The organism is Cognatiyoonia sp. IB215182 (assembly GCF_033963905.1).
GTDB lineage: Bacteria > Pseudomonadota > Alphaproteobacteria > Rhodobacterales > Rhodobacteraceae > Yoonia.
The window spans coordinates 369411-424257 of the sequence record NZ_JAXBMB010000004.1 but is presented as its reverse complement, the minus strand read 5'-3'; the positions used below and the strand labels follow the sequence as shown (position 1 = coordinate 424257).

Annotated in this window: 60 protein-coding genes (2 of these 60 only partly in view); 30 read left to right on the top strand and 30 right to left on the bottom strand. The window is 59.2% G+C overall.

Features of this window, described 5'->3' with window-relative positions; translation table 11 throughout:
- From SLH47_RS10805 to SLH47_RS10790, 4 genes are all read left to right on the top strand, one after another.
- On the top strand, window positions 1-1721 hold the 3' portion of the coding sequence (locus tag SLH47_RS10805; RefSeq protein ID WP_320239504.1) for an FAD-dependent oxidoreductase. 730 nt of this gene lie to the left of the window's left edge; only the last 1721 of its 2451 coding nucleotides appear in the window; the start codon falls outside the window, past its left edge; the stop codon is at window positions 1719-1721.
- A gap of 12 nt (window positions 1722-1733) precedes the next feature.
- Window positions 1734-2609, top strand: a complete 876-nt coding sequence (locus tag SLH47_RS10800) for a homocysteine S-methyltransferase family protein (RefSeq protein ID WP_320239503.1) — start codon at window positions 1734-1736, stop codon at window positions 2607-2609.
- Between the two features lie 2 nt (window positions 2610-2611).
- Window positions 2612-3556 (top strand): GlxA family transcriptional regulator, encoded by a 945-nt coding sequence (locus tag SLH47_RS10795; RefSeq protein WP_320239502.1) that lies wholly within the window; start codon window positions 2612-2614, stop codon window positions 3554-3556.
- A 94-nt stretch (window positions 3557-3650) separates the two neighbouring features.
- Entirely contained in the window at window positions 3651-6101 is a 2451-nt protein-coding gene (locus tag SLH47_RS10790) for an FAD-dependent oxidoreductase (protein ID WP_320239501.1), read from the top strand.
- Between the two features lie 7 nt (window positions 6102-6108).
- Here SLH47_RS10790 and SLH47_RS10785 read toward each other — a convergent pair whose 3' ends face one another.
- Together SLH47_RS10785 and SLH47_RS10780 are read right to left on the bottom strand one after the other, a co-directional pair.
- Window positions 6109-6642 carry a hypothetical protein gene (locus SLH47_RS10785; RefSeq protein ID WP_320239500.1) on the bottom strand — a complete coding sequence of 178 codons (534 nt, stop codon included), beginning with the start codon at window positions 6640-6642 and terminating at the stop codon, window positions 6109-6111.
- A 119-nt stretch (window positions 6643-6761) separates the two neighbouring features.
- Window positions 6762-7334: a TetR/AcrR family transcriptional regulator gene (locus SLH47_RS10780; protein ID WP_320239499.1), complete on the bottom strand. Its 573-nt coding sequence runs from the start codon at window positions 7332-7334 to the stop codon at window positions 6762-6764.
- 72 nt (window positions 7335-7406) lie between these two features.
- On the opposite strand from SLH47_RS10780, the gene SLH47_RS10775 reads away from it, so the two are divergent.
- Complete coding sequence (locus tag SLH47_RS10775) at window positions 7407-7778, top strand: VOC family protein (protein WP_320239498.1); 372 nt, start codon at window positions 7407-7409, stop codon at window positions 7776-7778.
- Window positions 7779-7799: 21 nt separating this feature from the next.
- Here the strand turns inward: SLH47_RS10775 and SLH47_RS10770 are convergent, their stop codons facing one another.
- The 6 genes from SLH47_RS10770 to SLH47_RS10745 all read right to left on the bottom strand — a co-directional run bounded on the left by SLH47_RS10770 (window position 7800) and on the right by SLH47_RS10745 (window position 13362).
- Entirely contained in the window at window positions 7800-9140 is a 1341-nt protein-coding gene (locus tag SLH47_RS10770; RefSeq protein ID WP_320239497.1) for a S41 family peptidase, read from the bottom strand.
- Between the two features lie 13 nt (window positions 9141-9153).
- Window positions 9154-10224 (bottom strand): murein hydrolase activator EnvC family protein, encoded by a 1071-nt coding sequence (locus tag SLH47_RS10765; RefSeq protein WP_320239496.1) that lies wholly within the window; start codon window positions 10222-10224, stop codon window positions 9154-9156.
- A complete protein-coding gene (gene gpmI / locus SLH47_RS10760) occupies window positions 10221-11735 on the bottom strand; it encodes a 2,3-bisphosphoglycerate-independent phosphoglycerate mutase (RefSeq protein WP_320239495.1) in 1515 nt (504 codons plus the stop codon). Before gpmI ends, SLH47_RS10765 begins: the two co-directional genes overlap by 4 nt.
- 99 nt (window positions 11736-11834) lie before the next feature.
- Window positions 11835-12305, bottom strand: coding sequence for a 23S rRNA (pseudouridine(1915)-N(3))-methyltransferase RlmH (gene rlmH / locus SLH47_RS10755; RefSeq protein ID WP_320239494.1), 471 nt, complete (start codon window positions 12303-12305; stop codon window positions 11835-11837).
- The gene (gene rsfS, locus SLH47_RS10750; RefSeq protein ID WP_320239493.1) at window positions 12305-12760 is read right to left on the bottom strand and encodes a ribosome silencing factor; all 456 of its coding nucleotides are present in this window, start codon (window positions 12758-12760) and stop codon (window positions 12305-12307) included. Before rsfS ends, rlmH begins: the two co-directional genes overlap by 1 nt.
- Window positions 12761-12837: 77 nt before the next feature.
- Window positions 12838-13362: a hypothetical protein gene (locus SLH47_RS10745; RefSeq protein ID WP_320239492.1), complete on the bottom strand. Its 525-nt coding sequence runs from the start codon at window positions 13360-13362 to the stop codon at window positions 12838-12840.
- Between the two features lie 66 nt (window positions 13363-13428).
- Here SLH47_RS10745 and SLH47_RS10740 point away from each other — a divergent pair, with 66 nt between their 5' ends.
- Together SLH47_RS10740 and SLH47_RS10735 are read left to right on the top strand one after the other, a co-directional pair.
- Complete coding sequence (locus SLH47_RS10740) at window positions 13429-13956, top strand: DUF2975 domain-containing protein (protein ID WP_320239491.1); 528 nt, start codon at window positions 13429-13431, stop codon at window positions 13954-13956.
- A complete protein-coding gene (locus SLH47_RS10735; RefSeq protein WP_320239490.1) occupies window positions 13953-14177 on the top strand; it encodes a helix-turn-helix transcriptional regulator in 225 nt (74 codons plus the stop codon). The genes SLH47_RS10740 and SLH47_RS10735 overlap by 4 nt, the downstream gene beginning before the upstream one ends.
- A 16-nt stretch (window positions 14178-14193) precedes the next feature.
- Here the strand turns inward: SLH47_RS10735 and SLH47_RS10730 are convergent, their stop codons facing one another.
- From SLH47_RS10730 to SLH47_RS10720, 3 genes are read right to left on the bottom strand one after another with little or no spacing between them, the layout of a single operon-like run.
- Window positions 14194-15216, bottom strand: a complete 1023-nt coding sequence (locus SLH47_RS10730) for an alcohol dehydrogenase catalytic domain-containing protein (RefSeq protein ID WP_320239489.1) — start codon at window positions 15214-15216, stop codon at window positions 14194-14196.
- A 15-nt stretch (window positions 15217-15231) separates the two neighbouring features.
- The gene (locus SLH47_RS10725) at window positions 15232-15846 is read right to left on the bottom strand and encodes a sulfotransferase (RefSeq protein ID WP_320239488.1); all 615 of its coding nucleotides are present in this window, start codon (window positions 15844-15846) and stop codon (window positions 15232-15234) included.
- 17 nt (window positions 15847-15863) lie between these two features.
- The gene (locus tag SLH47_RS10720; protein ID WP_320239487.1) at window positions 15864-16652 is read right to left on the bottom strand and encodes an exodeoxyribonuclease III; all 789 of its coding nucleotides are present in this window, start codon (window positions 16650-16652) and stop codon (window positions 15864-15866) included.
- A 175-nt stretch (window positions 16653-16827) separates the two neighbouring features.
- Between SLH47_RS10720 and SLH47_RS10715 the strand changes: the two genes are divergently transcribed.
- Window positions 16828-17901: a Hint domain-containing protein gene (locus tag SLH47_RS10715; RefSeq protein WP_320239486.1), complete on the top strand. Its 1074-nt coding sequence runs from the start codon at window positions 16828-16830 to the stop codon at window positions 17899-17901.
- On the opposite strand, the gene SLH47_RS10710 is transcribed toward SLH47_RS10715, so the two are convergent.
- The 3 genes from SLH47_RS10710 to SLH47_RS10700 all read right to left on the bottom strand — a co-directional run bounded on the left by SLH47_RS10710 (window position 17884) and on the right by SLH47_RS10700 (window position 20303).
- The gene (locus SLH47_RS10710; protein ID WP_320239485.1) at window positions 17884-18726 is read right to left on the bottom strand and encodes an isoprenylcysteine carboxylmethyltransferase family protein; all 843 of its coding nucleotides are present in this window, start codon (window positions 18724-18726) and stop codon (window positions 17884-17886) included. The two genes, SLH47_RS10715 and SLH47_RS10710, sit on opposite strands and share 18 nt — an antisense overlap.
- 66 nt (window positions 18727-18792) lie before the next feature.
- On the bottom strand, window positions 18793-19284 hold the full coding sequence (locus SLH47_RS10705; RefSeq protein ID WP_320239484.1) for a hypothetical protein: 492 nt from the start codon (window positions 19282-19284) through the stop codon (window positions 18793-18795).
- 29 nt (window positions 19285-19313) lie between these two features.
- A complete protein-coding gene (locus tag SLH47_RS10700; RefSeq protein WP_320239483.1) occupies window positions 19314-20303 on the bottom strand; it encodes an asparaginase in 990 nt (329 codons plus the stop codon).
- Window positions 20304-20496: 193 nt separating this feature from the next.
- Between SLH47_RS10700 and SLH47_RS10695 the strand changes: the two genes are divergently transcribed.
- The gene (locus tag SLH47_RS10695; protein ID WP_320239482.1) at window positions 20497-21027 is read left to right on the top strand and encodes an invasion associated locus B family protein; all 531 of its coding nucleotides are present in this window, start codon (window positions 20497-20499) and stop codon (window positions 21025-21027) included.
- Between the two features lie 99 nt (window positions 21028-21126).
- The gene (gene rlmN, locus SLH47_RS10690; protein WP_320239481.1) at window positions 21127-22302 is read left to right on the top strand and encodes a 23S rRNA (adenine(2503)-C(2))-methyltransferase RlmN; all 1176 of its coding nucleotides are present in this window, start codon (window positions 21127-21129) and stop codon (window positions 22300-22302) included.
- 87 nt (window positions 22303-22389) lie between these two features.
- Here the strand turns inward: rlmN and SLH47_RS10685 are convergent, their stop codons facing one another.
- Window positions 22390-23508: a Gfo/Idh/MocA family oxidoreductase gene (locus SLH47_RS10685; RefSeq protein WP_320239480.1), complete on the bottom strand. Its 1119-nt coding sequence runs from the start codon at window positions 23506-23508 to the stop codon at window positions 22390-22392.
- Complete coding sequence (locus tag SLH47_RS10680) at window positions 23505-24263, bottom strand: sugar phosphate isomerase/epimerase (RefSeq protein WP_320239479.1); 759 nt, start codon at window positions 24261-24263, stop codon at window positions 23505-23507. The genes SLH47_RS10685 and SLH47_RS10680 overlap by 4 nt, the downstream gene beginning before the upstream one ends.
- Window positions 24264-24596: 333 nt before the next feature.
- Between SLH47_RS10680 and SLH47_RS10675 the strand changes: the two genes are divergently transcribed.
- On the top strand, window positions 24597-25634 hold the full coding sequence (locus SLH47_RS10675) for a LacI family transcriptional regulator (RefSeq protein WP_320239478.1): 1038 nt from the start codon (window positions 24597-24599) through the stop codon (window positions 25632-25634).
- Between the two features lie 9 nt (window positions 25635-25643).
- Here the strand turns inward: SLH47_RS10675 and SLH47_RS10670 are convergent, their stop codons facing one another.
- Complete coding sequence (locus tag SLH47_RS10670) at window positions 25644-26489, bottom strand: TIGR00730 family Rossman fold protein (protein WP_320239477.1); 846 nt, start codon at window positions 26487-26489, stop codon at window positions 25644-25646.
- A gap of 132 nt (window positions 26490-26621) precedes the next feature.
- Between SLH47_RS10670 and dapD the strand changes: the two genes are divergently transcribed.
- Both dapD and SLH47_RS10660 read left to right on the top strand, forming a co-directional pair.
- Window positions 26622-27449, top strand: coding sequence for a 2,3,4,5-tetrahydropyridine-2,6-dicarboxylate N-succinyltransferase (dapD, locus tag SLH47_RS10665; RefSeq protein WP_320239476.1), 828 nt, complete (start codon window positions 26622-26624; stop codon window positions 27447-27449).
- 1 nt (window position 27450) lies between these two features.
- Window positions 27451-27726 (top strand): hypothetical protein, encoded by a 276-nt coding sequence (locus SLH47_RS10660; protein ID WP_320239475.1) that lies wholly within the window; start codon window positions 27451-27453, stop codon window positions 27724-27726.
- Between the two features lie 22 nt (window positions 27727-27748).
- Here SLH47_RS10660 and SLH47_RS10655 read toward each other — a convergent pair whose 3' ends face one another.
- Complete coding sequence (locus SLH47_RS10655; protein ID WP_320239474.1) at window positions 27749-28768, bottom strand: Hint domain-containing protein; 1020 nt, start codon at window positions 28766-28768, stop codon at window positions 27749-27751.
- Window positions 28769-28980: 212 nt separating this feature from the next.
- Here SLH47_RS10655 and SLH47_RS10650 point away from each other — a divergent pair, with 212 nt between their 5' ends.
- Window positions 28981-29310, top strand: coding sequence for a hypothetical protein (locus tag SLH47_RS10650; protein ID WP_320239473.1), 330 nt, complete (start codon window positions 28981-28983; stop codon window positions 29308-29310).
- Window positions 29311-29373: 63 nt separating this feature from the next.
- Here SLH47_RS10650 and SLH47_RS10645 read toward each other — a convergent pair whose 3' ends face one another.
- The 4 genes from SLH47_RS10645 to SLH47_RS10630 all read right to left on the bottom strand — a co-directional run bounded on the left by SLH47_RS10645 (window position 29374) and on the right by SLH47_RS10630 (window position 36309).
- Window positions 29374-30804 carry a hypothetical protein gene (locus SLH47_RS10645; RefSeq protein ID WP_320239472.1) on the bottom strand — a complete coding sequence of 477 codons (1431 nt, stop codon included), beginning with the start codon at window positions 30802-30804 and terminating at the stop codon, window positions 29374-29376.
- A 161-nt stretch (window positions 30805-30965) separates the two neighbouring features.
- Entirely contained in the window at window positions 30966-34133 is a 3168-nt protein-coding gene (locus SLH47_RS10640) for an efflux RND transporter permease subunit (protein WP_320239471.1), read from the bottom strand.
- A gap of 3 nt (window positions 34134-34136) precedes the next feature.
- A complete protein-coding gene (locus SLH47_RS10635; protein ID WP_320239470.1) occupies window positions 34137-35276 on the bottom strand; it encodes an efflux RND transporter periplasmic adaptor subunit in 1140 nt (379 codons plus the stop codon).
- 82 nt (window positions 35277-35358) lie between these two features.
- The gene (locus SLH47_RS10630) at window positions 35359-36309 is read right to left on the bottom strand and encodes an L-threonylcarbamoyladenylate synthase (RefSeq protein WP_320239469.1); all 951 of its coding nucleotides are present in this window, start codon (window positions 36307-36309) and stop codon (window positions 35359-35361) included.
- A gap of 115 nt (window positions 36310-36424) precedes the next feature.
- Here SLH47_RS10630 and SLH47_RS10625 point away from each other — a divergent pair, with 115 nt between their 5' ends.
- Window positions 36425-38128, top strand: a complete 1704-nt coding sequence (locus SLH47_RS10625) for an acyl-CoA dehydrogenase (RefSeq protein WP_320239468.1) — start codon at window positions 36425-36427, stop codon at window positions 38126-38128.
- Window positions 38128-39165, top strand: a complete 1038-nt coding sequence (locus SLH47_RS10620; protein WP_320239467.1) for an MBL fold metallo-hydrolase — start codon at window positions 38128-38130, stop codon at window positions 39163-39165. Before SLH47_RS10625 ends, SLH47_RS10620 begins: the two co-directional genes overlap by 1 nt.
- Here SLH47_RS10620 and SLH47_RS10615 read toward each other — a convergent pair.
- Both SLH47_RS10615 and SLH47_RS10610 read right to left on the bottom strand, forming a co-directional pair.
- Window positions 39153-39932 carry a class II glutamine amidotransferase gene (locus tag SLH47_RS10615; protein WP_320239466.1) on the bottom strand — a complete coding sequence of 260 codons (780 nt, stop codon included), beginning with the start codon at window positions 39930-39932 and terminating at the stop codon, window positions 39153-39155. The two genes, SLH47_RS10620 and SLH47_RS10615, sit on opposite strands and share 13 nt — an antisense overlap.
- A complete protein-coding gene (locus SLH47_RS10610) occupies window positions 39932-40171 on the bottom strand; it encodes a DUF6356 family protein (protein ID WP_320239465.1) in 240 nt (79 codons plus the stop codon). Before SLH47_RS10610 ends, SLH47_RS10615 begins: the two co-directional genes overlap by 1 nt.
- Before the next feature lie 108 nt (window positions 40172-40279).
- On the opposite strand from SLH47_RS10610, the gene SLH47_RS10605 reads away from it, so the two are divergent.
- The 4 genes from SLH47_RS10605 (at window position 40280) to SLH47_RS10590 (ending at window position 42049) form a co-directional block, all read left to right on the top strand.
- Window positions 40280-40741, top strand: coding sequence for an Lrp/AsnC family transcriptional regulator (locus SLH47_RS10605; protein WP_320239464.1), 462 nt, complete (start codon window positions 40280-40282; stop codon window positions 40739-40741).
- On the top strand, window positions 40738-41226 hold the full coding sequence (locus SLH47_RS10600) for a DUF6173 family protein (protein ID WP_320239463.1): 489 nt from the start codon (window positions 40738-40740) through the stop codon (window positions 41224-41226). The genes SLH47_RS10605 and SLH47_RS10600 overlap by 4 nt, the downstream gene beginning before the upstream one ends.
- A gap of 65 nt (window positions 41227-41291) precedes the next feature.
- Entirely contained in the window at window positions 41292-41426 is a 135-nt protein-coding gene (locus SLH47_RS10595) for an aa3-type cytochrome c oxidase subunit IV (RefSeq protein ID WP_320239462.1), read from the top strand.
- Between the two features lie 8 nt (window positions 41427-41434).
- Window positions 41435-42049, top strand: coding sequence for a hypothetical protein (locus tag SLH47_RS10590; protein ID WP_320239461.1), 615 nt, complete (start codon window positions 41435-41437; stop codon window positions 42047-42049).
- Here SLH47_RS10590 and SLH47_RS10585 read toward each other — a convergent pair.
- The gene (locus SLH47_RS10585; RefSeq protein WP_320239460.1) at window positions 42033-42368 is read right to left on the bottom strand and encodes an AzlD domain-containing protein; all 336 of its coding nucleotides are present in this window, start codon (window positions 42366-42368) and stop codon (window positions 42033-42035) included. The two genes, SLH47_RS10590 and SLH47_RS10585, sit on opposite strands and share 17 nt — an antisense overlap.
- On the bottom strand, window positions 42365-43087 hold the full coding sequence (locus tag SLH47_RS10580) for an AzlC family ABC transporter permease (protein WP_320239459.1): 723 nt from the start codon (window positions 43085-43087) through the stop codon (window positions 42365-42367). Before SLH47_RS10580 ends, SLH47_RS10585 begins: the two co-directional genes overlap by 4 nt.
- A gap of 78 nt (window positions 43088-43165) precedes the next feature.
- On the opposite strand from SLH47_RS10580, the gene fdhD reads away from it, so the two are divergent.
- The 8 genes from fdhD (at window position 43166) to SLH47_RS10540 (ending at window position 49638) form a co-directional block, all read left to right on the top strand.
- Entirely contained in the window at window positions 43166-44029 is an 864-nt protein-coding gene (gene fdhD, locus SLH47_RS10575; RefSeq protein WP_320239525.1) for a formate dehydrogenase accessory sulfurtransferase FdhD, read from the top strand.
- Window positions 44026-44556, top strand: a complete 531-nt coding sequence (locus tag SLH47_RS10570; protein WP_320239458.1) for a hypothetical protein — start codon at window positions 44026-44028, stop codon at window positions 44554-44556. The genes fdhD and SLH47_RS10570 overlap by 4 nt, the downstream gene beginning before the upstream one ends.
- Entirely contained in the window at window positions 44553-45140 is a 588-nt protein-coding gene (gene mobA, locus SLH47_RS10565; protein WP_320239457.1) for a molybdenum cofactor guanylyltransferase MobA, read from the top strand. The genes SLH47_RS10570 and mobA overlap by 4 nt, the downstream gene beginning before the upstream one ends.
- Window positions 45137-45628 carry a molybdopterin-guanine dinucleotide biosynthesis protein B gene (mobB, locus tag SLH47_RS10560; protein ID WP_320239456.1) on the top strand — a complete coding sequence of 164 codons (492 nt, stop codon included), beginning with the start codon at window positions 45137-45139 and terminating at the stop codon, window positions 45626-45628. Before mobA ends, mobB begins: the two co-directional genes overlap by 4 nt.
- A gap of 17 nt (window positions 45629-45645) precedes the next feature.
- Entirely contained in the window at window positions 45646-47727 is a 2082-nt protein-coding gene (gene glp, locus SLH47_RS10555; protein ID WP_320239524.1) for a gephyrin-like molybdotransferase Glp, read from the top strand.
- Complete coding sequence (locus SLH47_RS10550) at window positions 47724-48302, top strand: GNAT family N-acetyltransferase (RefSeq protein ID WP_320239455.1); 579 nt, start codon at window positions 47724-47726, stop codon at window positions 48300-48302. Before glp ends, SLH47_RS10550 begins: the two co-directional genes overlap by 4 nt.
- Before the next feature lie 425 nt (window positions 48303-48727).
- The gene (locus SLH47_RS10545; RefSeq protein ID WP_320239454.1) at window positions 48728-48916 is read left to right on the top strand and encodes a hypothetical protein; all 189 of its coding nucleotides are present in this window, start codon (window positions 48728-48730) and stop codon (window positions 48914-48916) included.
- 104 nt (window positions 48917-49020) lie between these two features.
- Window positions 49021-49638, top strand: coding sequence for a TetR/AcrR family transcriptional regulator (locus SLH47_RS10540; protein WP_320239453.1), 618 nt, complete (start codon window positions 49021-49023; stop codon window positions 49636-49638).
- Here the strand turns inward: SLH47_RS10540 and SLH47_RS10535 are convergent.
- Together SLH47_RS10535 and SLH47_RS10530 are read right to left on the bottom strand one after the other, a co-directional pair.
- Window positions 49635-50621 carry a serine hydrolase domain-containing protein gene (locus tag SLH47_RS10535; protein WP_320239452.1) on the bottom strand — a complete coding sequence of 329 codons (987 nt, stop codon included), beginning with the start codon at window positions 50619-50621 and terminating at the stop codon, window positions 49635-49637. The two genes, SLH47_RS10540 and SLH47_RS10535, sit on opposite strands and share 4 nt — an antisense overlap.
- Before the next feature lie 20 nt (window positions 50622-50641).
- Window positions 50642-51754, bottom strand: coding sequence for an S-(hydroxymethyl)glutathione dehydrogenase/class III alcohol dehydrogenase (locus SLH47_RS10530; RefSeq protein ID WP_320239451.1), 1113 nt, complete (start codon window positions 51752-51754; stop codon window positions 50642-50644).
- 110 nt (window positions 51755-51864) lie between these two features.
- Here SLH47_RS10530 and SLH47_RS10525 point away from each other — a divergent pair, with 110 nt between their 5' ends.
- Entirely contained in the window at window positions 51865-52128 is a 264-nt protein-coding gene (locus SLH47_RS10525) for an I78 family peptidase inhibitor (RefSeq protein WP_320239450.1), read from the top strand.
- A 231-nt stretch (window positions 52129-52359) separates the two neighbouring features.
- Window positions 52360-52695 carry a DUF2794 domain-containing protein gene (locus tag SLH47_RS10520; RefSeq protein WP_320239449.1) on the top strand — a complete coding sequence of 112 codons (336 nt, stop codon included), beginning with the start codon at window positions 52360-52362 and terminating at the stop codon, window positions 52693-52695.
- Here SLH47_RS10520 and SLH47_RS10515 read toward each other — a convergent pair.
- Window positions 52692-53507 carry a C40 family peptidase gene (locus SLH47_RS10515; protein ID WP_320239448.1) on the bottom strand — a complete coding sequence of 272 codons (816 nt, stop codon included), beginning with the start codon at window positions 53505-53507 and terminating at the stop codon, window positions 52692-52694. The two genes, SLH47_RS10520 and SLH47_RS10515, sit on opposite strands and share 4 nt — an antisense overlap.
- Window positions 53504-54847 carry the 3' portion of a leucyl aminopeptidase family protein gene (locus tag SLH47_RS10510; RefSeq protein WP_320239447.1) on the bottom strand. The gene runs 36 nt beyond the window's last position, so 1344 of the gene's 1380 nt are visible here — the last part of the coding sequence; its start codon lies beyond the right edge, outside the window; it ends in the stop codon at window positions 53504-53506. The genes SLH47_RS10515 and SLH47_RS10510 overlap by 4 nt, the downstream gene beginning before the upstream one ends.

The following is a 54847-nucleotide window of genomic DNA, read 5'->3' as shown; positions in this document are numbered from 1 at the left end:
AAGCCTGGACCAAGGAAAACGGCAGAAAGACACCCATGATCCGCGATGTCGACAGCAGTTATTATCTGCGGCAAGACAAGAACGGTCTGAACCTTGGCCCCTATGAACGGAACTGCAAGGCGCATTGGGTCACCGCTGACGACCCGATGCCGGAAGACTTCAGCTTTCAGCTTTACCCGGACGATCTTGACCGGCTGGAATGGTATATTGAGGACGCGATGGCACGTGTGCCGATCCTGGCTACAGGTGGCGTTGGAAGAAACATTAACGGTCCAATCCCTTACGCGCCTGACGGGCTTCCGATGATCGGCCCCATGCCGGGCGTGCGCAACGCCTATGAGGCGCATTCCTTCACCTTTGGCATCGTGCAGGGCGGTGGCGCGGGCAAGGTGATGGCCGAATGGCTGATCGAAGGTGAAACCGAGCTTGACATGTGGTCGGTCGATCCGCGCCGCTACACCGATTACGTCGACCATGATTACTGCCACCAGAAAGCGCTTGAGACCTACGGCCATGAATACGGGATGCATTTCCCGCACAAGATGTGGCCTGCCGGTCGGAACAAGAAACTCTCACCCAATCACGACAGGCTGATCGCGGACGGCGCGGAGATGGGCGCCTTCAATGGTTGGGAGCGGGCCACATGGTTCGCTCAGGAAGGCGAGGATACCTCGGTTGAAAGCACTGAAACGTGGGAGCGTGACGGGCCATGGAAGGCTGGCATCGCACGCGAGGTTGAGGCCGCGACACATGGTGTTGCCGTGCTCGATATGCCGGGCTTTTCCCGCTACAAGCTGACGGGTGACGGCGCTGCGGAATGGCTCCGCGGCCAGATTGCTGGTGCGCTGCCCAAGGCAGGCCGCATGAACCTTGGCTATTTCACGGATAATCGCGGACGGATCGTAACCGAAGTCACCACTATCCGCTGGGGTGAGGATGATTTCTGGCTGATGACCGCCGCCGTCGCGCAATGGCACGATTTCGAACACCTGCGGGATCGTCTGGCGGATGGGCTGGAACTGACCGACATCACAACGGAATGGTCCACGCAGCTGGTCAGCGGCGCCAAATCCCGTGATCTGCTGGCAGGCCTGACAGATGCTGATCTGACAACCGGATGGCTGACTATTCAAGAGGCCACGTTTGCAGGCAAACCGGCCAAGCTTTTCCGCATCAACTTCTGCGGTGAGTTGGGGTGGGAGGTGCATACATCCATGGAAGACAGCGCTGCGGCGTACGCAGCCATCCGCGATGCGGGCGCCAAACCTTTTGGCATGTTTGCCCTCAACGCGATGCGCATCGAAAAAGGGTATCGCACGTGGAAAGGTGATCTTTCTTCAGATTACAGCCTGCTGGAAGGCGGGCTGGAACGCTTTGTCCGGTTCAACAAGCCGCAGGATTTCCCGGGCAAGACAGCACTGCTGAACGAAAAGCAACAAGGGCGTAAGAAGGGTTTTGCGACCATGACGCTCGACAATCCAGGCCCCGCCGACGCCCCTTACATGTCGCCCATCTGGTCGAATGGAGAGGTTGTGGGCGAGACGACGTCGGGCGATTGGGGTTTCCGTGTGAACAAATCGGTCGCTCTGGGCATGGTGCGGTCAGATGCCAACATCGTCGGCGGCAAGGTCGAGATCGAGATCTATGGCGAGAAATACGCGGCGACGATCCACGAAGATCAACCGCTCTGGGACCCTGACAATGCCCGTATCCGCGCCTAAGAGGAAACGGGAATGACTGCGATCACCCTGCTTGATGGCGGCATGGGGCAAGAGCTGATCCATCGGGCAGGCGACAAGCCAACGCCGCTTTGGTCGACGCAAGTCATGGTGGATCACCCCGGTCTTGTCGCCGAAGTGCACGCCGCCTACCGCGCGGCAGGTGCCACGGTCCACACGGCCAACACCTATGCCATCCACAGGGATCGGCTGGTGGACACGCCGCTGGCCGACAAGTTCGCGGACTTACATGCGGCAGCCTTGGCCGAGGCGCGGGGTAGCGGACGGATCGCAGGGGCCATAGGACCGCTTGCCGCCTCTTACCGACCCGACATTCACCCTGATCATGAAGTTGCTGTGCCGCTTTATGCCGAAGTGGCCCGCCTTTTGGCGCCAGATGTTGATCTCATCATCTGCGAAACCGTCGCGTCAGTGGCCCATGCCCGCGCGATCCTTGAAGGCGCAAGGGCTGCGGGCAAACCCATTTGGCTGGCGCTTACGGTCGATGATGAGGATGGGACAAAGCTGCGTTCCGGTGAGCCGTTGGCCGACACACTGCCCCTTGCCGAAGCGGACGCCGCCGCCATTCTGGTCAATTGCGCCGCACCCGAAGCGATACCGGCGGCAATGGATGCGCTGGCACGCGGCGCACTGCCCTTTGGCGCCTATGCCAACGCCTTTACCCAGATCACCAAGGAGTTTCTGCAAGACAAGCCAACCGTCGCTGCGTTGAGCGCGCGCCGCGATATCGGACCGGAAGCGTATGCGCAATCGGCATTGGGCTGGATCCGCCAAGGGGCAACAATCGTCGGTGGGTGTTGCGAGGTCGGCCCTGCGCATATCGCCGCATTGGCAAACGCAATCAAGTCAGCAGGGCACACAATTGAGTAGTCATGCAAACCCCAACGCATTTTGACGTCTTCGTCGCCGACGGCTTTGTCCTGACAGAGCTGGCGGGCGTGGTCGACGTCTTGCGACTGGTCAATCGGATCAGCGCAAGGCCCATCTTCGAATGGCATTTCAGGTCCCTAACGGGTGGCACGATCAATAGCAGCAGCGGCGCGATGGTATCCACCACGCCGCTGCCCGCACGCCCCAATGCAGATTACTTCGTCGCGCTGGGCAATAGCGACGCCAACGCGCGCGACCTGTCCCTTGGTGCCACCATCGCCACCTACAAGAGCCGCCAGGCGCGCGTTGTACTATTGGCCGAGGCGGCAAGCCGTTACATCGCCGAAACAGATGATGAGGCGGGGCTGCACACCACCCATTGGGAAAACCGCGCGGTCCTGTCTGAACGCTATGGCTTGTTTGAGACGCAATCTGCCCTCGCTGCTGACACAGGGCCGGTCATCACCGGCGCCGGTATGGGGGCGACCGTTGATCTGATGTTGTCGCTGGCGGGTCACCATGTGCCCTCAACCGTCTTGATGACGGTATCGGACGTGCTGTTGCACGAACGCATTCGCCACCACAGCACGCTGCAACCTTTCTCCGGCCAGTCGGTGCTGGCCACCGGCGATGCGGCTTTGGACGCAGCAATTGCGCTGATGCAGAACAATATCGAGTTTCCCATCCCAATCAGCCTGATCGCCGACGAGACGGGGCTGTCCAAACGTTCGCTTGAGCGGAAGTTCAACCGCCTTTTGGGCACCACACCAAATGGCTATTACCGTGCCTTGCGGCTGAACAAGGCCAACAACCTTCTTCTGAACACCGACATGCGGATTCACGAAATCGGCCTCGCCTGCGGCTTTCCCAGCGGGTTCACAACGATCTATCGTGAGACCTTTGGCGTGACCCCCAATGCGGCGCGCAGGAAAGGCCGCACGCCATAGCGGATTTGCGTCACGCCTGACGTTTTTTGCGCAGACGTATGGGTCGTTTCGCGACACATTTTGGCAAATGCAAAGCTGCCGAGGGGTTTTTGAAATGGTGTCGGTTCCGTCTCATGCGCGGGTTGTGATTATCGGCGGCGGTGTTATTGGCTGCTCGGTCGCCTATCACCTGGCCAAGCTGGGCTGGAAAGACGTCGTGTTGCTCGAACGCAAGCAACTGACCTCTGGCACAACATGGCACGCGGCAGGGCTGATCGCGCAATTGCGCGCGTCGTCCAACATGACGAAGCTCGCGAAGTATAGTCAGGAACTCTACGGAAATCTGGAGGCGGAAACGGGCGTCGCCACAGGGTTCAAACGCTGCGGGTCGATCACCGTTGCGTTGACCGAAGAACGCAAGGAAGAGATTTTCCGGCAGGCCGCCATGGCGCGCGCCTTTGGTGTGGACGTGGAAGAGATCACGCCGGAAGAGGTTAAGGCAGGCTACGAACATCTTAACATCGATGACGTTACTGCTGGTGTCTATCTGCCGCTTGATGGTCAAGGAGATCCGGCGAATATCGCTCTGGCGCTGGCCAAAGGGGCGCGTCAGAACGGCGCTAAGGTGATCGAAAAGACGCTTTTAACCAGTGTCAAACGCGTTGGGCGCCGGATCACCGGTGTCGATTGGGCGCAAGGTGAAGAAACCGGTCACATCGCCTGCGATATGGTCGTCAATTGCGGCGGCATGTGGGGCCATCAGGTGGGTCGCATGCTGGGCGTCAACGTGCCGCTTCATGCTTGTGAGCATTTCTACATTGTCACAGAAGCAATAGACGGGCTGACCCAGATGCCCGTTCTGCGCGTGCCGGATGAATGCGCCTACTACAAGGAAGATGCGGGCAAGATGCTGCTTGGCGCGTTTGAGCCGAATGCCAAGCCCTGGGCCATGGATGGTATCCCCGCTGACTTCGAGTTCGATCAACTGCCCGAAGACTTCGACCATTTCGAACCCATCCTCGCCGCCGCGATTGAACGCATGCCGATGCTGGAAGAGGCGGGCATTCATACCTTCTTCAACGGCCCCGAAAGCTTTACGCCCGATGACGCCTATCATCTGGGTTTGACGCCCGAGATGGACAATGTCTGGGTCGCGGCGGGCTTTAACTCCATTGGTATCCAATCCGCAGGTGGTGCAGGCATGGCGCTAAGCCAATGGATGGAGAGTGGCGAAAAACCCTTTGATCTGGGCGATGTGGATATCGCCCGCATGCAGCCCTTTCAGGGCAACAAGACCTATCTCTTTGAGCGCTCCAAGGAAACGCTCGGCCTGCTTTACGCCGACCACTTCCCCTTCCGCCAGAAAGCGACCGCGCGCGGCATCCGGCGCACACCGTTTTACGCGCATCTGCTGGAGCGGGGTGCCGTCATGGGCGAGCTTGCCGGGTGGGAGCGTGCCAATTGGTTCGCGCGCGGCACGCAGGAAGCGAAATACGAATACTCTTGGTCGCGCCAGAACTTCTTTGACAATGTCCGCGAAGAGCATATGGCGATCCGCCAGAATGTCGGCATGTATGACATGTCATCGTTCGGCAAAATCCGGGTCGAGGGGCCGGATGCAATCGCGTTCATGAACTATGTGGGTGGCGGCAATTACGACGTGCCGGTGGGGAAGATCGTCTACACGCAATTTCTCAATCACAGCGGCGGGGTCGAAGCGGATGTGACCGTGACAAGGATTGAGCCCGATTGCTTTCTCGTCGTCACACCTGCCGCGACCCGCCTTGCGGACCAGACCTGGCTGCGCCGCCACAAGGGCGATTTCAACGTGGTCATCACTGATGTGACAGCAGGCGAAGGTGTGCTGGCGATTATGGGCCCTCGGTCACGCGACGTCTTGCAGGCCGTCTCACCCAATGATTTCTCGAACGCCGTCAACCCGTTCGGCACCGCGCAGGCGATCGAGATCGGCATGGCGCTCGCCCGCGTGCACCGCGTCACCTACGTGGGTGAATTGGGATGGGAGGTCTATGTCCCCACCGATATGTGCGGGCATGTGTTTGAGACATTGGCCGAAGCGGGTGCCGATTTCGATCTGCAGCTTTGTGGCATGCATATGATGGATACTTGCCGGATGGAGAAAGGCTTTCGCCATTTCGGGCATGACATCACGTCCGAGGATCACGTGCTCGAAGCTGGGCTCGGTTTTGCGGTGAAGACCGACAAGCCTGATTTCATTGGGCGCGATGCGGTCCTGCGCAAACGCGAGACCGGTTTAGAACAGCGGTTGATGCAGTTCAAACTGACTGATCCCGAACCCCTGCTCTACCACAACGAACCGGTGCTGCGGGACGGTGAGGTTGTGGGATACCTGTCATCAGGCGGCTACGGTCACCATCTGGGCGCGGCAATTGGCATGGGCTATGTGCCTTGCGCCCAGCCAGGTGAGAAAGTGGCGGACATGCTGGCTAGCAGTTACGAGATCGATGTGATGGGTACGAGGGTCGAGGCGGAGGCGCAGCTCAAGCCATTCTACGATCCCGCAAGCGAACGTGTGAAGGTATAGGCTCCGGTCAGCGGCTGACTGAATACTGCATCGAGGCCCATCGCGGCGCCAGACCACGCAGAAAAGCGTGTACGCTTGCCTGATGTTTTGACACATCCAGATCGCTCAGCCAGCTTTCGGTCAGCGCCGTGTCGGATGAGAGGGCATGTGCAAATTCGCGAGCTTTCTCGCGCTCTTGCGGTGACAACGGTAACTTTTCTACCTCTGCCAAAAGCATCAATAAGTCATGCACCTTCAGCGCCACGAGAAACGCCTTCGTCATCCGCGTGATCAGCCTCGGATCATCGCGCCAATCACGGCCTGCAAAGCACTCCTGAACGACGCGTTGCCCGGCCCCATTGCACGAAAAGCCGATGCAGCCAGAGAAACCCTTCGCCTGCCTCTGCGCATGTATACTGCAGGTCGCATTGGGTCCGATGTGCGCGCAAGGCATGCCGCTCGGCTTGTCGCAGGCAAACGCGGCAGAACGGTCAAATGCCAGCGCCACACAGCACAAAGCAGCGCAGCGCGTACAATCGTCGCGCAGCAAGTCGGGGGTCATCGTGGGTCCCTTTTTGGTTGTTTGATATTGGCCCTGAATTTGCAGCGCCAAACAAAACGGGCCGCATAGATATGCGACCCGATGACTATAATTTAACCGAAAAGGCGTCTTCGGTCAATTCAGCTGACACTGTAGCCCCCATCCACCGTGCTGCCTGTGCGCATCAATGCTGCGATCCCCGCAATCTCATCTTCTGACAACTGGCTGTCGTCTGGAAACGGCATCATCAGCCGTCCTATCGCCGCCCAGTAGAGAAGTTTTGCACGTGGGGTCGCTTCGGCAGGTGTAACACCGCATGCCTGCAAAAGCTCATCAGCGTAGGCGATGCGCGCGTCGTCCACCTCTTTCACCCCGGCAGCGACTTGCGCGTTGACCGTCGCCCAAGACCGCATCGCACGTTCAAGCCGTTCGCCGGATTTTAAAGTGATCGACAAAAGCGCAAACAAAGTGTCCTGCGGTGTCGCATGGGTCTTCAAATCAGCGATAAGCGGCAAGGTCGTTTTCGCGCTCCAATGCCGCATGATCGCGGCGTGAAAATCGGCAAGGCTTTCAAAGTGATAATAGAAACTGCCACGTGTCACGTTCAGCTTCTTTGCCAGCGGTTGCGCCTTGAGCGCGCCATAGCCTTGCGTCGTCAGTTCCTTCAGCGCGCAGTCAAGCCAATCGGTCGGGGTCAGCTTATCGGTACTCATGGCGTTGACATACACATATGTATGTCATAAGTCGAATACACATGTGTATGTTGCCAGAAAGACTGATACGATATGAACCGCGCTTTCACCAATATCCTCTGCAACAACGTCGAAACGAATGCGCGTTTCTACGAGGATATTCTCGGCATGCACCGCCGCAATGATTTCGGCTGGTTCATCATCATGGGCTCCGACGATCTACCCGGTCTTGAACTGGGCTTGCTCGACAAGGCTCACGAAACCGTGCCGCCTGTCGTGGCCCAACCTCCCGCAGGCTTGATCCTGACCTTCGTCGTTGAGGATGCCGCCGTTTGCCACGAGAAAGCTATTGCAGCCGATGCGGAGATCGTCGAGGAGCCGACAGATCTGCCATACGGGCAGACCCGCCTTCTGTTGCGAGACCCTGCGGGTACCATTGTCGATATCAGTTCCCCGACACCTTAGGCGCGGCACCCCCAGTTCCGCTTAAGGGTTCAGCAGTGCCGTTGGGCCCAGCGCGTTCAATCCTTTGAGGATGTCGATGGCATAGGCCAGCTGGTAATCCTCTTCGCGTAATTGGGCGGCAGTTTCGGCCCGTGCACGCTCTTCCTCGATCTGGCGGATTTCATCCTCGGTCAGGCTGTCATTGTCGAGCGAACCGCGCAAATCGGCCTCTGTCCGCCGCGCTGGCGCGTCTTCATCTTCTTCGAGATCAGCGCGAGGGCGTGGCTGCTCGACGATGATATCCGGCGAAATCCCCAAGGACTGGATCGACCGACCCGACGGCGTGTAATACCGCGATGTCGTCAGGCGCATCGCACCGTCGCCCCGCAGCGGAACAACCGTCTGGACCGACCCTTTGCCAAACGAATTCGTGCCAATGACGATGGCACGCCGGTGGTCCTGCAAAGCACCCGCCACGATCTCGGACGCCGAGGCAGAGCCGCCGTTGATCAGCACCACGATGGGCTTGCCTTCCGCCAGATCGCCGGGTGAGGCGTTAAACCGATCTCCATCACTGGGGTCGCGGCCGCGGGTCGAGACAATCTCACCGGCGTCAAGAAACGCGTCCGAGACGTAAATCGCCTGGTTCAAGAGGCCACCGGGATTGTTGCGCAGGTCAATCACGATTCCATCGATATTGTCGATGCCGCCCGCAGCCTCGATCTGTTCCTCCATGCCATCCTTGAGATTGGGGAAGGTCTGATCGTTAAAGGTTGTCACACGCAAGACAACGGCGTTGCCTTCCGTACGGCTGCGCACAGCGGTCAGCTTGATCGTGTCACGAATGATGGAGACGTCAAACGGCTCAATCTCGCCTTCACGCACAACGGTGATGATAATCTCCGACCCGACAGGCCCCCGCATCATCGACACCGCGTCATCGAGTGTCAGACCCAGCACGCTTTCCCCGTCAACGGCGGTAATGAAATCGCCGGCAAGGATGCCCGCCGCATCGGCAGGGGTGCCATCCATGGGTGCCACGACTTTCACAAATCCTTCTTCCTGCGTCACCTCAATGCCGAGGCCACCGAATTCACCCGATGTCTGAACGCGCATGGCGGCGGCATCGTCGGCAGACAGATAACTGGAATGTGGATCAAGCGAGGTCAGCATGCCGTTAATCGCTGCCTCGATCAGCTCCTTGTCATCGACCTCTTCCACATATTCGGCGCGGATGCGTTCGAAGATGTCACCAAAAAGATCAAGCTGTTCATAGACGTTGGTGCGATCGGATTCCTGCGCCAGAAGCGGCCCTGCTATCTGGCTCGTCGCCAGTAACCCCAGTGCTGCGCCGCCAAATGCGGCCATCATCGCCTTTTTCATTCCGTATCCTTGCTTACTCCAACGCAAACCACGCGTCCGGGCTGACGGCAGATTGCCTATCTCGCACCTCAAGATAAAGCACTTGCTGCGTTTGACCCGCATTTGATGCATCGTTTTCGGTCAAAATACCGTCAACATCGGGGGCTGCACCACCCAAAAGCCCAATCGGCGCGCCTGCCGACACGATTTCGCCGGGTTGCACGAATACTGTGCCGAGCCCCGCAAAGATGAACAAGACATCGGCGGCGGGCTCAGCGATCACCACGGTGCCATAGTTCAAGAGCGGTCCTTCAAACAGGATCGTCGCATCGACCGGTGTGCTGACCAATGCTTGTGGCGCGGCACCAACATGGATGCCGGGCAGGTTCGGGGCCTGATCCGGTAGCACAATGCCCGCAACAGGCAGTGGCAGATCGCCGGACGCGGTCAGCGTGTCTTCTGGTGACGGGGTGCCGGCTGCGATTTCCGCCGCAAAATCTGCAAGCGTCTGCGCACTGGCCACTAGCAGGGCCGTTTGCAGCGGGTCCTGCTCAAACCGACGTGGCAGGGTGACACGGTCAGAGACGGCCTGGCCCAGCGCCGCCCGCGCCTCTTGCGCGCCTTCCAAACCCTGTTGCAACGTGTTGGTCGCGACAGCTCGTGCAGTCCGCAAGCTTTGCGCCGCATGCAATTGGTCGCGTAGCGCGTCCACTTGTCCCTCAAGCGCAAGTGCCATGTCGGTGGTCAACAGACCCGCACGCGCGGCATTTCTGGCACCCTGCGGATGGCTAAAGATCACCGGGTTCGGCGTTTTGCTGATCGACGAGAGCACGCCAAGCAGGCGCGCAAGGTCCTCGCGATCCTCAGCCAGCCTTCGGGAAATCTCGGCCTCTTGCACGGTGATCTGCCGCAAACTGTCGCGCATCGCGATCAGCCCTGCCTCATAGGCCTGCACTGTTTCGGTCAGAGCCCTGATGCGATCACGTCCAGTGTCAGCGGCTTCCAGACGCGCATTTGCCGCTTGCAATTGCCGCGCAGCCTCCTGCGCCTGTTCCTCCGCGGCAAGCGGACTTGCTAGACACCATAAAAGCGCGGCCCACCTCATGTGATCAGCGATTTGCCCGTCATTTCCGGCGGCAGCTCCAGCCCCATCAGGTGCAGGATCGTCGGTGCAAGATCCGCGAGCCGCCCGTCACGCAACTGCGCCCCGTCCGGCCCACCCACCAATGCAACGGGCACCGGATTGGTCGTATGCGCCGTATGCGGGCCGCCTGTTTTCGGGTCGACCATTGTTTCGCAATTGCCGTGATCTGCAGTGACAATCATCGCACCACCGGCCTTTTCAAGCGCCTGCAGGACAGCGCCAAGCCCCGCATCAACCGCTTCACAAGCCTTGATCGCGGCGTCCAGATCGCCAGTATGCCCTACCATGTCGGGATTGGCGTAATTGGTGACAATCAGGTCGTAACCGTCTTCGATGGCTTTGACAAAATGCTCCGTCACCTCGCCCGCCGACATCTCGGGCTGCAGATCATAGGTCGCGACTTTGGGCGACGGTGCCATGTGGCGGTCTTCACCCTGCTCAGGGGTCTCAATACCGCCATTCAGAAAGAACGTCACATGCGGGTACTTCTCTGTCTCTGCCAGCCGGAACTGTCGCATGCCCTTCTTGGCAACCCAGGCGCCAAGCGTGTTGACGATCTTCTGCTTAGGGAAAACGGTCGTCATGAAGGCGTTATGGGTCTCGGAGTAATCCACCATGCCCAGCAAGGCGGCAAGTTTCGGGCGCGCGCCCACGTCAAAGGCATCAAAGTCAGGCTGGCCGATCGCCAAAAGGATCTCGCGCGCCCGATCTGCCCGGAAGTTCACAAAAAACACCCCGTCCCCATCCTGCATGCCAGTGTAGTTTTCCGCACGAAAGGGGACGATGAACTCATCCGTCTGATCCAGATCGTAACAGGTCGCGATCCCCTCAACGGCGTCGCTCAGCGCGTCAGCATCACCCAAAACCATGGCGCGATAGGCCTTTTCGACGCGCTCCCACCGGTTGTCGCGATCCATCGCGTAGTAGCGGCCAGAGACCGTGACAATCTCCACACTGTCCGGCAGGTCAGCGTGCATCTGCGCAATCTGTTCTGCCGCCGATGTCGGGGCCACGTCGCGCCCGTCGGTGATCGCGTGCACGACCACAGGTAGGCCGCGATCAACCAGCGCGCGGACGCTGGCGACGATGTGATCCTGATGCGAATGCACCCCGCCAGGGGAGGCCAGCCCGATGACATGCGCGGTGCCGCCAGATTTCGCTAGAGTACCCGCAAAGTCGACCAGCGCGGATTTGTCAAAGAACGACCCATCCTCAATCGCCAAATCAATCTGACCCAGATCCATCGCCACAACCCGACCCGCGCCGATATTGGTATGACCGACCTCGGAATTGCCCATTTGCCCTTTCGGCAGACCGACGTCATTGCCATGCGTGACAAGTTGCGCATGCGGGCCTTGCATCACCCTGTCAAAGTTGGGCGTTCGTGCGAGCGCAGGCGCATTGGCCGCGCTGTCCTCGCGCAGCCCCCAGCCGTCAAGAATGCATAAGACAACGGGTTTTGGCACGGACATCACAACCTCCAATTCAAGTCGCCATATCCTTAGCGCGAGATGCCGGGTAACAAAATCCTCTTAATCATCTCGCCAGAAATACTCCCGCCGGAGGCGGCCCTACGCCCGATGATAAGGACCACCCGCCAGAATTGAGGCAGCACGGTAAAGCTGTTCCGCCAGCATCACCCGCACCAGCATATGCGGCCAGACCATCTTGCCAAAACTTAGCGATGCGTCAGCCTTCGCACGCAAGCCCGGATCAAGACCATCCGCACCGCCGATCAGAAAGGCCACATCCTGCCGCCCCTGATCGCGCCACCCATCCAGTTGTTTCGCAAAATCGGGGGATGACATCACCTTTCCGCGTTCATCCAGAGTACAAAGCAATGCGCCATCAGAGGCTGCGCGTGACAACAGGGCAGCTTCTGCGGCCATGCCGCCACCCTTCTTGTCTTCGACCTCAATCAGCTCTGCCGGGCCGAGACCAAGGTTGCGCCCGGTGCGTTCAAACCGGGTCAGATAATCCTCGTAAAGCACTCGTTCCGACCCCTGACGCAGGCGGCCAACGGCGCAGATTTGCACGCGCATCAGCCCGCCGCAGCTGCCCCTGGCTGCCACATCTTTTCAAGCTGATAGAATTCGCGCACTTCGGGGCGGAAGATGTGAACGATCACATCACCGGTATCAATGAGAACCCAATCGCCGGCATCCTTGCCTTCCACCTTGCAGATGACCCGAAATTCCTGCTTGAGCCGATCGGTCAACTTTTCGGCCATGGCCGTTACCTGACGCGTGGACCGCCCTGACGCAATGACCATGTAGTCACCCATCTCGGACTTGCCGCGCAGATTGATCTGCACGATGTCTTCGCCTTTGTCATCTTCGAGGGATTTCAGAACAGCCGCCAACAAGCTTTCGCTGGTGGCTTGGCGCGGGGCGCTCATCGCGTGAGCCCCGATATTGGCTGCAGGTGCAGCCGCAGAGTTAAGAGACAGTGCATTGTCCTCCTTAAAACGCGCCGTCATGACCCCGGCGCCGGGCATGGGCTCAAAATAGCAAGTGACCCCTGTTTTTTCAACAACCGGGATCACATGGCCCTTTTTTGCGACGGCGCGCCAGTTCAGTAAACCGCATCACATTGAGGAACATCGCCCAGTTGTTCCGCCGAAGTGACCGCAGAAAGGGGGGCATTGCGGACAAGCGGCAGGAAAGCCCCATCCTGCGCCAACCGGATCGCAACGTTCACGCGCGCATCATCCGACGGCCCCGCACCCCGCAGACACGGAGCGAGTGTGATTGCCAACGACCCTTGGGTTGCGCTGGCATTCTCTGCTTCCCACTGCCAAGCAGTGGCCTGCAAGGCGCGCAAAGTCGCATGGTCTGACGGCGCAATCGCGTAGACGTCCCCTTCACGCACCAGCCTGAAAGTGCCCTTGGCAGTTTGGTCAAGATCACTGCGGATGACGGCAAATGTCAGCATTGCCGATCCCGGCTGTACATCGATGCCTTCAGGCAAGGTGAGCGCCACCGCCATATCCGCCGGATCGGCGGTTGTTGGCGAGAGATTGTTCAGACGCATCGCAGTTGTTGGCACAATACTCGTGCACCCGGCCAGCAGGATCAGCAGAATAGAAACACAACGCATAAGAATCTCCTTTGACAGATATTTTTTATTGTTTTACATTAATTTTTAAAACCAGAAAGGTGAAAAATGGCAAAGCTAGAACGTGTCGCACGCTTTTCGCGTATTTTGCAGGTGCTAACCGTGTCGGCGATGATTGTCTTACCGCTCGCAATCATTGTCGGCATGCGTGTCGGAGTTTTTTGGGAGGCGCCCTATCCTGCGGATCTCATTGTCGAGTCTGAAATCTCGCGCACCCAAGTCACGATGGTTTTCATCCTTGCGCTAATCAAACCCATCATTCTGTTGTGGATACTTAATGAAATGCGAAAGCTGTTTGTTGCCTACAGCAAGGGGGCAATCCTCACAAACCGCAGTGCCCGTCTCATCCAACGCATTGGCCAGGGCTTTGTCGCGATGGCGGTGGCCGATTTTTTGTTCCAGCCGCTATTTGTCCTCATCCTGACCATGGCGAACCCTCCCGGGTCGCGGAGCCTGGCCATTAGTCTCAACAGCGACATGATGTTTTTCGCACTCGCGGGTGGCCTGATCATCGTTGTCGGTTGGGCCATGCGTGAAGCAGCCGCAGCTGCGGCAGAAAACCGGTCTTTCGTATGAAAGACATTGAAATCATTGTGCGGCTTGATGTCATGCTGGCCCTGCGCAAGATGAAATCGCGGGATCTGGCGCAGGCCGTTGGCATTACTGAACAGAACATCAGCCTTCTGAAATCAGGCAAGGTCAAAGGCATCCGGTTCGAGACACTTGCCAAAATCTGTGCGGTTCTGGAATGCCAGCCCGGTGATCTTTTGGAAGCGGCTGAGATGGATCAAGCCTAGAAACCATGTAGAGCGGCTACTGGCGTGGATCGATGAAAGCCTTGCCATCCAGTTTGGCTAGAACCTGCGGCAATTGGGTCATCGCATCCGACAACGGAACGATTCCCGCCACATCCGTGGTCCATTTGCCAGTGACGAAACGCTCTTGGATCTCGGCAAACGCTGCGGGGATGCGCGCCGGATCAACCTGTTGCATCCAGCGCGTGAGCCAGAACCCTTCGATCCGCTTGTTCTGAAAGATCATCTGACCCAATTGCGTCAGCCTCGGCGCCTCGGTTGCCAGCTTGCCGTAATTGACCCAAACCGCGTGCGACGGCATGGCAAAGAACAGATCCGCCGTAACCTGATCGCCGACCGCGTCGAGCAGGATGCGCGGTTTGCTTGCTTTGAAGATGGCCCGCGCAGCCTCAACCGGGTCTTCTTCACCAGTGACGATCACATCTGCCGCGCCCAGAGCGCGCAACATATCAGCCTGTGCCGCGCGCCTGACAACTGCGATTGGCGCAATGCCGTGATCACGGCCAAGCACGATCAGAAGCTTGCCCAGCTGCGACCCCGCAGCATTCAAAACAAAGCTTTCCGCCCCACTCTCTTTGACCAGATCAAACATGGCTATCGCGGTCAGCGGATTGACCAATTGGCCCGCTGCATCCGTCTCGGCCAGATCGGGGCGGCAGGGGATCAAACGCGCGGCATCGGTCATCGCGTATTCTGCCCATGCACCCGACGCGCTGGCGAAGAAGCTGACCCGTTGCCCCATCAACGGTGTGTCACCTGCAACAACCTGGCCCACGGCCTCGAACCCTGCGGGCATCCCTTTCACACGCGGTTGGCCATATTCACCCTTGATAAAATGGATGTCCGACGGGTTCACCGCAGCCAAGTGCACCTTGATCAGCGCCTGACCGTCGCCAGGCGTCGGCACAGGCACGTCTTGCAGCGCCACAAACGGACTCAGGTCATCGATATTCGGACCGGTCTGCGTGTTTGCGTACCCATCATGGAGCTGGATCAGTGCTTTCATCTCAGCTGCATGCATGGTCCGACACTCCGTTCATGACGCAGGATTTTCGGTATTGGTGTTCGCCGTACCCCACCATGGGAGGTCCAGCGACAGGCGATCACTGAGTATCCCCTGTATGTCGGGGGTCGCTATGTCGACTTCAAGAAAATGCGGATCATCGGCAAACATTGTCCGTGTCCGGTCATAGTGGCCTTCAACCCAATCCTGAAATCCTGCCTCGGTTTGCGCCATCTGGGGCGTCAGCCAGGGCGCACCCATATCCATGAAGCGTTTGTGCATATCACCCCAGCGCATGATGCTGTTTGCGACTTTGGCGGGATCGCGTGTCAAAAGCAAAAACAGGCAATCAGGATGGTGTTCGCGGATCCGCTGCATCAGCGGAAAGTCCATCTGCGGCCAAAGACTGTACGGTGCAACGATCTGATCGGCCTGTGTGACCGCATCCCATTCCTTCAGACCCGCCAGCGGGTCAGCACCGCGCAGATAGCTTCGGTAAATGTTCGCGCCCACAAACTGGTGCGCCCGCAGCCCGATGCCCATGCGGGGATAAAATTCCCAATGTGCCGATTTGATGCCCGCTTTTTCCAGGGCAGTATGTAGCGTTGTTGTCCCAGACTTTGGCAGCCCAAGGTTAAAGAGTTTCATAAATGCACCTGTGTTCTCTAAATATCAAAAGTTGCAAAAACGGGCGCATGGTCACTTGGCTTCTCCCACCCACGCGCCTCGCGCAAGACCCGGCTGGAATGTGCGGCCTGCCGGATATCCGGTGTCGCCCAAATGTGATCAAGCCTGCGGCCCTTGTCGGATGCATCCCAATTGGGCGAGCGATATGACCACCAGCTATAAAGCGGCCCGTCGGGAATGTCGGTCCGGGTCACGTCGGTCCACCCTCCGGCGTCCATCACCTGCGCCAGATGCTCGACCTCAATCGGCGTGTGGCTGACGACTTTCAAGAGCTGCTTGTGGCTCCACACATCATCTTCACGCGGCGCGATGTTCAGGTCACCGACAAGAATGGATTTTTGCGGCGTTTCGGCATGAAACGCATCGCGCATATCGGTCAGGTAGTCGAGCTTTTGGCCGAACTTCTCATTCGCGTCCCGGTCTGGCACATCACCCCCAGCAGGCACGTAATGGTTGTGGATGGTGACGCCGTTTTCCAGCCGTGCCGCCACGTGCCGGGCATGACCAAGGCTCGCGAAATCCTCGGCACCCACCTCTTCCATGGGCAGTTTTGACAGGATCGCAACGCCGTTATATCCCTTCTGACCCCGCGCGACCATGTGGGTATAACCAAGTGCGGTGAACTGCGTCATCGGGATTTTCTCGACCGGGCTCTTGCATTCCTGCAGGCACAGCACATCCGGCATCTCTTCACGCATCAGGCGTAAAACAAGCTCTTCGCGCAGGCGGACCGAATTGATGTTCCAGGTGGCAAGTGTGAATGGCATGTGACCGGCTTTCATTTGAGGCATGCCCGCCATATGTGCCTTGCCCGGCAGTTTTGATCAACTGTCGCAAGATGGACACATCTCCTTAGGTCACGTTTGCGAAATCAACGGTTTATTCGCAAGAAAAGTGCTACTAGTTTGCGCCGGCAAACACGATCAACAGACGGTTCTTTCCATGGTTCTGCGCACCTTTTTCGCAATTGACAGTGACAACCTTGTTGTCACCTCAAGCAGCAGTGCAGGGCTCGTCGGAAACGGGATCATCAACAATTCCGACACACCGGACGGAACGGTTTTTGTCTATTCCTCCGGCGGTGGCACAACCGTGACCATCGACGATGCTGGCGCTTTTGCAGACAATATCCCCGAAGATAACAACCTGTTCTTCAATGATGATGAGCCGACGGATCACGTGGTCACCGATGGTGGCGGGATCGTGGCCAACGGCCAGAATGTTGAAGCGGAATCGACAATTCTGATCCGCGCGCTTGATGCGATGGGCAATCCAACCGGCCCCACCATCGAACTGACCGTCTTTTCTCAGGGCGGTGTCACACAGGATGTGTGGGGCTTTTCGTCCAGTCAGGAACTTGTTGACGGCGTGTCCTACATCAAGGTCGGCGGCGACAATGACGGCACCTCACCCTATACCGATTTCATCCCCTGTTTTGAGGCCGCAACACTGATTGAGACGCGATCAGGCCCGGTAGCTGCAGAGGATATCTCTCCCGGTGACTTGATCCGGACGCGAGACGCGGGATTTCAGCCTGTCCGTTGGGTCGGCAGTGCACATGTTGCGGCGACGGGCGATTATGCACCGGTGACCTTTGAACCCGGCGTGATCGGAAACGGCACGCAACTGACCCTTTCGCCCGAGCACCGCGTGTTTCTCCAGGATGCGCGTGCAGAGCTCCTGTTCGGCTCAGCCGAGGTCTTGGTTGCCGCAAAGCACTTTGTCGGCTTGCCCGGCGTAACATGGCGCTCGGGCGGGCGCGTGCATTACGTGCATATCATGTGCGATGCGCACCAGATCATCTATGCCAATGGTGCAATGTGCGAGAGCTTCTTTCTGTCTGAGAACGCTGTTTCCGCAATTGACGCTGCACACCGCAAAGAGCTTTTGTCACTGTTCCCATCATTGACCGAAGCGATCCGCGATTTCGGCGATATGGCCGCCCCTGCTTTACGGGGATTTGAGGCATCAGTTCTGCGCGATCACATGGCCGCGCAATCAGCGACGGCGGGCTAACCGTCGTTTCGCCAGCAGCGGCCCGAACCGCAAACGCGGCACAACATACGGCACTCGCGCCTGATACGCAGCGAAGCGTTCACCATAAAGCATGGCAAAACGCCGTTCCTTCAACTGCGGTGCGAGCAGGCAATAAGCCGTATAGCTGACAGCCAGCAAAAGCTGATCCGGTGTCCAAACAGGCACCGTCCAGAGTGTGAGCGCGAAGGCCACATAGATTGGCTGCCGGATCAGCCTGAAAAGGCCCATGGTCGGCATGTCTGGGAAGACCGGTTTGATCTTTTGCAGCAGTGACATCCAGCCCAGCGCACCAGACTGCACCTCTGCTCCGGCATCATAGCTGGCCTTGATCAGGATGAGCCATGCCAGCGCATAAAGCGTCGACCAGACGACAAGGGCCGAACCCTCTGCCTGCCACCAAATGATCCCGCTTGGAGTCCAGAGTGTGAACAGCACCAAAAGCTGTGTCGAGGCGATGATTGCATATGTCGTAGTCGCCAGGGTTGGTCCATAGCCCGCGGGTGCCAACCGCGCCAGGATCGTTCGACCCCTCTTCGATAACAGAAAGGAATGGGCCAGGGGGAATTGCGCGATCAACGCGATATTGGCCAACCACGCCCAAGGTTGCGGCACTCGACCGAAGCTTTCGCTCATCCCGAAATACATCGCGGCAATCATCGCCAAGACGGCGGCGGTAAAGATCACGTGACAGACCGCACCGTAGATAAGGGCGACGGCGATCCTGCTCTTCCCGGGTGGTGGGTTAAAATTGCCCACCATCAAACGGTAAAGGCGGCGGAAATGAGAATGATCGTGACGAGCCATATGGCGGAGCTAAAACCGCGGCGTGGCGCGACAAGGGCCACTGCCAACGGGTCGCAGGGCTTCGGGTTAGCCCCGCATGTCATATGCGCGGACCAGAACTCGCCTTCCCCGATAATCCCCGCGCAAGGCACCAAACAGGTAGCTTGCATCTTTGGCAAAGGCCCGGACGATCTTCCCAGCAGCCTTGTCCATATCCTGAAGGTCGTGCCGCCGCAGCCTGAATGGCTGACGCCCTACCAAAAGGTCCCACCGCGTCCCGCCACATAGTTGATATTCGGTGAACGGTTGATGCAGCCACATATCCGTACAATCCCCCGCAACAGCGGGGAGGTCTGCCAAATCATTGATCCCGAACACATTCTCCGAGCGTGTGATCGCGAAACCGAACGCACGATCTTTCGGAAAGAAAGACATTTCCAGCTGATCAATATGCTGCGCCAGATCGGTGCAGATCAGACTCTCCTGGTAGGCCTGGTTCGCCGCCTCCCAGCCAGCGGAATAAACAGGATGCTCGACAAAACCTTCTGGCTTGCAAAGGTCGACGACTGCATCGCTCACACTGAGAAACAGTTGCTTGTTTGCCTTCATCAGGCCAGTGCTGCGACGGGCCGAATTTGGCCCGTCGTAATGCCGCGCCGGTTTTGAATAGATGGGGTCAGGCGCGCCTTTGCGGCTGGATGATCGGCATCCAAGACACCCAGTTTCACAAGGATTGCCGCGATAGCACATTCGCTCGCCCGCGTTGCGCCATCCGAGATTTTCACCGCGACGCCCATGCGCTTTTCAGGAACAATGGCGATAAACACGCCCTCTGCCCCGGTCTTGATCGCAACACGACCATCCATCGCGCGCATCAACTCCGTGCAAGCCCGCGTCTCTCCGGCAACAAGATCAGGGTGCCCGACCATCGCCTGGATCAGCCGGGTGGCCGCCTGACTGCGGGTGTCGTTCCGATCACCGGCGCTCGCAAAAAACGCCATGGCGCGTGCGAGACCATGCAGGGTGCAGGCGTGGTTCGGGGCAGAGCAGCCGTCGATGCCGAACATCGGGCTACTTTCGCCCGTCACATCCTCAAAGGCCGCTTTACAAGCCTGCTGCACGGGATGGTCAATCTCATGGTATTCTGCACCGGCCCCCATGTGCTTTGACAGGGTCAAAAAACCCGCGTGCTTGCCCGAACAATTATTGTGAAACTGGCATGGTTCATCGCCTGCTCGGATCAGGGCATTTCGCGCATCCTTGTCGCTGGGCACTTGCGGGCCACAACGCAAGGCATCATCCGTCAGATCAAGATCGCGCAACCATGCCCGGACCCTGTCCGTGTGGATCGCCGCCCCCTGATGCGAGGCACAGGCCAGTGCCAACTGCTCATCCGTCAGGTGCGCCCCCGCCCCGCTTTCCAAAAGCGGCAGCGCCTGAATCATCTTGCAGGACGAGCGCGGATAGATCAGCGCCTCTGGGTCGCCCCAGGCCTCGACTATCTGGCCGCTTTCATCGCAGACAACCGCATGCCCCTGATGCACGCATTCGCGCAGATCGCCACGCCAGATTTCAACCAGATCGACAGGATTTGTCATGCTTTTTGCCTTGCCCAGCCGGGCCTTCCCGCCCGCGTGATATGTGTATTTCGGGGCTTTGCCCGGCCAGCAATTTTTTGCTACGCTTCACGCTATCGAGTTGAACCACGTCTCGCCAGTCGAAAAGGTGTCGTCAGATGCATCAGGGCTGTAACGAGGCATCCAGAGGCAAGGACAGCTTGGAGGCTGTAAGATGATTTTGAAGACTTCCCGGACCCTTTGTGCGATTTTGGCGTTTTGTGTGGCCGGGTCCGCATTCGCACAGGAAGAAAGCGACAACCGTATCGCCGCCAACACTGACTGGAGCGTATTTGTCGAAAGCGACCCCACTGAATGCTGGGCCGTATCAGCCCCAAAGGAAACGGTGAATACGCGTGACGGCAGTGTCGTGACAGTGCGCCGTGGCGATATCCGTTTGATCGTTTTCTACCGGCCATCCGAGGATGTGGCGGGCCAGGTCATGTTCACCGGTGGCTATCCATTCGCCAGCGGTTCGACCGTATCGATGAGGGTCGGAGATACGACCTTCCAGATGTTCACAGAGGGCGAAACCGCATGGCCTGCAACGCCAGAGGATGACGTGAAATTTGTTGCGGCAATGAAGCGAGGTGCAGATGCGGTGATCACCGGACGGTCCGGTCGCGGCACGCAGACCGAAGACACGTTCAGCCTGCTGGGCTTTACCGCAGCGGTTGAAGAGGCTGAAAGACGGTGCACAAGCTAGGCACGTGCGACGCAAAGGAATGATGACGGGCCGGTTTTCTTGCGAAAATCGGCCCTTCCTCTTATATGCCAAGCCTGATCCAGAAAAATGAGTCGCCCGATGCCTGCCAGCGCCCCGATCACACAGGACGTCATGACCTTTCCGCGCAAACTGCCGGACGGGCTGCCCAACCTTGTGGGCATGACGCGCGACGCCATGCGCGAAGCGCTGATTGCTGTTGGGACACCTGAAAAACAGGCCAAGATGCGGGTAGGCCAGATCTGGCAATGGATCTACCACTGGGGCGTGCGCGACTTCGCGGCGATGACCAACCTCGCCAAAGACTATCGTGCGATGCTGGCCGAGAACTTTGTCATTGAAGTCCCTGAGGTGGTGACGCGTCAAGTCTCGGACGATGGCACCCGTAAATATCTCGTACGCATTGCAGGCGGGCATGAGGTTGAGGTCGTTTACATCCCCGAGACGGACCGGGGAACTTTGTGCATTTCATCTCAGGTGGGCTGCACACTGACCTGTTCGTTCTGCCATACAGGCACGCAGAAACTGGTGCGCAATCTGACCGCAGGAGAGATCATCGGCCAGGTCATGATCGCGCGCGATGATCTGGATGAATGGCCGGTACCGGGCGAACCCAAGGATGAAACGCGGCTGTTGTCCAATATCGTGCTCATGGGTATGGGCGAGCCGCTTTACAATTTTGAGAATGTGCGCGACGCGATGCGGATCGCGATGGACCCGCATGGGATCCAGTTGTCACGTCGTCGGATCACGCTGTCGACCTCAGGTGTTGTGCCGGAGATTGCGCGGACGGCAGAAGAGATCGGCTGCCAACTCGCCGTGTCATTTCATGCAACGACGGATGAGACTCGCGACAAGCTGGTGCCGATCAACAAGCGCTGGAATATTGCAGAATTGCTTGATGCCTTGCGCAGTTATCCCAAAGTCTCGAATTCAGAGCGGATCACGTTTGAATATGTGATGCTGGATGGGGTGAATGACACGGATGAGGATGCGCTCCGTCTGATCAAGCTGATTGATGGTATTCCCGCCAAGATCAATCTGATCCCGTTCAATGAATGGCCTGGCGCGCCGTACAAGCGGTCATCAAACAATCGCATCCGGGCCTTTGCGGATATCATCTACAAGGCGGGCTATGCCTCTCCCATTCGGACGCCGCGCGGGGAAGACATCATGGCCGCGTGCGGGCAGTTGAAATCTGCAACCGAACGGGCGCGCAAAAGCCGGGCACAGATCGCGCAAGAGGCTGGGCTTTAATCAGATCTTGGCGAGAGCTGTTCCAAGATAGTGTGCGTCATTCGCAAACTATCTCCGGGGCACCCGCACCGTATCAAACAGCAATACCTAGGCCAGCAAGGCGCGCGCTTCGTCTGGCGACAGGGGCGCTGGACGCTCGCATGTCGTGGTCAGATCCACAAAGCGCCGCTCTTCTCCCGCCCTCAAGATGCTCGTCATGACATCGACGGCATGCACGGCCAAATCGATGCTGCACCGATGTGGGCGGCCCTCTGTGAGAGCGGTCGCCATATCTGCAAGACCTGCGCAACGATAATTGGCCCGGTTGTCCTGGTTATTGACCCCAAACGGATGATCCCAAGCGGGCAAAGGCTTGATACTCCCATCGTCTGTGCTGATTTCGACGGTCCCGCCAAAGAAGTTGGGATCAGGCAGGAACAGCGATGCGTCCTCGCCATAAAGTTCAATATGCCCATGCCGATGCGCCCGGACATCCCAGCTTGCGCCAAGGGTGATCGTGGCGCCATTGGCGAATTCCAACAGTGCATTGATGTTTGTCGGCGTTGCGACCGGCACCTTCTCTCCCGCACGATCACCAGATCCGATGAGCCGTTCTTTGAAAGCCGCCGTCGCCAATGACGCGACGGACTTTACCGGGCCCAAAAGTTGAATGAGGTTGGTGACATAGTAGGGACCAATATCAAGGATCGGGCCAGCGCCGGGTTGGTAAAAGAAGTCAGGGTTCGGGTGCCAGCTTTCCATCCCGCGGTCCATCACGTGGCAAGTGCCCCCAATCACGTTGCCAATCTGGCCTTTATCAATCGCCGCTCGGGCCTGCTGATGGGCGGCGCCCAGAAATGTGTCCGGTGCAACACCCACGCGAAGGTTCTGTGCGGCGGCGAGGGCGCGAAGCTCTTCGGCCTCAGACAAATCAAGAACCAGCGGCTTCTCAGAATACGCATGTTTGCCCGCTTGCAGGATCTGCCTTGTCACCTCAAAATGCGCGACTGGGATTGTCAGATTGACGATTATGTCAATGTCTTTTGCGGCAAGCAGATCTGCAACCGTCTCGGCCCGCACACCATATTGCGCGGCGCGGACATGTGCGGCGTCCATGTTGAGGTCAGCAACCGCAACCATGCGAAGCGATTTGAACAGCGGCGCCAAGGACAGATATGTCGTTGAGATATTGCCGCAGCCGATAATGCCGACGCGTAGTTGTGTCATGAATGCTGTCCTTCGAATGCTTTGATCGATGCAAGACTGCGCGTCGCAAAGCGATTGTCATCATTTGGGTTGTCGTGTTCGATTACGTAGTGATCGACGCCGGCGCCTTGCAGCGCTGCATGGATGGCAGACCAATCCATGATGCCGTGTCCCACATCGGCCCAGCCATCTTCGTCGGCGCATTCGCCGTCAGCAGCGATGTCCTTGACATGCACCGCCGCGATCCGACCCGCATATTTGTTGATCCAGGCGACCGGATCGTGGCCCGCCACGCGAACCCAACCCAGATCAAGCTCCAGCATCAAGTCATCCGACGCAGCGGCAATCAGATCAAGCGGGATATCCCCGCTGCCTGTCACATCAAACTCAAAGGCATGGTTGTGCCAGCCAAAGATCAGCCCCGCATCCACTAGCGGCTTGCCCGCCTCGGCCAAGCGTCTGCCAAAGGCCTGCCATCCCGCTGTATCATTTGGCCGATCTTCTGGATCGAGGAAAGGTGCAAACACCTTTTTGACCGCCAGCTTTTTCGCAATCTGCAACGCTGCGACCGGATCGCTCTCGATCATGTCGAGGTCCATATGACAGCTGGTCATCTCCAGCTGACTCGCATCCAGCGCAGCCTTCAGGCCGTCAACATCTGAAAGAAGCGCGGCATAGCCTTCAACCTCGGAAAAGCCGACCTCACCCAACATCCGCAATGTGCGAGTCAAGGGCGGGAAATTGCGTGAACAATAAAGCTGATAGGAGATCTGCATGAAAAGGGTCCTTTGGGCATCGTTGGCGCCTAAGAGTTGGGGCTGCATGAACGTGGACTAAGCTAAGAGGACTTCGATACGCTGCGCACCGCTATTTGTGCGCCAATGCTGTCGCAGCGGATGTTCTGCTCTCAATTGCACGGATTTTAGCCCAATCTCTAAATCGTTATAGTAAGACCTATAACGATTTAGATTGACCTCGCAACACGTAACTCGCACTATCACATCGACAAATGACGCATCGCTGATGGCTAGCTCCTCGACTAGCGTTGCCCCATAGGGCAACAAGCATTGTACTTATCCTGCAGATTCCGTGCCGCGAGAAGGAAACACATGCCGCAAAACGAGATCGAATACGATGCCGCGGCAAACCGCATTGTGGCTGATGAGAAACCGACGTTGAAGACGATTGCGCGCCTGAGCGGTCTTGCGGTGCCGACCGTGTCGCGCGCGCTCAACGACGCGCCCGACATCGGCTCTGAGACGAAGAAGCTGGTCCGCAAGATCGCCAATGACATCGGCTATGTGCCTAATCGCGCGGGTGTCAGGCTGCGGACCGGCCGGACGAATGTCATCAGCCTCATGATGTCGACCGAGCACGATTTGATGAGCCATACGGCCCGTCTGATTGCGTCGGTCGCGGGAGGGTTACGGCACACGCCCTTCCATATGATCGTCACGCCCTTCTTTCCCGATCAGGACCCGATGGAGCCGGTGCGCTACATCGTGGAGACGGTCTCGGCAGACGCGATCATTATGAACCAGATCCAGCCAAAAGACCCGCGCGTGGCCTATCTGATGAAACGCGGTTTCCCCTTTGCCACTTACGGGCGCACAGATTGGGCGGATCAGCATCCCTATTACGACTTCGACAACAGCGCCTTCGGCGAGATCGCAGTCAGGCAACTCGCCGCACGTGGGCGCAAAACAATACTCGTCATCGCACCCCCTCCGACGCAAAGCTATGCCCAGCACATGGTGTCCGGCATAGGGCAAAGCAGCGCCCTACATGACGTCGCGATTGTGATCGCCGATGGGATCACTAGCGACACGCCAAGCGCCGAGGTTGTGACTTTCATGCAGGATGCTCTGAGAAAGCGGCCGGACATTGATGCGGTTGTGACGGCCTCATCCTCTTCCGCCATGGCTGCTGTTGCCGCGATTGAGCAACACGGTGCCCAGGTCGGACAACAGATTGACGTCTTTGCGAAAGAGGCGATTCCGTTTCTGAAACTTTTCAGGAACGATATTCTGACCATCTCGGAGAACGTGGATGCGGCTGGCAAGTTTCTGGCAGAGGCTGCCATTCAGGCGATCCGCAATCCAGACGAGCCACCATTGCAATCCCTGCAGGTGCCAGAAGACCGATAGCGGCGGCGGTTACCGGCCCGGAATAGCACCGCGTTTGACGCCTTTGCCTTCCCAATCGTCCAGCGCCGCCACAGCCTCTTCCGCTGTTTCGACAAATCGGAAAAGCTTCAGATCATCTTGAGAGATCGTGCCCGCCTCTGCCAGCGCGTCCCAGTTGATGATCTTGTCCCAGAACTCCCGACCGAACAGCAGGAAAGGCACCTGCGCCATCCGACCCGTCTGGATCAGCGTAAGGGATTCGAATAGTTCGTCCAGGGTTCCGAACCCACCGGGAAAGACACAGATTGCAGAGGCGCGCATCAGGAAATGCATCTTGCGGATGCCGAAATAGTGGAAGTTGAAACAGAGTTCCGGCGTCACGTAGGGGTTGGGCGATTGTTCATGCGGCAGCACGATGTTGAGCCCGATGGACTTGCCCCCTGCATCCTGCGCCCCGCGATTGCCCGCCTCCATCACGCCCGGCCCGCCGCCTGTGACGATCACATCGTCCTTGCCGCCTTTGGCCAGAGACTTCGCCGTCATGATCTGCGCGAATTTGCGCGCCTCGTCGTAGTATTTTGTGAGGTCGGCGAGCGTCTGCGTCCGCGCCTTGTCCTTCTGCGCAGGCTCCGGAATCCGCGCGCCGCCAAAGAGCACGATGGTCGAGTTGATCCCCGCCTCATTCATCAGAAGTTCAGGCTTAAGGAGTTCAAGCTGCAACCGCACTGGCCGCAATTCCTCGCGGCACATGAAATCCTCGTCCGCAAAGGCGAGCCGATAGGATGGCGCCCGCGTTTGCGGCGTGTCGACGGCATGCGTGGCCGCCTCGCGATCCTGGTGGCTGTCGCGGAAGGGATGCTTGCGGTCGTCTTTCATCAATCGTGTCCTGTCATGGTTTACCGCTAACATTTCGTGATGCGGGCATAGATGCAATGGGCATGGTTCGCGATTGCGAAGGAAGGGCACGGCCTTTATAGCCAATCCGAATGAATGTGACCGGAGGATTCCATGTCGAACGCTGCCCTTGAGACCGCCATCGAAGCCGCGTGGGAGGCGCGTGACACGATCACTCCGGCCACAACAGGTGAGACACGCGAGGCAATCGAGGACACTTTGAACGCGCTCGACAGCGGTGGTCTCCGCGTCGCCGAAAAACAGGATGACGGGTCGTGGCACGTCAACCAATGGGCAAAAAAGGCCGTTCTGCTGGGCTTCCGCATCAAGGATATGGAACAACAAGATGGCGGCCCGCAATCCGGCGGCTGGTGGGACAAGGTCGACAGCAAGTTCAAGGGCTGGGGTGACAATCAGTGGCGGGCCGCGGGCTTTCGCGCGGTGCCGAATTGCGTCGTCCGCAAGTCCGCCTTCATCGCTCCTGGCGTCGTGCTGATGCCATCCTTTGTGAACCTAGGGGCCTATGTGGACGAAGGCACGATGGTCGATACCTGGGCCACCGTTGGGTCCTGTGCGCAGATCGGCAAAAACGTGCATCTCTCTGGCGGTGTGGGCATCGGCGGTGTGCTGGAACCGATGCAGGCGGGGCCAACGATCATTGAAGACAACTGCTTTATCGGTGCACGCTCTGAAGTTGTTGAAGGCTGTATTGTCCGCGAAGGCTCGGTCCTAGGCATGGGTGTCTTCATCGGCCAATCCACCAAGATCGTGGACCGCGAAACAGGCGAGGTGATGTATGGCGAAGTGCCGCCCTATTCGGTTGTCGTCGCAGGCTCCATGCCGTCCAAAAACAACATCAACCTTTACTGCGCGGTGATCGTCAAACGCGTCGATGAAAAGACCCGTTCAAAAACCGGTATCAACGAGCTATTGCGCGACTAGGATGATCCTCAGCCGCATTCTTGCGCGCAAGCGGATTGCGGCTGGCATGCGCCCGTCAATCCGGGCAGCCTGGGCGCCAGTCGCCTTTGACACCTGTGTCATCGCACTGATCCTGGGCGTACTGTTCCTGCCCATCGTGTCGCTTACGCTTGCCATGGGCTTGAGCCTGTTCTGGCGCATCGTGTTTCTGATGGTTGCTGTTTACGTCCCGTTTCAGATCGTCGTGGTTATTTCGACGATCTGGGCCATCAGATCACGTTGGGACGAAAACGCCTGATCCTTCATGACGCATTTCGGGATCATGTGGCCGACAAAAGAACGTCCGCCTCATAGCGCTTGAGCACCCGCCGTGCGGTTGGCAGCTTTGAAAGATCCGGAAAGAGCGACAAAACTTCGCGCCGCGCCGCACGGTCAAATTTTGAAATCGTCCGCTGCGCCGGATGGAAGCTTTCAGTGCATAATCCGTTGGACGTCACGATTTGATGGGCATCGAACAGAAGATGATAATAACAGACGCTGCCGTCGACAGAAGCGTTTCGAACACCATCAAGCTGCCCGACCAGGAACTTCGCGGGCACCAACGCCTCACCCACACCGAAAAGAAGATCGGCCTTCGCATCACTAATCAAGACGCGATGACAGGGCGAAAGGATGAGATCGGCGTTGGGTCGTCCTCTGCCCAGCGCGCCGGCTGTCACCACAACTGGCGTCCATTCGGGCCGTTGATTGATCTCAGCCGGCTCCACCACGCGCGAGCCGACCCAACGCAAAGGGCATGGTCCGTCATCCAGCGTATTGACAAGATCACCGGCCTGCAATCGCTCCACCGTCACGGCACCCGTCGGCGTCATGATCATCGTGCCGCGTCCAAAACAGGTGAGCACAAAATCATCGAGCACCAGCGTCGAACTCACCGCACCAAAACCGAAACCGCCCCGAATCTGGAGGATCGCATCATCATATGGCGACACAAATGTGATGCTGACATTGTTTGTTTGCGCATTGAAAACAAACTCGAAACCAAGAGAGGTCTGGTTACCCTGGCTTCCGTCAGGGTTAAGTTCGATAAGATCGATGTTCAGGCCGAAGCCGCCGAATCCATCCCCGACTTCCTGCATTGTGAAGCTGAGCGTGTATTCCGTGCCCTGTTCGAGACTTACTTGCTGTTGCAATCGGTCGCCGTCTTGCACATCATTGTTGCCGGCACCAAAAACGACCCATCCATTTGCCGCGTCAAAGGTTGGTGCGGTGGGTCCCGCGCCAACAACGGTCCAGCCGTTCAGGCCATCCGAAAAATCACCATTCTCAAGAATTGGCATTTTCTATTCCCCCGGGTCGAAAATACCAGATTTGGCGCGAAGCCCCAAGAATGAACCTGCAGTTGTTTAGCTAACAACATGTTTGGCGTGGTGATTACGTTTCAGTTCAGCAGAAGCGTCATTTCGAGGCGATTTCAACTCTGTAGTCGAAGACATTGACACAAGGCGTTGTTCACCGCATGCAGGTGCGATCCCAGCTTCAGGCCACCTTCATGACCACGAAAACGTCCAAACAGAAAGTCTTCACCTTGCTGGTCGAGGTCGGACGCAACAAGGGCGACGGCTTGCCCAACGAGGCAACGGGCGGCGCGTTGATGTGCTATGCCAGCGGCATTGACGAGGCCGAGGCGGTGCGTGAAACCGTTGCGATCCTGAAGCAGGCCGACCTCGCCCCGTTGGATGTGTCCGGCTATGGCACGTTAGAGGAACGGCTGTCCGAAGGTCATGACATCTCGGACGAAGAGAAGGCGCTGATGCAACGGGCGCTCGACGAAAACAGCGTCATCGTCGCACAGATGACCCCGTTTTTTGACGACGACTGACAAACGCGGCCGGAAATCGGCTACCGCATTTTCAGACATTACCTGACCTTTGACGCGCTGCGTTCAACGCAAAAGCACCAGCCCTTCATCGACACTGTAAACCCCGCGCTGGCCTGAAAGGATTACCGTGTTCACCCCGCGATCCAGAAACCGCCGGGGCGCGCCGACCGGGGCAACATATCCCAATCGACCTGCATTATTGCCATGCATGATCAGCCCTCGCGCCACGATCCGCCGGGACGTATCGAGACCACTGGAATACACCAGACCGGAACCCCCTGAAATCGTCAGGACCCCATTCATCTGCACATCAGGCGCTTGCCAAACCGGTGCAAAGCCGCGCCCATCCCAGGCCAGTGAAACGACGCCTCCTGCGCGCCGGTTGGCGCGATAACCGCCGTAATCGGCAATCACAACTTGTCTGCCATCAGTGGCCGGGGAGTTTTCTACGGTCCGGATAAATCCAGGCAACCTGACCTCCCCGACCTCTGGCCGCGCGCCGTCACGCCGCACCCAGATCAGGCGCGATGCATCACGGTTGCTGCACGCGATACGACCGGAAAAGACGCCAGTTACAGCGCAAATCCCTTCGACCAGCACGACGAAGCGGTCTCTGCCAAAGCCAACTAATGTGGGGGTGGTTCCAGTCCTCTCTGCAAGATCAATCGGAACAGACCACCGACGGGTCATGGTGGACCCCGTCTGATCAATCCGCACTAGCGCCTGATCGGTGGCCACGTAAAGCGCGCTCCGACCGCCGCCGAGGCTTTCGACGGGGATGTTGTTGGTGGGCCGACCCGCACCGACTTGCACGCAGGCGATCAGATTGCCTGAACGCGGATTTGCCGTGACAAGATAAGTGACGCGTGCTCCACCGATCCGGAAAATCGCGGGAACGGCGATGCTGCCATCCCAAAGCGGCACGACGTTGGACGCGGTATAGCCCATTTCGCCGCGCGCACCGCAGAGCCGCCTGATTGTTGGCGCATCAAACCGGATCTGGCGGAGGCAGCGTAACGGACCATCCCGATCTTCGAATACCAGCAGCGCTGGGTCCTGCCCGGCACAGGCGCTGCCGCGATGTACGGCAGGGCGCAATCCGAGCGGTTGCGGAACGATGATCAGACCCGGGCCGCCCCGCCCCGCAAGGGCCACAATGTTCCAACTGATCGACCCAACCCGCGTCAGCTGAAACCCAGTCTCAAACACTAAATCCGGCGTGGTGCGATATCGAAAAAGGTGCGTCAGGCTAGCCCCGTAAAGCGCACCACGCCCAGTCTCGACCAGCCACGGCGATGTCCCTTTGACACCCACCCCATATGGGACAAGCGTCGCACTGCCTTGGCCTGTGGGCCCCGGACGGGCACTAAAGGCGGCTTGAGCTGATGACCCATGCCCCATCGCCCAGTCACTCGCGAGGTTTGGATTGCGCGGCGGCTCTGCCCACGCAAGGCTTGCCCAGCATACCAAGGCCATCGTTATGATAAACCGCATCTCCCATCTCCCTTCAGGGCTGCATCACATCCAAGCAGGCCCGACACGCGAAAAGGGGCGGTCCAACCTGATCTTCTCTCACGCATACGCGGGAGATGGCGCAGACCTACGCTGGAGGTGCATGTTTTTTCGAAGACCGCTGATTGGGTTGCGCGTCCGGCTTACTCTGCTGGCAGGGCGTCCAAGTCGCGCGTGGTGCTTGGCTTACGCGTCAGCACCAGTCGCAAAAGCGGCGGCACCGTCAGCAGGGTCAGGAATGCAGACATCGACAAGCCACCCACGACCACGGCGCCGAGACCGCGATAAAGCTCGGACCCCGCACCGGGGAAAATGACCAGCGGCAGCATCCCAAAAACCGAGGTGAGCGTAGACATGAAAATCGGCCTGATCCGGTTGCGTGTCGCTTCTTCGATGGCATCCACAGGGCCCATGCCCTCGTCGCGCAGGTGATAGAGCGATTGGTGCACGATCAGGATCGCGTTGTTCACGACGATCCCCACAAGGATCACGAAGCCGAGCAGCGTCAGCATGTCCAAAGGCTGCGTGCCGATCATATTCAGCACCGCCAGACCGCCGACGCCGCCGGCCGCAGCAACGGGGACGGAGATCATGACGACCAGCGGCAAAACAAAGCTTTCGAACAGGATCGCCATGACAAGGAATACGATCAGCATCGCCACTATCAGGTTGATCTGGATCGCATTCCAGGTTTGCGACAACTGATCAGCAGTGCCTGAGACCGACAGGCGCACACCCAGCGGCAGGCCCTGTTCCTCCAATGGCGCGATCACCTCCGTTTCAAGCAACTCCACCGCCGCTTCCAATGGCAGAGCGTCGGATGGGCGCACTTCCAGCGTCACGGTTCTGAGCCGCTCCAAATGACGGATTTCTGTCGGACCCGCAGTGACCCGCACTTCGGCAAGTTCCGAGGCGGGGATGATCTGCCCTGACGGTGTCACAACCGGAAATGACCCGATATCCTGCGTCCGCAAAGCCGATTGCACCGTCTCGTCGCCTTTCAGCGTCAGGTCGATCCGCCGGTTGCCCACGCTGATCTCGGCCACGCGGATCCCGTCATTATAGGCGTCAATTGTTGCGGCGAGGGCTTGGGTGGTCAGGCCTGCATCCGCCAGCCGCAACCGGTCGGGGATCAGCCGCACCTCTGGCGCGCCAAGCTCAAGTCCCGGGATGGGTCTGAACTGATGCCCTTCAGATCGCGGCAAAAGACGCGCGACATTACCTGCGGCCTGCCCTGCAACGCCCAGTATCTCCTCAAGTTCATTGCCGGTGATGTTCAGCTCAATCGTCCGGCCGCCACCCACGCCGCGCCCGAACAGCGATGGCTGTGTCATGAAGCCAAACGTGCCCGGCTCGGAGAAGATCGGGCGCGACAGGATCGGGATCACCTCGGCCACGCGGTCCCCATCGACCGCGGCTGCACCGACAAAGCTGTTGCCTGGCGTGGCCACGAAGAAAAAGCTTTCGAGTGCCGGTGCACCTTCTGCGGTCTCGGTGGCGGGTGCCGCCTCCCACATGGGCTGGGCGACGGTTTCGATCCGCTGGGCGATTGTCTCGGTTGTCTCAAGATTGTAGCCCGGCGGCGGGATGATCAGGCCGAAGACCAGATTGCGGTTGCCCTCTGGCAGGTATTCCAGCTTGGGCAGGAAGGTGAACGCTGCTACGGCGGCACTGGTGGCGATGGCCGAAACGAAAAGCAAGCCTAGCGCACGGAACCGCACGGTCATCTGCACATATTTCATAACCAGCCAGCTGAACGCGCGGGCGAAGTGATCAATGATCGGCAGGCGCAAAGTCTTGGCCTCACCACCTGCCAGAATGCGGCTGGACAGCGCCGGGATCACGGTGACCGCCACGAGAAGCGACAAGAGCACCGAGACCGAAATCGCAACGGCGATATCCCGGAAAAGCTGCCCCGCCTCCAACTCCATCACAAGGATCGGGATGAAGACCATCACCGTTGTCAGGGCCGAGACAAGGATCGCCCCCCAGACCTGCCTTGCGCCATGATAGGCCGCCTCGCGCCGGTTCATGCCGCGTTCGCGGAGGCGATAGATGTTTTCCAACACAACAATCGCGGCATCGACGATCATCCCGATGGCAAAGGCGATGCCCGCCAGCGAGATCACATTCAGCGTCCTGCCCGTCGCCGCCATCGCCACAAAGGTCGCCACGATAGACACCGGGATCGCCAAACTGATCACCAGCGTCGCACGCGGCGAGCGTAGGAAGATCAGGAGGACGAGCGCGGCAAGAAGGCCACCGATCCAGATGTTCTGCACGACCAGATCGATGGCCCCTTCGATATAGATCGTCTCATCGTAAACCTGTTCCAGCACAAGGTTTTCGCGGGTGATCGGCCCGGCCTCAAGCTCTGCCAGGACCGCTTTGACCTCTTCCATGGTTGAGATGACGTTCGCGCCTTGTTCGCGGATCAGGTTGAAAGCCAACGCAGGCTCACCGCGAAAGCGCAATTGGGCTGTGTTTTCCTTGTAGGCAAAGCCCACATCGGCGACGTCCGAGACACGTACGCGGCCAAGAATGCCTGCCGCTCCTTGCCCTTCACTGCGCAGAACGACATCTTCGATGGACTGGATTGTGTCGAGCCGCCCCTCGGCCCGGACCACATAACGGCGCTTGCCCTCGTCGACCTCGCCGGCGGACACGCTGACATTTTCTGACCGCAAGCTTTGGACAACCGCCGGAATGGTCATGTTGTAGCGGGCGAGTTCCTCGGGGTTGATGACAATCTGCAACTCGCGCGACACGCCGCCAAAGACGTTGACCGTGGAGATGCCATCGATCCGCTCCAGCCGCTCTTTGACCTCATCTTCGAGAAAGTCGCCGTAATTTGGCATCGGGGTCAGATTGCCCTCGCCCGCGCTGACGATGACCCACGCAATTGGGCTGTCATCGGCACCTGCCGTATTCAGCGTCGGTTCACCCGCCTCGTCGGGATAACCGCCCACGCGGTCTAGCCGGTTGGATACCAGCAAAAGCACGTCACCCATATCCGATCCCACCGCGAATTCTAGCGTGACCTCAGCCTGACCCGTTCTGGACCGGCTGGTCATCCGCTCCAGCCCTTCAAGGCCACGGAACGCATCCTCTTGCGGGTTGACGATCTCGCGTTCGACCTCGGCGGGCGCGGCACCGGGCCAGGATGTTTCAACCACGACAATTGGTTTGCGGACATCCGGTGCGAGTTGAACAGGGATCCGCGTGAGCGCAAGAACGCCAAACAGAACCGCCATCACCACAACGGCCATCACCGCTATGGGGCGCTCAATCGAAAGGCGGATCGGGTTCATGCCCTACCCCTCCTCTGCCGGGGTGGCACCAGCCTGCGCGGCGGCGGGGGGCGGGCCGTTCATCGGCATGATATCCTGCCCGGGGCGCAACCGCTCATTGCCGCGCACGACCACCTCATCGCCGGGCACAAGGCCCGAGACGACTTCGAACGTATCACCAATCGCCGCGCCGATCGTGACTGTGCGCGGGGCCGCCTTGCCTTCCTCGTTTACGAACGCAGTCCAGCCTCCACGCGCCTGCACCAAGGCATCTTTCGGCACCACAATAACTTCGCGGGCGGCCCCGATGGGCACATCCAGTGTGACAGGCTGGCCGATGGCAAAGGATGGATCCACTTGGGTGAGGGAGAAGCGCACGGGGCGGGTGCGAGTCTCGGAAAACTCGGTGGGCAGCACCGCGCGCAAGGTCATGGTCAGCGCAGTGCCTGCATCGTTTTCCCCCATTACATCGCGGCCAGGTTCCAACGCGGCAATGAAGCGGGCCGGCACATTCGCCTCCACCTCCATCGATCCGGTGTCGAGCAACGTCGCGACCTGACTGCCTGATGAAGCGAACTGGCCCACTTGCGTCGCTACGTCCAGCACGATGCCGTCAAAGGGCGCCCGGACAATTGCATTGTCGAAATTGTAGCGCGCCAGTTCGATGGCGTTGTCAGCAGCGCGGATCCGCGCCTGCGCCTCGGAAAGCCCGCCAAGGGCCGCAGCCAAATCACTCGCCCGGTCATCGAATTGTGCGGTGGAGATTGAGGCATTGGCGACCAGTTCCTCGGCCCGCGCAAAGGCGGTCTGCGCGCGATCCGCTTGCGCTTGCGCCACTTCGAGCCCGGCGGTGGCGATGGCCAATTCGGCCTCGGCACTGCGCAACTCAATCTCAAGCCGGGACGTGTCCATGCGCGCAAGCACGTCACCCGCAGCCACACCGGAGCCTATCTGCACAGGCACCTCGTTCACGATGCCCGCAACCCGTGTGGCCACGTCACTTTCGCGGACCGCAACAATCTGACCAAAGACCGTTACGGTTTCGGTCATCTCGGCCATTTCAACCAGATCGGTTTGCACACCTGCTGGGCGGCCTTGAGCGGCCAGAAATGCCGGTAAGGTGATTGCCAGAACGGCGGCAAATATGAGCTTACGACATCGCATGATGATCCCCGCCCTGCTGGCTTTCGGTTGTCGGTTGACTTGTGCTGGATGACCTAGCGTTAACATCCCGCCGGACCAGTGGCTAGTCGCGCGGTGCTGCGGCGCGTCTTAGGCGGTCATTGATCGCACGACCCAGACCGTGATCGGGAATCGGTGACACCGCGATGGCAGTGGCACCCACCTCATCAAGCGCGTGCAGGCAGGCAAAAAGTCGCGCCGCCGCCTCCGTCAGGTCACCCGAGGGCGAGAGATTGAGGTCGGCCTCCACCGGTCCGAAACCCAGTAAAACCTCATCCTCGCGCGCTGCATTTGCGTTCAAACGGACGCTGCCAGCAGGCGCATAATGCGAGGCGAGCTGGCCGGGTGCCGTCGGCGTCTGCGGGTCGTCAGGAAGCCGCAACAGCGCGCCAAGACAATCCTCGATACGTTCTGCCGGTATCCCACCTGCGCGCAAGAGGGCCGGTGCGCCGATGCAGGACACGATGGTGGATTCCAACCCAACCGGACAATCGCCACCATCAACAACCGCGTCAATTTTATTGCCAAGCCCGGCTATCACATGGGCTGCACTGGTCGGGCTGACCCGACCCGATGGATTGGCCGAAGGTGCGGCAACCGGTCCGGCAAAACGCCGCAGAAGGCCTTGTGCCACTGCATGATCAGGCACGCGCACTGCGAGGCTGTCCAACCCCGCCGTCACCACCTTTGAGATGCCCGTATCTGCGCGCAAGGGTAATACCAGGGTCAGCGCGCCAGGCCAAAAGGCTGCTGCCAAACGCTCTGCTGTGTCGTTGAAATGGACGTATTTGGCCGCTGTTTCGAGGCCGGCCACATGCACGATCAGCGGATTGAAACTGGGTCGCCCCTTGGCCGCAAAAATGCCCGCCACCGCCCGATCATTTCGTGCATCCGCGCCCAGGCCATAGACCGTCTCGGTGGGGAAAGAAACCAGACCACCCTGCTGCAAGATTCCAGCGGCCTCGGACAAACCAGCCTCGTCGGGCGAAAGGATGCGCAATGTCGCTTGGCTCATGACGTGGCGTTTTGGTTGATGGGGCAGAGTGCTGCTTTAGTTTAGCGTCAAGTTTGCGATGCATAGACTCACGCGTGGTCTTTGCCAAGCTGTTGCAAAATTTGGAGAGATGACAATGCCCTATCGTGCCCCGGTAAGCGATTTCCGCTTTTTGATGGATCATGTTGTGGGCTTTTCAGATGTCGCCGCAACCGAACGTTTCGCCGAAGCGACACCCGATATGGTCGACGCCATCCTGACCGAAGCGGGCAAGATGTGTGAAGAGGTGCTGGCACCGCTCAACCGTGCGGGCGACCTGCACCCGGCGCATCTGGAAAACGGTGTCGTGCGGACCTCGCCCGGATTTGCGGATGGCTACCGCGCGATTGCAGAGGGTGGCTGGGTCGGCATGTCGGCGCATCCCGACAATGGCGGCATGGGCCTGCCCATGACCCTGACCACCAGCGTGAACGAGATGATCGCGAGCGCTTGTCTGTCGTTGCAATTGAACCCCTTGATGACGCAAGGCCAGATCGAGGCGCTCGAACACCATGCCTCTGACGAGATCAAGGCGACCTATCTGCCCAAGCTCATTTCGGGTGAGTGGTCCGGCACGATGAACCTGACCGAGCCGCAGGCCGGGTCGGATGTTGGTGCATTGCGATCCAAGGCCGAACCGAATGGTGACGGCTCTTACGCGATCACGGGGCAGAAGATTTACATCTCTTGGGCCGACAGTGACTTTACCGAGAATATCTGCCATCTGGTGCTCGCCCGTCTGCCCGACGGCGTGCCCGGCACGAAGGGTATCAGCCTTTTCATGGTGCCCAAGTTCATCCCTGACGCCGATGGCAATCCCGGGGCAAAGAACGATCTGCGTGTGGTGAGCCTGGAACACAAGATGGGCCTGCACGGCTCTCCGACCGCGGTCATGGAATATGCGGGCGCCAAGGGCTGGCTTGTTGGCCCCGAACATGGCGGTATGGCTGCGATGTTCACGATGATGAACAATGCCCGGCTGGGCGTCGGCGTGCAGGGCATCGGCGTGGCCGAGGCCGCGATGCAGCACGCGCTCGCCTATGCGCAGGACCGCAAACAGGGCAAGGCGCCCGGCACCGGTACGATCATCGAACATGCGGATGTGCGCCGCATGCTGACGACCATGAAGGCCGAGGTTTTCACCGCCCGCGCCATCTCCCTGATGAATGCCGTGGCCATCGATATGGCCACCGCCACGGACGATGCCGGATGGCAGGCCCGCGCCGCGTTCCTGACGCCCATCTGCAAGGCCTTTGGCACGGATGTGGGTATGGAATCGGCAGCGACGGGCATTCAGATCCATGGTGGCATGGGCTTTATCGAAGAAACAGGCGCTGCCCAATATGCCCGCGACGTCCGCGTGACGGCCATTTACGAGGGGACCAACGGCATTCAGGCGATGGACCTTGTCGCGCGCAAGCTGATGGATGGCGGTGAGGCCGCGTTCCGCCTGCTTGAGGAAATCGAACAGGGCGCCGAAGCCGCGAAGGCAAAGCATCCAGATTTGGCTGAGGCCGTCTGGCAAGCTGCCGAGACATTGCGCGAAGCCACCGAATGGCTGGTGGCGCAAGACAATCTGAACGACCGCTTCGCCGGGGCCGTCCCCTATCTCCGCGCCTTCGCGCGCGTGTTGGGCGGCCATGTGCATTTGATGGCGGCGATAAAGGGCGATGAGGCGCGGCTGAAGCTCGCCACATTCTATATCAAGCGCCTTCTGCCAGAGCATGTGGGGCTATTGGCTCATACGCGCGAAGGTGCCGACGATCTGATGGCGATCACCGCCGAAGACCTGGCCGCCTGATGGCGGATGGGGAGGGCGGCATCCGGTACCCTTTCCCGGACGCTCCTTTAGAAGGCGAGGCGATTGAGGTTGCGCCAGGCGTTTTGTGGATGCGCCTGCCACTGCCCATGGCGCTGGATCATGTGAATGTCTATGCGCTGGACGATGGTGACGGTTGGACGATCATCGACACCGGCTTTGCTTCAAAACGCGGGCGCGGCATCTGGCAGACACTTTTGACGGGTCCCTTGGCAGGTAAGCCGGTGGCCCGCGTTGTCGTCACCCACCACCACCCCGATCATGTGGGGCTGGCGGGCTGGTTCATTGAAAATGGGGCCGAACTCTGCATGCCGCGCACCGGCTGGCTGATGGCGCGCATGCTGACGCTGGACGTGCAAGAGGTCCCCTCTCCCGAGGCACTGACATTCTACACCCGCGCAGGCATGGACCCGACGATTTTCGCCAAACGCAAGGAAGAGCGGCCGTTCAACTTTGCTGATTGCGTGGCCCCGCTTCCGCAGGGCTATGCTCGACTGCAGGACGGGCAAACGATCACGATAGGTGGCCGGGTTTGGGACATCCGCATGGGTCACGGCCACGCCCCGGAGCACGCCACGTTTTGGAGCCGCGATGACGCGCTTGTCATCGGTGGCGATCAGCTCTTGCCGTCGATCAGCCCCAATCTGGGCGTGTACCCGACCGAACCAGAGGCTGATCCGGTGGCCGAATGGCTCGCATCCTGTGCGACGTTTCAGGCTTCAGCCCGTGATGATCAGCTGGTCCTTGGCGGGCACAAACTGCCCTATACCGGCCTGCCCCTACGGCTGACGCAGATGATCGCCAACCATCACGGCGCCTTGGCGCGCCTGCTGGACTTCCTGAAGACACCGCATACCGCCGGAGAATGCTTTCCGCCGCTCTTCAAACGCGAGATCTCGGGCGGCGAATATGGGCTGGCCTTGGTCGAGGCGGTGGCCCATGTCAATCACCTGTATCAGACGGATCAAGTGCGCCGCGAGCTGAATGATGCGGGCGCGTGGGTTTATCAGGCCACCTGATCCACTTCGCCGTTGAAAGGCGTTTGGCTCAACTCCGTCGCGGTCAACGCACATAACGTATTTTGCGGCAAGAGCGTCCAATGCGATGCCCGCCCACACAAAGGTTCAGAGGCAAGCGCGCGACCGCCATTGTCCAGCACGCCGGACGCATAAAGCGTCGGCGCCGGGCCAGAGGACGCATAGCGAAAGCCGTAGAGCGTAGCGCCATCGGAAAAGACACATGTCAGCTTGATAGGCCCCGCATCAGCGGCTGGTCCAATCTCGGTCAGTGTTGCGTCAATCGCGGCCAGCGGGTCTGCATCCAGCCAGTGGGATAAAAGCAATAAAAACACCATCTCACTGTCGGTCGTGCCGCGTCTTGCATCGTAAAGATCATCCGGCAAAGCGGTGGCCAGGCGCCGCCGGATGGCGCGAAAATGCGGGATTTGCCCGTTATGGCAAAACGACCAGCGCCCATGCGTGAAGGGATGGCAGTTCGCGCGGTTCGTCTCGCCCACGGTCGAGGCACGGATATGGGCAATGAAGTGCTGTGCATGCACCATGCGGCACAGATTGGTCAGGTTGTCGTCGGCCCAGGCGGGCAAAACGTCACGGTAAAGACCGGGTTTCTCATCCGCGCCATACCATGCAATGCCAAATCCATCGCCGTTCACGGCCAGCTTCGCCTCGCTCGCGTGCTGGCTTTGCTGCAGCAGCGAATGTGCCGGGCGGATGATGATGTTTTCCAGCGGAATGGCGGGACCGGTATAGGCAGCTATCCGACACATCAGTGACGGTTCTCAATCCGGGCATGAAGACGTTTGAGGATGCGGCTTGCTGTGGTTTCGCACAACGCAGGGACGAGGGCGTGCACCAAGGCAGCAAGAGCCGCAACCCCAAGCCAGAAGGCAAACCCCAGTGCAAACCGCATATGGCCAAAGTAGCTTTCATTCACGTTTGCAGGGTGATCAAGGAAAAGGGTGGTAATGATGCCCCGCTGTTTGGCTGCGGTATCTGCGTCTGACATGGTGGCCCTTTCCTCTGCTCGCTTTCCAGTCAGGCTATGCGGCACGTCGCGCACAAACATCCCACTCGTGATTGCGTTTTCTGAAAACTGTGGGATGCTGTCCCATTAATGGGACATGAGTTAGATCAAATAGACCGCACTATCCTCCGTTTGCTGCAAAAGGATGCAAGCCTTTCCGTCGATGACATCAGCGGCGAGGTTCATCTGTCTCGCAATGCGTGCTGGCGCCGGATCAAGGCCATGGAACAGGTGGGTATCATCAAGGGTCGTGTCGCGCTCATCGATCCCGCAAGCGTCGGTGTGCCACTGACTGCGATCGTGCTGATCCGCACCAATGCCCATGACGCCGCCTGGATGAAGAAGTTCCAGACGACACTGCAGAGTTTTCCCGAAATCGTCGGCGCCTATCGCATGACTGGTGATCTGGATTACATGTTGCGGGTGCGCGTGGCGGATGTGCCTGCCTATGACGCGTTCTACAAAAGGCTCACATCACGGATTTCGGTCTCGGACATTTCGGCAAGTTTCGTTATGGAAGAGATCAAAGAGACAACGGCGGTGCCCCTATGACCGAAAACAATCCACCTCAAATGCGTATCGACACCTCGGCAGAGCAGATGGAGAACGCGGTTCTGCCCCGGACGCAGGAAATCCACACCGATCCAAATGTCCACTGCCCCGATACATCAAAACTCCCGCAAGCGCTGTCGGAACCTGTGGCGCAAAAAAGCCCAGCCCAATGGGCCTATGAGCGGATCATCATGTATATCCAGAATTTCGAGAAACAGCTCGATAATGACCACGAGGTGGGCATGGGTCTGGCCGGTGGTGAGGCTGGCGTGATCCGGATTGAGGGCCTGGGCTATTTCGATCCCGATATTGTCACCTATTACGGGATCAACGGGGCCGGTGCCAAAACCCAGCTGATCCAGCATGTCAGCCAAATGAACGTCACATTGGTGGCAAGTCCAAAGCATATCGATCAGCCCGAAGCGAACCGAATCGGCTTTCGCCTCGCCAAGGGGCTGGAACGGGACGAAGATGTGACCACCTGACCGCGTGACAGGGCGAAATGAATCGTCTAGACCGCACTTGAGGAAAGCGTACGAGGAGCCATCAGATGGCAGAGCATAAACACGGCGAAATGGACATCTCAACACAGGAGAAAACATTCGCTGGCTTCATGAACATGACCACCAAGGCCACAATTGGCATTTTGGTGTTTCTGATCTTCCTGGCCCTTATCGCCGCCTAGTCATCCCGATGGATCGTCGTGGTTTTTTGATCGGCATGCCGCTGGCCCTGGCGGGTTGCACGGGCCAACCGGCATGGGCGCCTGATGATGTGATCGAAAGGGCGATCTATCGCGATCCTGGCCCAAAACATCTCACACTCTACACGATGAGAAACGTGCGCTCGGACGGTGGTGAGCATTCGGCGCTGTTAATCAACGCAAGCCAACGCGTGATCTTCGACCCCGCAGGTGCCTGGAAGCAAGATCAGATGCCCGAACGCAACGACGTCCTGTTCGGGGCCAGCCCCCGGATGGAAGATTACTACGTCAGCTTTCACGCACGGATCACGTATTACGTTGTCGGTCGCAAAGTCCCTGTTGCACCCGAAGTCGCGGAAAGAGCTTTGAACCTTGCATTAGTAGCGGGGCCGGTCGGGCAAGCGAACTGCGCCCGCTATACATCGCGTATCGTGCGCCAGTTGCCGGGATTCGAAGGCGTACGACAAACCTGGTGGCCTGGCGCACTTGATGAGGATTTTGGTCGACTACCGGGTGTAGAAACCACAGAGTATCGCGAAAACGACGACGATGATAAACGCGTCGCCGCCCGCCAGATCAACGCCACGCTCAGAGCAGAAGAGTAAGGCCCATCGCGCCATAGAGCGTAAGTGCGCCAGCCACGATCGCCCACAGCACGTTGCGCGTCCAGATACCGACTGCCACCGTCACAATGGCCGCGCAAAGGCGGATCGGATCAAGCGCACCACTCGTCGCGGGTGGCCAAACGACCAGAGGGGCCACCATACCCGGCAGCACGGCAACCGGGGTAAATCGCAAGAGCCGCAGCACAAAGCTGGGCATTGGTCTATCCCCGATGAGGCCAAGAAAGGAAAAGCGGATCAGAAAGGTGCCAACACCAAGGATCGCGATGATCGTCCAGATTTGGGCATCGCTGTAAGTCATTTCCGCCGCCCTTCCATCCACATCTCAACCAAGGCGCCAGTCAGCATCGCGGCACCCGCTGCGATCAGCAGACCCGTACCTGATGGCAAACCAACCAGAGCAAGCGCGACGCTAATCGAAACGCAGGTCGCGGCAACATGGGCAAGCGATTTGACCATCGGTGCGACCATCGCCAGGAACATGATCGGCATGATGAAATCCAGCGCCCATGCCTCGGGGATCGCCGCCCCTGCAAGCATCCCCACCATCGTCATGCCGACCCAAAACGGCACGATAGGCGTTGCGACGCCAAAGAAGTACGCGACCCGTTCAGCCACGCTCATCTCTGGTCTTTTCTCGTAACGTGCGACCGAGACGATATAGGTCTGGTCAAAGTTGAGATAGGCGACGAGTACGCGTTTCCATAAGGGTGCCGCACCCAGATAAGGCACGAGCGCCGCAGAATACATCGCCATCCGCAAGTTGACGGCCAAAGCGGCCAAAAGCACAAATGCGATGCTCGCATTTTCGATCATCATCTGCAGCGCAGCGAATTGAGACGCGCCCGCAATCACTAGAACGCTGAACCCCATGCCTTGCGCCAAAGTCAGCCCGGCATCGGTGGCGATCACGCCAAAGACCATCGCGAACGGTGCCGCCATCAGGATGAAGGGCAGCCCATCCCGAAAGCCCGCCCAATAGGGCGCGCTGGTCTGCGTTTTGACGGTAGAAGTTGTCATGGCTTTGCCCTAGCTTGAGGCCGTCGTGACAGGCTTAACGGCGCAATACGGGAATGACAATTGGCGCGCATTGATGACATGTCGGACTATCTGATCGCGCCCGCACCGCAGGCCCGCCGACTGACCCGTGCGGTCACCGGTACGGATCAAAATGGCGCGCAAATTGACCTCAATGTGGTTGAGGAACGCCCGCTGACCATCTTTCTCAATGCCCAAGAAATCGTCACGGCAATGACCATCGGCGACTACCCGGAATATCTAGCCCTGGGGTTCTTGCGCAATCAGGGCATGTTGCGCGAGGGTGAGGTGATCAAGGGTGTCGATTATGATGACGAACTGGAAACGGTTGTTGTCCGCACCGAGGCCCAGACGAGCTACGAAGACAAGTTGAAGAAGAAGACCCGCACAAGCGGATGTGCGGTTGGCACCGTTTTTGGCGACATGATGGAAGGGTTGGAGGATGTGGTCCTGCCCAAGCTGCAGGTGAAAACCTCTGACCTTTATGCGCTGGCTTCCAAGATCAACCGCACCCCGTCGCTTTATCTTGAGGCGGGCGCAATCCATGGCACGGTGCTGTGCCAGGCGGATCGTCCGCTTGTCTATATGGAGGATGTGGGCCGGCATAATGCTGTCGACAAGATCGCAGGCTGGATGCTGTCGGAAGGTGTCGCTGCTGCGGACAAGATCCTTTACACAACTGGGCGCCTGACCTCCGAGATGGTGATCAAGACCGCTCTGATGGGCATTCCGGTGCTCGCATCCCGGTCAGGCTTTACCGCTTGGGGGGTCGAGATCGCCCAGCAAGTGGGGCTGACCCTGATCGGGCGCATGAAGGGGCAGCGCTTTGTGTGTCTGTCCGGTGAAGAACGCCTTTTGCGGGATGCTGACCCGGCGCTGGTGGCCGACGAGCCCCGGAAGATGGGCAGAAAAGGATCGGTATGACCGACAGGATCAGCGTGACCTATCAGGCCTCTGCGCCCGCGATTGCAGAGGGGATCCGGGTCGCCGGAGCCTGGATGCTCGGCCCCTACCGCATGTTGCAAAACGCTGCGGCATTGCTTGTCACGTTGCTGGTCGGGCTAGGGGGTGCCGGGCTTTACTTTGCCATCGCCTTGCGCGCCACCGGCACCGCAGAGACCGCATTGCCTTATGTCTGGGTCGGTACCGTGCTGGCCATCGTCTTCTTTATCGCCGTGCAGAACTGGCCCATCCGCAGGCTAGCGCGTCAGGCGGCGACGTCGACCTACTGCAGCGGAACGCAGACTGCAGAATTCGATGAGACCGGCATGGTCATCCGCAATGCGCACAGCCAATGGCAAACCAATTGGGCGGCTGTCGACAAAATCGGGCTCGGCAAGACCGGGCTAATCATCGGTGTCGCCGGGCTGGTCTTTACAATCCCACGCACAGCGTTGGATGATCCGCAAGCCGCAGAAGCTAAACTTCGCGCCTGGAAAGAGGCTTCATGACCCAGCCCCTTGGCGTGATACTCGCAGGCGGTCAGGCAACGCGCATGGGCGGCGGTGACAAGGGCCTGCTGGACTTGGGCGACAGCACGATACTGCAGCGCGTCATCGACCGTCTGGAACCGCAGGTTGCAGCACTTGCGCTCAATGCCAATGGTGACCCGCAACGGTTCGCACATCTGGGGCTGCCGGTGATCGCTGACAGCATTCCCGGCTTTGCGGGGCCGTTGTCTGGCGTGCTGGCGGGTCTCGACTGGGCGGCGGATCAAGGGGCCAGTCACATTGTGACCGGCGCCGCCGACACGCCCTTTTTTCCGTGCGACCTCGTCCCGCGACTGATGCTGGCCGCCGAGAAAAACGGCACCCAGATCGCCCTCGCGGCGACCCCGGGTGGGCGGCATCCGACCTTCGGGCTCTGGCCCACCGCCTTGCGCGACGATCTGCGCGCGGCACTCACGGATGGATTGCGCAAGGTGATCCTTTGGACCGACAAGCATGGCTGCGCCATGGCCGAGTTCCCCGACGATGCGGCCTTTTTCAACGTCAACACGCCCGACGATCTAGCCACAGCGGAAGCGATGTTATGAAGCTTTATGGCATCGTCGGCTATAAGAACGCCGGAAAGACCGGGCTGATGGAACGGCTGGTGAGCGAGATCACCGGGCGTGGCTTCAGCGTCTCAACGCTCAAACACGCGCATCACACTTTCGATGTCGATCATCCCGGCAAGGACAGCTATCGCCACAGGCAGGCGGGTGCGCACCAGGTCCTGCTCGCCTCACGCGCGCGTTGGGCGTTGATGACTGAACTGCGCGAGGCGGACGAGCCGCCACTGGCCGACCTTCTGACAAAGCTCGACCCGGTCGACCTGATCCTCGTCGAAGGCTACAAGCGCGACACTCACCCCAAGGTCGAGGCCTATCGCGCCGAAACCAAAAACCCGATCCTCGCCCATAACGACCCGACCGTGCGCGCGATGGCAAGTGACACGGCCATCGACCTCGACCGCCCCGTCTTTGACCTCAACGACACAAAGGCCATCGCCGATTTCATCCTTGCCGAGGTTGGCCTGTGAGTTTTGACACCTTTCTGATGGTCGATTGGTCCGGCGGGAATGATCGCGGACCAACCCCGAAGAAGGACGCGATTTGGGTCTGCGCGGCGCGTGACGGGGTGACCGATGCGCCGATATATCTGCGCAATCGTCAATTGGCCGAGGAATGGATTAAGGCGTTCCTTGCCGAGGAAGTAGATGCCGGGCATCGCGTGCTCGCCGGGTTTGATTTCGCCTTTGGCTATCCTGTTGGGTTCGGTAAGGCGCTGACCGGTAGCGATGATCCCTTTGCCGTGTGGGACTGGTTCGCGCAGCGGGTCAAGGATGCGCCCGATACCAACAACCGCTTTGATCTGGCAGGCGAGATCAACGCGATGTTCCCCGGCATCGGGCCTTTCTGGGGCAATGGACGCAAACAGGATGTGCCCCACCTGCCCCGCAAGGGTAACGATCGCAGCGGCCATGGCCTACCTGAAAAGCGGGTCGCCGAACAAGAGGCTAAGGGGGCGTTCCCCGTCTGGCAGCTTGCCGGTGCCGGCGCGGTTGGATCGCAGGTGATCATGGGGCTACCCATGCTCGCCCGGCTCCGTGCGGAATTTGGCAGGGCCCTGCGCGTCTGGCCGTTTGAGGCGCCTGATGCCCCGATTGCGATTGTCGAGATCTGGCCCTCTCTGATCGCGAAAGCCGTGACCGCAACGATGCCGGAAGGCCAGATCAAGGACGCGCATCAGGTGGCCCTTTTGGCGCAGACACTATCACGACTGCCCCCCGCGCGACTCGAAGCGATGCTCGATGTGCCCTGCACTACGGAAGGATCAATTCTGGGGCTGGACCAAGTCAGATTGCTGGAAGAGGTCGCGATGGCGCCAGCGACGCCGCCGCCACTCAAAAACGATTGCTTTGCCATGCCGCAAGGCGCGCATTGGACCCCGGTCGACGAGGCGCTCGCACATCTGAGGGCACAACTGCGCCCGGTGACCGGCGTCGAAAACCTGCCCATCGCGCTGGCCGCAGGCCGGTTTCTGGCGCAAGATGTACAAGCCGCGCGCGCCCATCCGCCTGCACCAAATGCTGCCGTTGATGGATATGGATTTGCAGGACCGGCGGAGGCTGGTGTGCAACGCATGCCTCTCATCCCGGGGCGCGCCGCGGCCGGTGCTCCGTACCCGGCTAGCGTCCCTCAAGGTAGCGCCATCCGCATCCTCACTGGCGCCAACCTGCCGGTGGGCGTCGATACGGTCATTCTGCAAGAGGACGTCACTGCTACCCCATCTGAAATCGCGTTCCACGGTCCCCTGAAGAAAGGGGCGAATGCCCGTAAGGAGGGCGAGGATATGGTTGCGGGTCAAACCATCCTGACAAGCGAACGCCGGCTCAGCCCTGCTGACCTTGGCACGATGGCCGCCGCTGGCATTGGCCGTGTTGCGGTACGGCAGCGCCTGCGTGTCGGCGTCTTGTCCACCGGTGACGAGCTACGGGACCCCGGCGCGCCTGCGGATGCAGGACAGATCTACGACGCCAACCGGCCCATGCTTTCAGCCCTGATCAAGCACTGGGATTACACGGTTGTTGATCTTGGCCGCGCGCCAGATGACCGCGCCAAGTTGCGCGCGATCCTCGATAAGGGGGCAGCGGATTGCGATGTGATCCTTTCCTCCGGCGGCGCGTCAGCGGGGGATGAGGATCATATGTCGGCGTTGCTGGAAGGTACCGGATCATTCGCGCTCTGGCGGATTGCGGTCAAGCCGGGGCGCCCGCTCGCCTTAGGGCTGTGGAACAACACACCCGTTTTCGGACTGCCAGGCAACCCGGTGGCCGCGATGGTCTGCGCACTCATATTCGCGCGACCCGCCCTGCGTGTCCTCGCAGGTGGAAGCTGGACAGAGCCGCAATCCTACCAACTGCCCGCCGCCTTTTCGAAATCCAAGAAAGCGGGGCGTCGTGAATATCTACGGGCGCGCATCACGGACGGCAAGGTCGAGATTTTCACCTCCGAAGGATCAGGCCGCATTTCAGGGCTCAGCTGGGCAACCGGGCTTGTCGCATTGGACGACCCTGCGCAAACCATCGCCCTCGGTGATCCCGTCACTTACATCCCTTTCTACAGTTTCGAGCCATGAAGATCACGACAGGTATCCCCGAGGCCAACAGGGCCGAAGTCGCCGCCCTTTATTGGGAGGCTTTTGGCGAAAAACTTGGCTTCGTTCTAGGCCCCAAATACCGCGCGCTCATCTTCATCACGAGCGTTCTGCGTGGTGACCACGGCATTTGCGCCCATGACGAACGCGGGCGGCTTTTGGGCGTGGCGGGTTTCAAAACCGCGCAGGGCGCACTGGTCGGCGGCGATTTCACCGATCTGCGCCGGGTCTACGGCTGGGTGGGCGCATCGATCCGCATCCTGCTGCTGGCCGCGCTTGAGCGTGATACGGAGAATGAACGCTTTCTGATGGACGGGATTTTTGTCGCCCCAGAGGCGCGGGGTCGGGGTGTCGGCACCGCGTTGATTGATGCGATCTGCAAAGAAGCGAAGCAGCGCGGCTATCGTCAGGTCCGGTTGGACGTGATCGACACAAATCCGCGCGCCCGCGCGCTTTACCTGCATGAGGGGTTTGAGGAGGTGGCGACCCATGAATTGGGCCTCTTGCGCCATGTCTTTGGCTTTAGCGCAGCGACGACGATGGTGCGGGACGTTTAGCGACACCAGCCCTTCGCATACACGGTGGCAGGCGCGAGAAATGGTGGCGCCGGATTGACCCATGAGGGGTTATCCCAATGATCGAGTGGCACGAACTCGACCGATGTCGACACCTCGTCGCGGCGTATCTGCAACGGACCTGTCGCTACTCTCCTCCAAATGGACAAGAAGGTCGGATCGACGGACGAATATGAACTTGTTCGGTTAGCTGCCAATTGTTTCTGCATGCTCCAGCATCAGAGCCGTGTTTTTAGTCATCCGTCTCTATGACGTTGTTGGTACGGAACCGCTTGCGATCATCTGACAGGGTGGTGCAACCAGTGCATTTCCAAAAAACTGAACTCGTCAGTTCACTTTTTCCTTGATTTCTAAACTGAACTGTTTAGTTATTTTCATACCTAGAGATTTGGCAAAGGAAAATCGTCATGAAACGCACGCTTTTTGCACTCTCCGCTGTGGCTCTCGTCGGGTTTGCGGGATCTGCCTCCGCAATGTCCCTACAATTCGAACTACCGCGGCTCAGCTTCCCGACCCAGCCCGCGCCAGAGACCACGCAAGGCTGCGCGGATCTTAAAACACTGCAAGGCGACGTTTGTGTGACCCCTTCAAAGTAAGCGCAGATTGACGAGGCCTCGCATGGGGCGGGGCCTCATTCCCGCAATCTCCTTGCTCAAAATGAACTGGTCAGTTTATAATTACTCTAAAGCGGGAGGACGCCATGCCGGACGGAACGATCGAACCCAAAAAAGGACGGAAGTTTGATCAGGTGCTGGACGGCGCCCGAACGGTCTTTTTGTCGGACGGGTTTGAGGGTGCATCGGTGGACGACATCGCCCGCGCTGCTGGCGTCTCAAAAGCCACGCTTTACAGCTACTTCCCTGACAAGCGGTTCCTGTTCATGCAGGTGGCCAAGACCGAGTGCCAACGCCAGGCCGATCTGGCCATTGAAAATATCGATATGGATGCCCCGATCCGTCAGGTGCTCCACGACATCGCGACCGAAATGGTCGATTTCATGACGTCGCAATTCGGCAAGCAGATCTTCCGGATTTGCGTCGGCGAAAGTGACCGTTTTCCCGAACTCGGCCGCGAGTTCTACGAAAGTGGCCCCGTGATGATCCGCGCAAAGCTCATCGATTTCTTCGAAAAGGGCGTGGCGCGGGGCGATCTGAAGATCGATGATTTTGAACTGGCGGCAGAGCAGTTTCACGAACTCAGCAAGGCGGATCTTTTCCCCAAGCTAGTGTTCAACATTGTCGAAGACTTCACCCATGAAGAAAAAGAGCGCGTGGTGAACGGCGCCGTCGACATGTTCATGGCGCGCTACGGGACCTAAAGGTCTGAAACCGCCTCGAAAATCTGCAACTCCTCCTTCGCAAAGGCATCGCTTTCGTCACCCATCGGAAAACCGTTGAGCGCGTAGGCAAAGCTGAGGTCGCGCGCCTGATCGTACCAGACACCCCCTTTGAACCCATACGCATTGCCGAAATGGCCGACGAGCGGGCGTGGGTAAAACCAGGGGTCATCAAAGATTTGCAGGCCGGGACCATAAGCCTCAAAAACACCGTCCGGATCATGGGTCTCACCCATCGCTGGGTCCCAAAGCGGCGTGGCATCCGACCCGCGAAGGCTCTCCGCCAGATGCAGCATCCCGTTCAGTGAAATGCGTAACCCCCCTTGGGGTGAGAATGCTCCGACATTCTTTGCAGGTCTGATCGGGGCGATTTCAATGTCAATCTGCGGCAGGAACACGCCCTCATCAGATCGAAATGTCGGCAACCTGTTCCTGGCCGCGACATCCGACACATTGCACCAGTTGAATCCGCCCGGTTGCGGCAGATGAGCCGCGATGGCATCGGGGAAGGCCTGACCCGCCAGAGCTTCAAGGGCAGTCGCCAAAACGACGTAGTTCAGATTGGCATAGTCAAACCGGCTGCCAGGCATTGCGGCAAAGACAGGCTTTGACGTGCACCAGTCCCGCAATGTCACATCGGGCGGCAAGACATATCCCGCATCATCGCTCAACCCGCTCGCATGGCTTGTCACCATGCCAATGGTTACCGGCACATCCGGGGCGTCCGGATGGCGTAAGGGCCATCCCAGAACCTTCGAAATGTCAGTGTCCCAGCTCACATCTCGCGACTTCACACGCGCCGCAACAGCCTGCCCCACCACCAGCTTTGAGATTGAGGCGACACGGAACATCGTGTCTTCATTCGCGTTGATCCCCGGTGCGGTGGCCAATGACAGATGCCGCGCATCGGCCCGCGCCACGGCAATTCCGCAAAACGCAAAAGACCCGGCCAGTGACCGGGTCAATGCATCAAGCGGGCTAGTCTTCAAAACTCGACGACGGCCCGGATAGACTTGCCTTCATGCATCAGATCAAAGCCCTTGTTGATGTCATCAAGGCTGAGCGTGTGGGTGATCATCGGATCAATCTCGATCTTACCCTGCACGTACCAATCCACGATCTTGGGCACATCCGTTCGGCCCGACGCACCGCCAAAGGCCGTCCCGCGCCAGCTGCGCCCGGTGACCAGTTGGAAGGGCCGCGTGGAGATTTCCGCGCCAGCGGGAGCCACGCCAATGATAATGCTTTCGCCCCAGCCCTTATGCGCGGCTTCCAATGCTGTGCGCATCACCTCGACATTGCCGGTTGCGTCAAAGGTGTAGTCGGCACCGCCACCGGTCAGTTCGACCAGATGCGCGACCATATCGCCGGTCACATCCTTGGGGTTCACGAAATCGGTCATCCCGAAATGCTCGGCCATCGCGACCTTGCCAGGGTTCAGGTCGACCCCCACGATCTGGTCCGCACCGGCCAGCCGCAATCCCTGGATCACGTTCAGCCCGATGCCCCCGAGGCCGAACACGATGGCGCGCGACCCAATCTCAACCTTCGCGGTGTTGATGACCGCGCCAATGCCCGTAGTCACACCGCAGCCGATATAGCAAATCTTGTCAAAAGGCGCGTCCTTGCGCACCTTGGCCAGGGCAATCTCAGGCAGAACCGTGTGGTTCGAGAAAGTTGAACAGCCCATGTAATGCAGGATCGGTGTGCCATCGAGCATCGAGAACCGGCTCGTCCCATCGGGCATCACACCCTGCCCCTGGGTGCTGCGGATTTTCTGGCAAAGATTTGTCTTGGGGTTCAGGCAGTATTCACACTCCCGACATTCAGGCGTGTAAAGCGGGATGACGTGATCGCCAGGCTCCAGACTGGTCACACCTTCGCCCACTTCGACAACAACACCCGCCCCTTCGTGGCCAAGAATCGCGGGGAACATGCCTTCGGGGTCCGCACCGGACAGCGTAAATTCATCGGTATGACAGATGCCCGTCGCCTTGATCTCGACCAGAACCTCGCCCGCTTTGGGGCCGTCGAGGTTCACCTCCATCACTTCAAGCGGCTTCCCCGCCTCCAAAGCAACCGCTGCACGTGTGCGCATCATCATTCCTCCCATACTTTTGTCTGACGATCAGACAAAGGTTGGCAGATTTCAACCATACAGTTTGTGCAGGCTTGCCAATCACCGGCGCTTGTCACCAGAATGGGCCTATGAAACGCATTTCCCTACTGCTGTTGCTGGCGGCGTGCGCGCCTGCATCGGAGCCCTTGCCGCCCACATTGGAAGACACCTGTGGCGCCCGTGAGTATGGCGCTCTGATTGGCCAGGATGTCACCGCGCTTGAACGCGTGCTGATCCTTGGGCCGGTGCGTGTGATCCGGCCGGGTGACATGGTCACGATGGATTTTCTGCCCGAAAGGATAAACTTCGGGATCAGTAACGATGAAAAGGTGATCGAAGTCTCGTGCGGCTGAGCACACCGGCGGTCTGACGGCTTTTTGGGGAAAGGTCCCCGATGTCACGAACTGGGTGGGGGCTATTGACCGTAACATCGGGGTAAGCTTTTCGCTATGCCCTGACTATTCCGCTCAGATGTGTTCCCAGTTGGTAAGTGCTGCGGCGCGTCAATGGTGATTTCGTGGCATAAACGTGGCGGCGCGCGAAGAATGCTTGATTTTTAAGGGATAGGCCGCAACTGTCGTTGCATGACGTTACATACCCCTTCGCCGTTTCAATCCCCCAAGCAAGTCGCATTCCAACGCAATGAGCTTAACGTGATTCTCGGTTTGTATGGCCGGATGGTCGCGGCGGGCGAATGGCGGGACTATGGGATGTCGCATCTGCGGGACGTGGCGGTCTTTTCGGTCTTTCGCCGCACTGCGGAGCATCCGCTTTATCGTATTGAGAAACGCCCGAAGCTGCGGCTGCGGCAAGGCCAATATGCGGTGATCGGGATGGATGGGCAGATCCTGAAACGCGGGAACGACCTGCGGCAGGTGCTGCGGGTCTTGGAACGCAAGCTGATCCGCGCGGTCGACTAAAGCCGCTTTCGCGCCAATACCGGCCCATCTCCCTGCGCCGCAATCCTTGCAATGGCCTGTTCAATCGGCTCATAGGTGGTCGCCATGTGATGTGCATTCGCGTGGATCATCGTCTCTGCATCCACCATCATCCCCACATGCCCCTCCCAAAAGATCAGATCGCCGCGCTGCAAAGGGTCCGTCAGATCGTGACCCAGTGCCGCGCGCTGCATGTCGCTATCCGCCGGGCAATCCATATCACAGGCGTTCAGGCTCGCCGCGATCAAACCCGAACAATCAACACCGCGCGTGGAGTTCCCGCCCCAAAGGTAGGGGACTCCAAAGAAGAGCTGCGCCACGGTGGCAGGGTCGGTGAACGGGCGGTCCAGCGGACGCAGATGCTTTTTCGGCACAAAGCCAGCATCCGTTTCAAAGAACTTCTGCCGTTCATCCACAACGGAAAGCCGCGCACCAAAGGGCAGCCACTCCAGATCTGGTGATTTGAAATCGGGTGCTTCATAGGCATGGGTGGCGGCGGTGGCGACCCGGTGGGTCATCGTCTTGACAGGGCCAAGCGCATCCGAGGTGACATATCCCACATAACCATCCGCAGCTTGTAAGAAGGCCCAGCCCGCGCGGTCTTCATAGACCGTCACCGCAGCCCCAAGCAGCAATTGCCGGTCCCGCGCACCGCCGGGGCTGGCACAAAGATCCGTTACAGGGCGGCGTAGGCGCATGGCCTCGCCCTGCACGTAACGCTCTGCCGTCACCTGCCCAGCCAGATGCATGGCCGCCACGCGACCATTGGCAGGTGTCAAACGCCGGTCGCTCACAAGTTCAAAAGCTCCGGCAGTGCCTCCAGGATCGCACGCGCGCCCATCCCAACGCCGCCTTTGGGGCGGGACGGTGCGGCGCTCGGCTGCCATCCATAGATGTCGAAGTGAACGTAGCGGCTTTCGACAAAGCGGCGCAGGAACAGAGCGGCGGTGATGCTGCCTGCAAAGCCACCCTTGGGCGCATTATCCAGATCGGCAATGCCGGGTTCGATCATCGCCTCGTAGGGCGTATGAAACGGCATCCGCCAGACCGGATCCGCCACGGCATCACCTGACTTTGACAAGGCTGCCGCGTCATCGTTGCTATCTGTGTAGAACGGCGACAGATCAGGGCCCACCGCGACCCGTGCCGCACCCGTCAGTGTCGCCATCGAGATGACGAGATCGGGCGCATCCTCATCCGACAGCGTCAGCGCGTCGGCAAGCACCAGCCGCCCCTCCGCGTCGGTATTGTTGATCTCAACCGTCAGCCCCTTGCGCGATGTCAGAATGTCCTGCGGCCGGAAGGCGTTGCCATCAATGCTGTTTTCCACCGCCGGGATCAGCACGCGTAAGCGCAGCGGCAGACGCAGCGCCATGATCATCTGCGCAAGGCCCAGTACGGTCGCCGCCCCGCCCATGTCCTTTTTCATGAGTGCCATTGATGAACCGGGTTTGAGGTTCAGCCCGCCTGTATCAAAGCACACGCCCTTGCCGACAAGCGTTAGTTGCGGCCCCGCCTGCCCCCAGCGCAGGTCCAAGAGACGCGGTGCGCGGGTGCTTGCACGACCCACAGTGTGGATCATCGGGAAATTTGACGATAACAGATCATCACCCGTGATCACATTGATCGCCGCGTCATGATCAGAGGCCACGCGACGCACCGCCTGCTCCAACTCATCCGGCCCCATATCCGATGCAGGCGTGTTGATCAGATCACGCGTCAGCGCCTCGCCGTTTGCTATAATGGCCAACCGCTCGGCATCGACGCCTTCGGGCGCGACCAGTCCGGCAATCGGCTGCGCGGGTTTCCGGTATTGATCAAAGGAGTACCCGGCAAGCAGCCAAGCCAGCGCGGCCTCTTCCAGATCAGAGCCTTCCAGCCCGCTCGCGATGCGGTAGGTGCCCTTGGGCAAAGCCTTGGCGACAGCGCCAAGATGAAAGCGCCCCCGCGCGCGCTTCGCTTCTGTCCCAAACCCGATCAACCCTTCAGAGACTTGACCCTCCGCGTCTGGGATCAACACGAACTCACCCAAACCCGCCGAGAACCCCTGCCCCTTGACCCAGTTCCGAGCGGACGATGGCAGCCGGTCGAGCGCCTTATCCAAGGCATCCGCCGAAATCACATTAAGTGGGAT

Excerpts from the sequence above, each read along its gene's own strand:
- SLH47_RS10800 (WP_320239503.1), top strand. The coding sequence starts at position 1,734 with ATGACTGCGATCACCCTGCTTGATGGCGGCATGGGGCAAGAGCTGATC.
- SLH47_RS10795 (WP_320239502.1), top strand. The coding sequence starts at position 2,612 with ATGCAAACCCCAACGCATTTTGACGTCTTCGTCGCCGACGGCTTTGTC.
- SLH47_RS10790 (WP_320239501.1), top strand. The coding sequence starts at position 3,651 with ATGGTGTCGGTTCCGTCTCATGCGCGGGTTGTGATTATCGGCGGCGGT.
- SLH47_RS10785 (WP_320239500.1), bottom strand. The coding sequence starts at position 6,642 with ATGACCCCCGACTTGCTGCGCGACGATTGTACGCGCTGCGCTGCTTTG.
- SLH47_RS10780 (WP_320239499.1), bottom strand. The coding sequence starts at position 7,334 with ATGAGTACCGATAAGCTGACCCCGACCGATTGGCTTGACTGCGCGCTG.
- SLH47_RS10775 (WP_320239498.1), top strand. The coding sequence starts at position 7,407 with ATGAACCGCGCTTTCACCAATATCCTCTGCAACAACGTCGAAACGAAT.
- SLH47_RS10770 (WP_320239497.1), bottom strand. The coding sequence starts at position 9,140 with ATGAAAAAGGCGATGATGGCCGCATTTGGCGGCGCAGCACTGGGGTTA.
- SLH47_RS10765 (WP_320239496.1), bottom strand. The coding sequence starts at position 10,224 with ATGAGGTGGGCCGCGCTTTTATGGTGTCTAGCAAGTCCGCTTGCCGCG.
- gpmI (WP_320239495.1), bottom strand. The coding sequence starts at position 11,735 with ATGTCCGTGCCAAAACCCGTTGTCTTATGCATTCTTGACGGCTGGGGG.
- rlmH (WP_320239494.1), bottom strand. The coding sequence starts at position 12,305 with ATGCGCGTGCAAATCTGCGCCGTTGGCCGCCTGCGTCAGGGGTCGGAA.
- rsfS (WP_320239493.1), bottom strand. The coding sequence starts at position 12,760 with ATGCCCGGCGCCGGGGTCATGACGGCGCGTTTTAAGGAGGACAATGCA.
- SLH47_RS10745 (WP_320239492.1), bottom strand. The coding sequence starts at position 13,362 with ATGCGTTGTGTTTCTATTCTGCTGATCCTGCTGGCCGGGTGCACGAGT.
- SLH47_RS10740 (WP_320239491.1), top strand. The coding sequence starts at position 13,429 with ATGGCAAAGCTAGAACGTGTCGCACGCTTTTCGCGTATTTTGCAGGTG.
- SLH47_RS10735 (WP_320239490.1), top strand. The coding sequence starts at position 13,953 with ATGAAAGACATTGAAATCATTGTGCGGCTTGATGTCATGCTGGCCCTG.
- SLH47_RS10730 (WP_320239489.1), bottom strand. The coding sequence starts at position 15,216 with ATGCATGCAGCTGAGATGAAAGCACTGATCCAGCTCCATGATGGGTAC.
- SLH47_RS10725 (WP_320239488.1), bottom strand. The coding sequence starts at position 15,846 with ATGAAACTCTTTAACCTTGGGCTGCCAAAGTCTGGGACAACAACGCTA.
- SLH47_RS10720 (WP_320239487.1), bottom strand. The coding sequence starts at position 16,652 with ATGCCATTCACACTTGCCACCTGGAACATCAATTCGGTCCGCCTGCGC.
- SLH47_RS10715 (WP_320239486.1), top strand. The coding sequence starts at position 16,828 with ATGGTTCTGCGCACCTTTTTCGCAATTGACAGTGACAACCTTGTTGTC.
- SLH47_RS10710 (WP_320239485.1), bottom strand. The coding sequence starts at position 18,726 with ATGGCTCGTCACGATCATTCTCATTTCCGCCGCCTTTACCGTTTGATG.
- SLH47_RS10700 (WP_320239483.1), bottom strand. The coding sequence starts at position 20,303 with ATGACAAATCCTGTCGATCTGGTTGAAATCTGGCGTGGCGATCTGCGC.
- SLH47_RS10695 (WP_320239482.1), top strand. The coding sequence starts at position 20,497 with ATGATTTTGAAGACTTCCCGGACCCTTTGTGCGATTTTGGCGTTTTGT.
- rlmN (WP_320239481.1), top strand. The coding sequence starts at position 21,127 with ATGCCTGCCAGCGCCCCGATCACACAGGACGTCATGACCTTTCCGCGC.
- SLH47_RS10685 (WP_320239480.1), bottom strand. The coding sequence starts at position 23,508 with ATGACACAACTACGCGTCGGCATTATCGGCTGCGGCAATATCTCAACG.
- SLH47_RS10680 (WP_320239479.1), bottom strand. The coding sequence starts at position 24,263 with ATGCAGATCTCCTATCAGCTTTATTGTTCACGCAATTTCCCGCCCTTG.
- SLH47_RS10675 (WP_320239478.1), top strand. The coding sequence starts at position 24,597 with ATGCCGCAAAACGAGATCGAATACGATGCCGCGGCAAACCGCATTGTG.
- SLH47_RS10670 (WP_320239477.1), bottom strand. The coding sequence starts at position 26,489 with ATGAAAGACGACCGCAAGCATCCCTTCCGCGACAGCCACCAGGATCGC.
- dapD (WP_320239476.1), top strand. The coding sequence starts at position 26,622 with ATGTCGAACGCTGCCCTTGAGACCGCCATCGAAGCCGCGTGGGAGGCG.
- SLH47_RS10660 (WP_320239475.1), top strand. The coding sequence starts at position 27,451 with ATGATCCTCAGCCGCATTCTTGCGCGCAAGCGGATTGCGGCTGGCATG.
- SLH47_RS10655 (WP_320239474.1), bottom strand. The coding sequence starts at position 28,768 with ATGCCAATTCTTGAGAATGGTGATTTTTCGGATGGCCTGAACGGCTGG.
- SLH47_RS10650 (WP_320239473.1), top strand. The coding sequence starts at position 28,981 with ATGACCACGAAAACGTCCAAACAGAAAGTCTTCACCTTGCTGGTCGAG.
- SLH47_RS10645 (WP_320239472.1), bottom strand. The coding sequence starts at position 30,804 with ATGCGGTTTATCATAACGATGGCCTTGGTATGCTGGGCAAGCCTTGCG.
- SLH47_RS10640 (WP_320239471.1), bottom strand. The coding sequence starts at position 34,133 with ATGAACCCGATCCGCCTTTCGATTGAGCGCCCCATAGCGGTGATGGCC.
- SLH47_RS10635 (WP_320239470.1), bottom strand. The coding sequence starts at position 35,276 with ATGCGATGTCGTAAGCTCATATTTGCCGCCGTTCTGGCAATCACCTTA.
- SLH47_RS10630 (WP_320239469.1), bottom strand. The coding sequence starts at position 36,309 with ATGAGCCAAGCGACATTGCGCATCCTTTCGCCCGACGAGGCTGGTTTG.
- SLH47_RS10625 (WP_320239468.1), top strand. The coding sequence starts at position 36,425 with ATGCCCTATCGTGCCCCGGTAAGCGATTTCCGCTTTTTGATGGATCAT.
- SLH47_RS10620 (WP_320239467.1), top strand. The coding sequence starts at position 38,128 with ATGGCGGATGGGGAGGGCGGCATCCGGTACCCTTTCCCGGACGCTCCT.
- SLH47_RS10615 (WP_320239466.1), bottom strand. The coding sequence starts at position 39,932 with ATGTGTCGGATAGCTGCCTATACCGGTCCCGCCATTCCGCTGGAAAAC.
- SLH47_RS10610 (WP_320239465.1), bottom strand. The coding sequence starts at position 40,171 with ATGTCAGACGCAGATACCGCAGCCAAACAGCGGGGCATCATTACCACC.
- SLH47_RS10605 (WP_320239464.1), top strand. The coding sequence starts at position 40,280 with ATGGGACATGAGTTAGATCAAATAGACCGCACTATCCTCCGTTTGCTG.
- SLH47_RS10600 (WP_320239463.1), top strand. The coding sequence starts at position 40,738 with ATGACCGAAAACAATCCACCTCAAATGCGTATCGACACCTCGGCAGAG.
- SLH47_RS10595 (WP_320239462.1), top strand. The coding sequence starts at position 41,292 with ATGGCAGAGCATAAACACGGCGAAATGGACATCTCAACACAGGAGAAA.
- SLH47_RS10590 (WP_320239461.1), top strand. The coding sequence starts at position 41,435 with ATGGATCGTCGTGGTTTTTTGATCGGCATGCCGCTGGCCCTGGCGGGT.
- SLH47_RS10585 (WP_320239460.1), bottom strand. The coding sequence starts at position 42,368 with ATGACTTACAGCGATGCCCAAATCTGGACGATCATCGCGATCCTTGGT.
- SLH47_RS10580 (WP_320239459.1), bottom strand. The coding sequence starts at position 43,087 with ATGACAACTTCTACCGTCAAAACGCAGACCAGCGCGCCCTATTGGGCG.
- fdhD (WP_320239525.1), top strand. The coding sequence starts at position 43,166 with ATGTCGGACTATCTGATCGCGCCCGCACCGCAGGCCCGCCGACTGACC.
- SLH47_RS10570 (WP_320239458.1), top strand. The coding sequence starts at position 44,026 with ATGACCGACAGGATCAGCGTGACCTATCAGGCCTCTGCGCCCGCGATT.
- mobA (WP_320239457.1), top strand. The coding sequence starts at position 44,553 with ATGACCCAGCCCCTTGGCGTGATACTCGCAGGCGGTCAGGCAACGCGC.
- mobB (WP_320239456.1), top strand. The coding sequence starts at position 45,137 with ATGAAGCTTTATGGCATCGTCGGCTATAAGAACGCCGGAAAGACCGGG.
- glp (WP_320239524.1), top strand. The coding sequence starts at position 45,646 with ATGGTCGATTGGTCCGGCGGGAATGATCGCGGACCAACCCCGAAGAAG.
- SLH47_RS10550 (WP_320239455.1), top strand. The coding sequence starts at position 47,724 with ATGAAGATCACGACAGGTATCCCCGAGGCCAACAGGGCCGAAGTCGCC.
- SLH47_RS10545 (WP_320239454.1), top strand. The coding sequence starts at position 48,728 with ATGAAACGCACGCTTTTTGCACTCTCCGCTGTGGCTCTCGTCGGGTTT.
- SLH47_RS10540 (WP_320239453.1), top strand. The coding sequence starts at position 49,021 with ATGCCGGACGGAACGATCGAACCCAAAAAAGGACGGAAGTTTGATCAG.
- SLH47_RS10530 (WP_320239451.1), bottom strand. The coding sequence starts at position 51,754 with ATGCGCACACGTGCAGCGGTTGCTTTGGAGGCGGGGAAGCCGCTTGAA.
- SLH47_RS10525 (WP_320239450.1), top strand. The coding sequence starts at position 51,865 with ATGAAACGCATTTCCCTACTGCTGTTGCTGGCGGCGTGCGCGCCTGCA.
- SLH47_RS10520 (WP_320239449.1), top strand. The coding sequence starts at position 52,360 with ATGACGTTACATACCCCTTCGCCGTTTCAATCCCCCAAGCAAGTCGCA.